52 protein-coding genes (2 of these 52 only partly in view) are annotated in these 57,671 nt (G+C 60.3%); 31 read left to right on the top strand and 21 right to left on the bottom strand.

Translation table 11 applies throughout. From position 1 onward, the window contains the following. The 8 genes from fliR to INR99_RS11470 all read right to left on the bottom strand — a co-directional run. Positions 1 to 488, bottom strand: the 5' portion of a protein-coding gene (fliR, locus tag INR99_RS11505) for a flagellar biosynthetic protein FliR (protein ID WP_194116486.1). 301 nt of this gene lie to the left of the window's left edge; 488 of the gene's 789 nt are visible here — the first part of the coding sequence; the start codon lies at positions 486 to 488; its stop codon lies beyond the left edge, outside the window. Positions 489 to 495: 7 nt separating this feature from the next. Continuing rightward, positions 496 to 765, bottom strand: coding sequence for a flagellar biosynthesis protein FliQ (gene fliQ, locus INR99_RS11500; RefSeq protein WP_194116485.1), 270 nt, complete (start codon positions 763 to 765; stop codon positions 496 to 498). Positions 766 to 767: 2 nt separating this feature from the next. Continuing rightward, the gene (gene fliP / locus INR99_RS11495) at positions 768 to 1,517 is read right to left on the bottom strand and encodes a flagellar type III secretion system pore protein FliP (protein WP_194116484.1); all 750 of its coding nucleotides are present in this window, start codon (positions 1,515 to 1,517) and stop codon (positions 768 to 770) included. Continuing rightward, a complete protein-coding gene (gene fliO / locus INR99_RS11490; RefSeq protein ID WP_194116483.1) occupies positions 1,514 to 1,939 on the bottom strand; it encodes a flagellar biosynthetic protein FliO in 426 nt (141 codons plus the stop codon). The genes fliP and fliO overlap by 4 nt, the downstream gene beginning before the upstream one ends. Positions 1,940 to 1,941: 2 nt before the next feature. Next, the gene (fliN, locus tag INR99_RS11485) at positions 1,942 to 2,382 is read right to left on the bottom strand and encodes a flagellar motor switch protein FliN (protein ID WP_194116482.1); all 441 of its coding nucleotides are present in this window, start codon (positions 2,380 to 2,382) and stop codon (positions 1,942 to 1,944) included. Continuing rightward, positions 2,375 to 3,394: a flagellar motor switch protein FliM gene (gene fliM / locus INR99_RS11480; RefSeq protein WP_194116481.1), complete on the bottom strand. Its 1,020-nt coding sequence runs from the start codon at positions 3,392 to 3,394 to the stop codon at positions 2,375 to 2,377. Before fliM ends, fliN begins: the two co-directional genes overlap by 8 nt. 44 nt (positions 3,395 to 3,438) lie before the next feature. Then, entirely contained in the window at positions 3,439 to 3,996 is a 558-nt protein-coding gene (locus INR99_RS11475; protein ID WP_194116480.1) for a flagellar basal body-associated FliL family protein, read from the bottom strand. A 173-nt stretch (positions 3,997 to 4,169) separates the two neighbouring features. After that, positions 4,170 to 5,327, bottom strand: a complete 1,158-nt coding sequence (locus tag INR99_RS11470; protein WP_194116479.1) for a flagellar hook-length control protein FliK — start codon at positions 5,325 to 5,327, stop codon at positions 4,170 to 4,172. Between the two features lie 84 nt (positions 5,328 to 5,411). On the opposite strand from INR99_RS11470, the gene flhB reads away from it, so the two are divergent. From flhB to rpmG, 13 genes are all read left to right on the top strand, one after another. Beyond that, positions 5,412 to 6,563, top strand: a complete 1,152-nt coding sequence (flhB, locus tag INR99_RS11465) for a flagellar biosynthesis protein FlhB (protein ID WP_194116478.1) — start codon at positions 5,412 to 5,414, stop codon at positions 6,561 to 6,563. 65 nt (positions 6,564 to 6,628) lie between these two features. Further along, entirely contained in the window at positions 6,629 to 8,656 is a 2,028-nt protein-coding gene (gene flhA / locus INR99_RS11460; RefSeq protein ID WP_194116593.1) for a flagellar biosynthesis protein FlhA, read from the top strand. A gap of 124 nt (positions 8,657 to 8,780) precedes the next feature. Further along, positions 8,781 to 10,289 carry a flagellar biosynthesis GTPase FlhF gene (gene flhF / locus INR99_RS11455; protein ID WP_194116477.1) on the top strand — a complete coding sequence of 503 codons (1,509 nt, stop codon included), beginning with the start codon at positions 8,781 to 8,783 and terminating at the stop codon, positions 10,287 to 10,289. Further along, on the top strand, positions 10,282 to 11,187 hold the full coding sequence (locus INR99_RS11450) for a MinD/ParA family ATP-binding protein (protein WP_194116476.1): 906 nt from the start codon (positions 10,282 to 10,284) through the stop codon (positions 11,185 to 11,187). The genes flhF and INR99_RS11450 overlap by 8 nt, the downstream gene beginning before the upstream one ends. Beyond that, entirely contained in the window at positions 11,184 to 12,275 is a 1,092-nt protein-coding gene (locus tag INR99_RS11445; protein WP_194116475.1) for an ABC transporter permease, read from the top strand. The genes INR99_RS11450 and INR99_RS11445 overlap by 4 nt, the downstream gene beginning before the upstream one ends. Next, on the top strand, positions 12,276 to 13,019 hold the full coding sequence (locus tag INR99_RS11440; RefSeq protein WP_194116474.1) for an ABC transporter ATP-binding protein: 744 nt from the start codon (positions 12,276 to 12,278) through the stop codon (positions 13,017 to 13,019). 5 nt (positions 13,020 to 13,024) lie between these two features. Then, positions 13,025 to 14,056 (top strand): MlaD family protein, encoded by a 1,032-nt coding sequence (locus tag INR99_RS11435; RefSeq protein ID WP_194116473.1) that lies wholly within the window; start codon positions 13,025 to 13,027, stop codon positions 14,054 to 14,056. After that, the gene (locus INR99_RS11430; protein WP_194116472.1) at positions 14,053 to 14,646 is read left to right on the top strand and encodes an ABC-type transport auxiliary lipoprotein family protein; all 594 of its coding nucleotides are present in this window, start codon (positions 14,053 to 14,055) and stop codon (positions 14,644 to 14,646) included. The genes INR99_RS11435 and INR99_RS11430 overlap by 4 nt, the downstream gene beginning before the upstream one ends. 50 nt (positions 14,647 to 14,696) lie before the next feature. Beyond that, positions 14,697 to 15,440 (top strand): RNA polymerase sigma factor FliA, encoded by a 744-nt coding sequence (locus tag INR99_RS11425; protein WP_194116471.1) that lies wholly within the window; start codon positions 14,697 to 14,699, stop codon positions 15,438 to 15,440. Between the two features lie 12 nt (positions 15,441 to 15,452). Then, on the top strand, positions 15,453 to 16,196 hold the full coding sequence (locus tag INR99_RS11420) for a flagellar motor protein (protein ID WP_194116470.1): 744 nt from the start codon (positions 15,453 to 15,455) through the stop codon (positions 16,194 to 16,196). A gap of 130 nt (positions 16,197 to 16,326) precedes the next feature. Next, positions 16,327 to 18,675, top strand: a complete 2,349-nt coding sequence (locus tag INR99_RS11415) for a DNA translocase FtsK (protein WP_194116469.1) — start codon at positions 16,327 to 16,329, stop codon at positions 18,673 to 18,675. A 117-nt stretch (positions 18,676 to 18,792) separates the two neighbouring features. Next, positions 18,793 to 19,026, top strand: coding sequence for a 50S ribosomal protein L28 (rpmB, locus tag INR99_RS11410; protein WP_194116468.1), 234 nt, complete (start codon positions 18,793 to 18,795; stop codon positions 19,024 to 19,026). 15 nt (positions 19,027 to 19,041) lie between these two features. Continuing rightward, positions 19,042 to 19,197: a 50S ribosomal protein L33 gene (rpmG, locus tag INR99_RS11405; RefSeq protein WP_028453358.1), complete on the top strand. Its 156-nt coding sequence runs from the start codon at positions 19,042 to 19,044 to the stop codon at positions 19,195 to 19,197. A gap of 127 nt (positions 19,198 to 19,324) precedes the next feature. On the opposite strand, the gene INR99_RS11400 is transcribed toward rpmG, so the two are convergent. Beyond that, the gene (locus INR99_RS11400; RefSeq protein WP_228098259.1) at positions 19,325 to 20,230 is read right to left on the bottom strand and encodes a LysR family transcriptional regulator; all 906 of its coding nucleotides are present in this window, start codon (positions 20,228 to 20,230) and stop codon (positions 19,325 to 19,327) included. A 218-nt stretch (positions 20,231 to 20,448) separates the two neighbouring features. On the opposite strand from INR99_RS11400, the gene INR99_RS11395 reads away from it, so the two are divergent. The 4 genes from INR99_RS11395 (at position 20,449) to INR99_RS11380 (ending at position 25,090) form a co-directional block, all read left to right on the top strand. Further along, entirely contained in the window at positions 20,449 to 20,760 is a 312-nt protein-coding gene (locus tag INR99_RS11395; protein ID WP_194116467.1) for a DUF485 domain-containing protein, read from the top strand. Next, positions 20,757 to 22,565 (top strand): cation acetate symporter, encoded by a 1,809-nt coding sequence (locus INR99_RS11390; RefSeq protein WP_194116466.1) that lies wholly within the window; start codon positions 20,757 to 20,759, stop codon positions 22,563 to 22,565. Before INR99_RS11395 ends, INR99_RS11390 begins: the two co-directional genes overlap by 4 nt. A 90-nt stretch (positions 22,566 to 22,655) precedes the next feature. Beyond that, positions 22,656 to 24,467 (top strand): putative nucleotidyltransferase substrate binding domain-containing protein, encoded by a 1,812-nt coding sequence (locus INR99_RS11385; protein ID WP_194116465.1) that lies wholly within the window; start codon positions 22,656 to 22,658, stop codon positions 24,465 to 24,467. Further along, positions 24,467 to 25,090, top strand: a complete 624-nt coding sequence (locus tag INR99_RS11380; protein WP_194116464.1) for a 3'-5' exonuclease — start codon at positions 24,467 to 24,469, stop codon at positions 25,088 to 25,090. The genes INR99_RS11385 and INR99_RS11380 overlap by 1 nt, the downstream gene beginning before the upstream one ends. A 59-nt stretch (positions 25,091 to 25,149) precedes the next feature. Here INR99_RS11380 and INR99_RS11375 read toward each other — a convergent pair whose 3' ends face one another. Together INR99_RS11375 and INR99_RS11370 are read right to left on the bottom strand one after the other, a co-directional pair. Next, positions 25,150 to 28,953, bottom strand: coding sequence for a response regulator (locus tag INR99_RS11375; protein WP_194116463.1), 3,804 nt, complete (start codon positions 28,951 to 28,953; stop codon positions 25,150 to 25,152). Next, entirely contained in the window at positions 28,954 to 29,091 is a 138-nt protein-coding gene (locus INR99_RS11370; RefSeq protein ID WP_194116462.1) for a hypothetical protein, read from the bottom strand. A gap of 100 nt (positions 29,092 to 29,191) precedes the next feature. On the opposite strand from INR99_RS11370, the gene acs reads away from it, so the two are divergent. Then, positions 29,192 to 31,159, top strand: a complete 1,968-nt coding sequence (acs, locus tag INR99_RS11365; protein ID WP_194116461.1) for an acetate--CoA ligase — start codon at positions 29,192 to 29,194, stop codon at positions 31,157 to 31,159. A gap of 164 nt (positions 31,160 to 31,323) precedes the next feature. On the opposite strand, the gene INR99_RS11360 is transcribed toward acs, so the two are convergent. After that, a complete protein-coding gene (locus INR99_RS11360) occupies positions 31,324 to 31,692 on the bottom strand; it encodes an Mth938-like domain-containing protein (protein WP_194116460.1) in 369 nt (122 codons plus the stop codon). A 134-nt stretch (positions 31,693 to 31,826) separates the two neighbouring features. Between INR99_RS11360 and INR99_RS11355 the strand changes: the two genes are divergently transcribed. The 3 genes from INR99_RS11355 (at position 31,827) to thrC (ending at position 35,946) form a co-directional block, all read left to right on the top strand. Continuing rightward, positions 31,827 to 33,056 (top strand): pyridoxal phosphate-dependent aminotransferase, encoded by a 1,230-nt coding sequence (locus tag INR99_RS11355; RefSeq protein ID WP_194116459.1) that lies wholly within the window; start codon positions 31,827 to 31,829, stop codon positions 33,054 to 33,056. A gap of 91 nt (positions 33,057 to 33,147) precedes the next feature. After that, positions 33,148 to 34,455: a homoserine dehydrogenase gene (locus tag INR99_RS11350; protein WP_194116458.1), complete on the top strand. Its 1,308-nt coding sequence runs from the start codon at positions 33,148 to 33,150 to the stop codon at positions 34,453 to 34,455. A gap of 60 nt (positions 34,456 to 34,515) precedes the next feature. Next, positions 34,516 to 35,946, top strand: coding sequence for a threonine synthase (gene thrC, locus INR99_RS11345; protein WP_194116457.1), 1,431 nt, complete (start codon positions 34,516 to 34,518; stop codon positions 35,944 to 35,946). A 156-nt stretch (positions 35,947 to 36,102) separates the two neighbouring features. Here thrC and INR99_RS11340 read toward each other — a convergent pair whose 3' ends face one another. The 9 genes from INR99_RS11340 to INR99_RS11300 form a co-directional block, all read right to left on the bottom strand. Then, positions 36,103 to 37,206 carry an ABC transporter ATP-binding protein gene (locus tag INR99_RS11340; RefSeq protein ID WP_194116456.1) on the bottom strand — a complete coding sequence of 368 codons (1,104 nt, stop codon included), beginning with the start codon at positions 37,204 to 37,206 and terminating at the stop codon, positions 36,103 to 36,105. A 46-nt stretch (positions 37,207 to 37,252) separates the two neighbouring features. After that, positions 37,253 to 38,158: a carbohydrate ABC transporter permease gene (locus INR99_RS11335; RefSeq protein ID WP_228098252.1), complete on the bottom strand. Its 906-nt coding sequence runs from the start codon at positions 38,156 to 38,158 to the stop codon at positions 37,253 to 37,255. An 18-nt stretch (positions 38,159 to 38,176) separates the two neighbouring features. Continuing rightward, complete coding sequence (locus INR99_RS11330) at positions 38,177 to 39,082, bottom strand: carbohydrate ABC transporter permease (protein ID WP_308431482.1); 906 nt, start codon at positions 39,080 to 39,082, stop codon at positions 38,177 to 38,179. A 96-nt stretch (positions 39,083 to 39,178) separates the two neighbouring features. After that, on the bottom strand, positions 39,179 to 40,588 hold the full coding sequence (locus INR99_RS11325) for an ABC transporter substrate-binding protein (RefSeq protein ID WP_228098251.1): 1,410 nt from the start codon (positions 40,586 to 40,588) through the stop codon (positions 39,179 to 39,181). Positions 40,589 to 40,623: 35 nt separating this feature from the next. Beyond that, complete coding sequence (locus INR99_RS11320; RefSeq protein ID WP_194116455.1) at positions 40,624 to 41,877, bottom strand: ABC transporter substrate-binding protein; 1,254 nt, start codon at positions 41,875 to 41,877, stop codon at positions 40,624 to 40,626. Between the two features lie 369 nt (positions 41,878 to 42,246). Next, a complete protein-coding gene (locus INR99_RS11315) occupies positions 42,247 to 42,999 on the bottom strand; it encodes a GntR family transcriptional regulator (RefSeq protein ID WP_194116454.1) in 753 nt (250 codons plus the stop codon). Further along, positions 42,999 to 43,877 carry a glucosamine kinase nucleotide-binding domain-containing protein gene (locus tag INR99_RS11310; RefSeq protein ID WP_194116453.1) on the bottom strand — a complete coding sequence of 293 codons (879 nt, stop codon included), beginning with the start codon at positions 43,875 to 43,877 and terminating at the stop codon, positions 42,999 to 43,001. The genes INR99_RS11315 and INR99_RS11310 overlap by 1 nt, the downstream gene beginning before the upstream one ends. A 205-nt stretch (positions 43,878 to 44,082) precedes the next feature. Further along, entirely contained in the window at positions 44,083 to 44,766 is a 684-nt protein-coding gene (locus INR99_RS11305; RefSeq protein WP_194116452.1) for a phosphoadenylyl-sulfate reductase, read from the bottom strand. A gap of 72 nt (positions 44,767 to 44,838) precedes the next feature. Further along, positions 44,839 to 45,636, bottom strand: a complete 798-nt coding sequence (locus INR99_RS11300) for a sulfite exporter TauE/SafE family protein (RefSeq protein ID WP_194116451.1) — start codon at positions 45,634 to 45,636, stop codon at positions 44,839 to 44,841. A 133-nt stretch (positions 45,637 to 45,769) separates the two neighbouring features. Here INR99_RS11300 and cysB point away from each other — a divergent pair, with 133 nt between their 5' ends. The 10 genes from cysB to INR99_RS11250 form a co-directional block, all read left to right on the top strand. Next, on the top strand, positions 45,770 to 46,726 hold the full coding sequence (gene cysB, locus INR99_RS11295; protein ID WP_194116450.1) for an HTH-type transcriptional regulator CysB: 957 nt from the start codon (positions 45,770 to 45,772) through the stop codon (positions 46,724 to 46,726). Positions 46,727 to 46,859: 133 nt separating this feature from the next. Further along, positions 46,860 to 47,471: a CDP-alcohol phosphatidyltransferase family protein gene (locus INR99_RS11290; RefSeq protein WP_194116449.1), complete on the top strand. Its 612-nt coding sequence runs from the start codon at positions 46,860 to 46,862 to the stop codon at positions 47,469 to 47,471. Continuing rightward, the gene (locus tag INR99_RS11285; RefSeq protein ID WP_194116448.1) at positions 47,464 to 48,423 is read left to right on the top strand and encodes a phosphatidate cytidylyltransferase; all 960 of its coding nucleotides are present in this window, start codon (positions 47,464 to 47,466) and stop codon (positions 48,421 to 48,423) included. Before INR99_RS11290 ends, INR99_RS11285 begins: the two co-directional genes overlap by 8 nt. 2 nt (positions 48,424 to 48,425) lie before the next feature. Then, the gene (locus tag INR99_RS11280) at positions 48,426 to 49,067 is read left to right on the top strand and encodes a lysophospholipid acyltransferase family protein (protein WP_228098250.1); all 642 of its coding nucleotides are present in this window, start codon (positions 48,426 to 48,428) and stop codon (positions 49,065 to 49,067) included. A 41-nt stretch (positions 49,068 to 49,108) separates the two neighbouring features. Then, a complete protein-coding gene (locus tag INR99_RS11275; RefSeq protein WP_194116447.1) occupies positions 49,109 to 50,929 on the top strand; it encodes a bifunctional alpha/beta hydrolase/class I SAM-dependent methyltransferase in 1,821 nt (606 codons plus the stop codon). A gap of 45 nt (positions 50,930 to 50,974) precedes the next feature. Beyond that, positions 50,975 to 52,909: a WG repeat-containing protein gene (locus INR99_RS11270; protein ID WP_194116446.1), complete on the top strand. Its 1,935-nt coding sequence runs from the start codon at positions 50,975 to 50,977 to the stop codon at positions 52,907 to 52,909. A gap of 62 nt (positions 52,910 to 52,971) precedes the next feature. Beyond that, positions 52,972 to 53,472, top strand: coding sequence for a hypothetical protein (locus tag INR99_RS11265; protein WP_194116445.1), 501 nt, complete (start codon positions 52,972 to 52,974; stop codon positions 53,470 to 53,472). Between the two features lie 91 nt (positions 53,473 to 53,563). Beyond that, positions 53,564 to 56,590: an SEL1-like repeat protein gene (locus tag INR99_RS11260; RefSeq protein ID WP_194116444.1), complete on the top strand. Its 3,027-nt coding sequence runs from the start codon at positions 53,564 to 53,566 to the stop codon at positions 56,588 to 56,590. 60 nt (positions 56,591 to 56,650) lie between these two features. Further along, on the top strand, positions 56,651 to 57,409 hold the full coding sequence (locus INR99_RS11255) for a DUF6630 family protein (protein WP_194116443.1): 759 nt from the start codon (positions 56,651 to 56,653) through the stop codon (positions 57,407 to 57,409). A 36-nt stretch (positions 57,410 to 57,445) separates the two neighbouring features. Next, positions 57,446 to 57,671, top strand: the 5' portion of a protein-coding gene (locus INR99_RS11250) for a hypothetical protein (RefSeq protein WP_194116442.1). The gene runs 263 nt beyond the window's last position; only the first 226 of its 489 coding nucleotides appear in the window; its start codon is at positions 57,446 to 57,448; the stop codon falls past the right edge of the window.

The following is a 57,671-nucleotide window of genomic DNA, read 5'->3' as shown; positions in this document are numbered from 1 at the left end:
GTCCCCGGTGGCAGGGTCACGAAACTTTCCAGCAGCGCACGCAGCACAACCAGATGACCATCCAGCGCCAGGAACACCAAAAGCGTCAGCAGACTGTAGAACTGTGCCAGCACCGGGGTATTGGTCGAATGCAGCGGATCATACAGGGTGGCAAAGCCCAGCCCCATCTGCAGCCCCACTAGATGCCCTGCCATCTCCACCCCGGTGAAGATGATCCGCATCAGATAACCCAGGGACACACCAATCAGCAACTCGCGCACTGCGAACAGAATGCCCTGCGGCGAGACAATGGGCTGGGCCTGCGGCGCCACGGGCAGACTGGTCGCGATCAGGATTGCCAAGAGGATGCCCAAGCCGACACGTACCCGCACCGGCAATACGCGCATGGAAAACACGGGGTCAGTCAGCAATACGCCAAATATGCGCAGAAATGGCAGCCAGAACAGCGCCAGCCATTCGTTGACCTGGGCATCGGTAAGCTGCAGCATGCCGAGCTCAACCGATCAGTTGTGGAATGCTCTGGTAGAGCCGGATGGTGTAATCCATGATGGTCTCGACCATCCACGGCCCGGCGAGCACCATCACCAGAAACGCCACCAGCAGTTTCGGAATGAATGACAGCGTGGCTTCGTTGATCTGGGTGGCCGCCTGGAAAACACTGACAATCAGGCCGGTGACCAGCATGGCCAGCAGCATCGGCCCGCCCAGCAGGACAACGACCTCCAGCGCACGCTGCACGACGGTTACGACGGATTCAGGCGTCATCGCTAGCCACTCAGGTAGAAGCTCTGTACCAGCGAGCCCATCAGCAGCGTCCAGCCATCGACCAGCACAAACAGCATCAGCTTGAAGGGCAGCGAGATGATCATCGGCGAGACCATCATCATGCCCATGCCCATCAACACGCTGGCCACGACAAGATCAATGATCAGAAAGGGAATGATGATCAGAAAACCGATCTGGAAAGCGGTCTTGAGCTCACTGGTCACAAAAGCCGGCACCAGCACCTTGAGGCTCACGTCTTCGGGCCCCTGCGGCTTGGCCGAACCGGAGACCTCAAGAAAAAAGGCCAGATCCTTCTGCCGCGTCTGCTTGAGCATGAAATCTTTCAATGGCACGCTTCCCTTGACCAGCGCCTCGTTGAAGCTGATCTTTTCTTCAGCATACGGCTGGTAGGCTTCGGTATAGATGCGGTCAAACACCGGCCCCATGATGAAGAAGGTCAAAAACAGCGAGAGCCCGACAATCACCTGGTTGGGAGGCGACTGCATCGTACCGAGAGCCTGCCGCAGCAGCGACAGCACAATCACGATGCGGGTAAACGCGGTCATCATCAGCAGAATGGCCGGCAGAAAACCCAACGCGGTAATGAACAGCAGCGTCTGGATCGGCAGCGTATAGGCGGTACCGCCCCCGGTACCGGGCGCCGCCGTCATGAACGGGATACCGGGATCGGCAGCAAAGCCAGCCGGGGCAAGCAGCAAGGCTCCGAGCAGCAGCCAGCGCATGCGCATCATTGCACCCCCCCCTTGCGGCGGACAATCGCCTGCTGCAACCACAGGGCAAACGGAGGAATCGCTTGTTCGGGCTGATGCGCATCTTCGGGTTTGGGCAGCGTATGCAGCAGGTTTACCTGCTCCGAGGTGACGCCCAGCACCAGCCAGGTCTCGTTGAGCTCGACGATCACCACCCGCTCGCGCGTACCGACCATCACCCCGGAAACCACCCGCAGTCGCCCTTGCGCAGAGCGCGGCAACAGTGAAAAGCGCCGCATCAGCCAGGCCCCGACCACGATCAGTCCCAACACGATCGCCAGCGCTAACACCACCTGCAGCAGCGCAGCAACGCTGCCGCCACCACTCGTACCCAGAACCGGGGCGGAGGCGGCGGCGCGGGCAGCCGAGGGCAGCGCCAGCAGCAAAGCCAGACAGCGGATCATGCTTATTTGTGCAGCCGGCGGATGCGCTCGGCCGGGGTAATGATGTCGGTCAGACGGATACCGAATTTTTCATTGACGACGACCACCTCACCCTGAGCAATCAGACAGCCGTTAACCAGCACATCCATCGGCTCGCCGGCCAGCCCGTCAAGTTCAACCACGGAACCCTGCGCGAGCTGCAGCAAGCTGCGGATGGCGATTTTGGTACGCCCCAGCTCGACTGTCAGTGCCACCGGAATATCGAGAATCATGTCGATATTGTTGGGCGTGGCCGCTCCAGACGGCTTGGCATCAAAATTCTGGAATATATCGGCAGGCTGCGGGGTTGCACTTGTGCTCTGACTGGCCGCATCTGCCGTTTCCTGTTCGGCTAGCGCAGCCGCCCAGTCATCCATGACCGAATCGGCGTCGTCCTGGCTCGCTGCGTCGTTATCTTCAGCCATTATTCTCTCCCTGCCCCTGCTGCTCCTCGGCACCACCCAGCAGTTCGCTGGTACTGAGCAGTTTGTTCACCTTCAGGGCGTACTGGCCGTTGAGAATACCATATTTGGCTTCCAGCACCGGCACCCCATCGACCTCGGCAATGATGGCCTCGGGGATGTCCAGCGAAATGACATCGCCGGTTTTCAATCCCAGGATGTCTCCGAGCGTAATCGTCGCAGAACCGAGATTGGCCACCAGATCGACCTCGGCCTGCTGGACCTGCTTGCGCAACAGCGACAGCCAGCGGTTATCAGCCTCGATACGGTCAGCCTGCATGGTGCTATAGAGCAGATCGCGGATCGGCTCGATCATCGAATAGGGAAAGCAGACATGGAAGTCACCACCGCCTGCGCCGAGCTCGATCTTGAAGGTGTACGCCACGACGACTTCGGTGGGAGTTGCGATATTCGCAAACTGGGTATTCATTTCCGAGCGCACATAGCCAAATTCGCACTCGAATACCGGTTTCCAGGCTTTCTGGTACTCCTCGAAAACCACTTCCAGCAAGCGCTGGATGATGCGCTGCTCGGTTGGCGTGAAATCACGTCCCTCAACCCGTACATGATAACGGCCATCGGAGCCAAACAGGTTATCGACCACCAGAAACACAAAATCCGGATCGAAAATGAACAGCCCGGTGCCGCGCAGCGGCTTCATGTGGATCAGGTTCAGGTTGGTCGGCACAACCAGATTGCGGATGAACTCGCTGTATTTCTGCACGCGCACCGGCCCCACCGAAATTTCGGCATTGCGGCGCATGAAATTGAACAGTGCGATACGCAGATTCCGGGCAAAACGCTCGTTGATGATTTCGAGCGTCGGCATCCGCCCGCGGACAATGCGCTCCTGCCGGCCGATGTCATAGTCACGGACAGCCGAAGTATCGACGGCTTCGTCGCCTTCGTCCTCTTCGCCGGTCACACCGCGCAGTAGCGCGTCGACCTCTTCCTGGGAAAGGATATCGTCTGCCATGACGGAATTACTTCAGATAGCCGCTGGTAGGGTACTAGATCGGTTTATTGGTACAAATATTTAGTGAAATTCACGCTGAGGATGCCTTCATCCTTGCCCTCCGCGCCAAGAATCTCGTTGATCTTCTCACGAATCTGCCGAGCCAGCTCTTCCTGCCCCTTGGAAGTACGCACCTCTTCAATGGTTTTTGATCCGATCAGCCGGATAACCGCACTCTGGATCTTCGGCTGGTAATTTTTCAGCTTGTTTTTGGTTTCTTCGTCCGGAATTTCGACGAAAATTTCCACACTCAAAACCGACTCGGATTCGCCAGTCAGATTGACCGTAAATGGCTCGGCCTGCAGTTTTTCGAAAATCGGGGGATGCTCGTCATGAGCATCCTTCTTTTTCTTGTCCTTGTCCTTCTTCTTGCCTTCGTCATGCCCGCCCTGAGCCTCCGCAACGGCCTCATCGGCGCCACCATCAGCAGGCTTTGCAAAAATGAACCATGCAAGCAAACCACCAACGGCAAGCACCGCCACCAGCAGTACAACCACTAGAATGACCAGCAGCTTGCCCTTCTTGGAAGGTGCTGGTGCAGCATCGGTTTTGGCATCGGACATGGGTCACCCGTTATTCATTGCACACCGGCATCGGCGCGGATCGGACTGGACAAACACAAACGAGCCGCAACAGAAAAACCTGATACGGCTCGTTGTTTATAAAACAAAAGCATTATTGAAACAAGCAGTAAGGCGCCGCAGCTCAGGTAAAACCTGAGTCTGCCGACTACTGATCAGGCGTAAAAACTCACCCCGGAACGAGCAACCGGCACTCTGAGCTCGCCAATTACAGGAAGCGTATGGTTGCCAGCAACGCCATCACGCTCGGCAAAAGTGCCACCAGAACGGGGCGCACCACCCTGATTCGATTGGGCTTGCTGCTGAGCAGCTTGCTGCTGGTGCTGCTGGAGACTGTCACTAGCCACCTGCACATCGGTTAGCTGGATCCCCTGATCGGCAAGCAACGCCGTCAGCCTTGGGGTCGCGGCTGCCAGCGCCTCGCGAACGGCCGCATGTTGCGACGTAAATACAACACTGGCCTGCTCATTACCCAGGGTCAGCTTTACTTCCATTGGCCCCAGATGCGGGGGATTCAGCTGCATGTCGATCTGTTGCTCCTTGCGCCCCAGCATCATCCCTACCCGCTGCGCCAGCGCGTCACCCCAACCCTTGCTGCCAACCGGTTCAGCCAGATGGTTGACCTGCCCGGGCTTGAGCGGGGCGTGCGCGGACTCTCCCGCTTCGCTCTTCTGCGCGCCCGAAGCACCAGCCAGCATCTCGGCAAAACCGGTCGCTGCGCCAGCAGGCGAAGTTCCATCCGGCAATTCTTCGTCTAGGCCAGCGGCAAGGTTTGCCGTCACCGCACCCGTCACCCCTGCTGCCGCCTCTGCAATCAGTCCACCATTCCCATGTCCTGCAAAAGCCGGCGCAAGGAGCGCGGACAGCCCCTCGCTGGACTTTTCCTTCGCCGCCGATGCGCCTGCTTCAAGCGGAGAAACGGTCACAGCAAGCGGGTGCTCGGTCGTCACGGTCAGTGCTGCGGGCGCAGCCATCAGCACAGGTGTTGCTTCAGCCCCATCCTCGATCACAGGCGGCACAGACATAGGTACCACCACCGTCGGGGCTGGCTGCACGGCCGGCACCAGCCCCAGCATGGCAAGGATTGCCGCATCTGCGCCCGCCCCTTCATTCGGCGCAGACTTGGCTTGCTCCTGTTCGCCTGAGGCCGCCTGCCCGGCCCCATCCCCGCGCGCTCGCGCATCGACTCGCGACGACAACTCCTGTTTGAATGCGCTACCGGCAGCCTCATCCACAGCCCCCTGGGCTCGGGGTGACTCCACCGGCGCTTTGGCGGATGGGGCGACACTGACTATGTTGATCGGCAACGACATGGCTCACCTCAAAAAAACGCTTCGCCAATACCAAAGCAAGTATGATGCCAAGCAGTTTCGCAACTCCCTCGCCCCAGACCCGGCATGGCAGAAGACTCAGACCTCGAACGCACCGAAGAACCCTCGGCGAGACGGCTTGAAGAAGCCCGCAACAAGGGGCAGATTCCGCGTTCGCACGAACTGACTACCTTTGCGACCCTGATGGCGGGGATGATGATGGTCTTCATGCAGGGTCCAGCCATCTATCAGATGCTGCTCCAGGTCATGCGGCGCACCTTCAGCTTCAACCGTCAGCAGCTACAAGAACCACAACTGTTGCTGGAATTGTTTATCGAACTGACTCGTACGGCACTGTTCGCACTCACGCCGGTCCTCGCAGCAACAACACTGGCCGCCATTCTCACCCCCCTGATGATCGGCGGCTGGCTCTTCACTTTCGAGACACTCTCACCCAATTTCGGCCGGATGAATCCGGCCTCCGGCATCGCCCGGATGTTCTCGACGCGCAGCGTGGTCGAAATGATAAAGACCATACTCAAATCCGCATTGATCGGTGGCGTAGCCACATTCGTACTGTGGAAGGAAAAAGAACAATTCATCGCCCTGATCACGATGCCGCCGGACACGGGGTTTCTCTATCTCTGGGAAATGATCCGCTTCACCCTGCTCAGCGTCGTCGGCGCCATGGCCGTGATTGTCCTGATCGATGTGCCCTTCCAGCTGTGGGATTACTACAAGGGACTGCGCATGACCAAGGAAGAGGTCCGGCAGGAAGCCAAGGAATCGGAAGGCGACCCGCAGGTCAAGGGGCGCATCCGCCAGCTGCAACGGGAAGCGGCTCGCAAGCGCATGATGGCCGAAATACCCAAGGCCGACGTGGTAGTCACCAACCCGACACACTATGCCGTCGCCCTGCGCTACACCGAAAACATGCGCGCGCCACAGGTTGTCGCCAAGGGAGCCTTCCTACTTGCCGAACGCATCATTGACATCGCCCGCGACAATAAGGTGGCAGTGATCCGCACCCCGCCCTTTGCCCGGGCGCTCTATCACCACGCGGAACTGGGGGCTGAAATTCCGGCTGCGTTGTATACTGCTGCCGCTGAAGTACTGGCCTACATCTACCAGCTCAAGCTTTATCACCGCTATGGCGGTGTCGAGCCAACCCTGAACGACAGCCTGCCCGTCCCGGTCGAGCTGGACCCGGAAGCCGCCGCGCCGCCAGAACAACCGTAACGACCTGACGCAACGAAGTGGGAAAATTCAATCTGAGCCGGCTTGCCGGCCCTGTCCTGATCCTGATGGTGCTCGGCATGATGGTGTTGCCGCTGCCGCCGCTCGTGCTGGATTTCTTCTTCACATTCAATATCGCCCTGTCGATCATCGTACTGATGGTCAGTCTGTACACCCGCCAGCCACTCGAGTTTTCCAGCTTTCCCACGGTCCTGCTGGTAACAACCCTCCTGCGGCTTTCACTGAATGTCGCGTCGACCAAGCTGGTCCTCACCGAGGGGCATACCGGGCCGGATGCCGCCGGCAAGGTGATCGAGGCCTTCGGGCACGTTCTGATTGGTGACAACATCACGGTCGGCATCATTGCCTTTGTGATCCTCACCATCATCAACTTCATGGTCATTACCAAGGGTGCAGGCCGGATTGCCGAAGTCAGCGCCCGTTTCACCCTGGATGCGATGCCCGGCAAGCAGATGGCCATCGATGCCGACCTCAACGCCGGACTGATCGGGGAAGAAGAAGCCCGCCGCCGCCGCTCCGAAATCGCTCAGGAATCCGACTTTTTCGGCTCCATGGACGGTGCCTCCAAGTTCGTGCGCGGCGATGCCATCGCCGGCATCCTTATCATGGTCATCAACCTGGTTGGCGGCCTCATCATCGGAATGATGCAGCACGACCTTGGCTTTGCCGAGGCCGGGAAGACTTATTCGATGCTGACCATCGGCGATGGTCTGGTTGCCCAGATCCCGGGCCTCATCATCTCGGTCGCCGCCGGTATTGTCGTCTCGCGCGTGGGCACCGAACAGGACATGTCCGAACAGATTCTCGGCCAGATGTTCGCGCGCCCGCAGGTGCTCTACATCACTGCGGCCGTGCTCGGCATCATGGGCCTGATCCCCGGCATGCCGCATGTAGCCTTCCTGATGATGGCCGCGATTGCGGCCGGACTGGCCTGGTGGCAAGAGCAGCGCGCTCAACAAGCTGCCGCGGAAGCGGCATCACCCGCTGCCGGTGCCGCCGGCGGCCAAGCCGGCGCCCCCGCCGAAGCCCCACCTTTGCAGGAAGTCAGCTGGGCCGACGTGCAACCGGTCGATCTGCTGGGCCTCGAGGTCGGCTATCGACTCATTCCGCTGGTCGACCGCAACCAGGATGGTGAACTGCTGCGCCGCATCCGCGGCATCCGCAAGAAACTGGCACAGGATCTCGGATTCCTGATGCCCGCCGTGCACATCCGCGACAATCTCGAACTCAAACCCAACCAGTACCGCATCCAGCTCAAGGGCGTTGATATCGGATTGGGCGAGGCTTACACCGGCCAGTGGCTGGCCATCAATCCGGGCAATGCGGCTGGCAAGCTCAACGGCACACAGACCAAGGATCCGACCTTCGGATTGCCAGCTACCTGGATCGACAGCAGCCTGCGCGATCAGGCCCAGGCAATGGGATACACGGTCGTTGACGCTTCCACCGTTGTCGGCACGCACATTTCCAACATCCTGCAGAACCATGCCGCCGAACTGCTCGGGCGTGAAGAGGTGCAGGCACTGCTGGATCACTTCGGCAAGGAATCCCCCAAGCTGGTCGAAGACCTGGTTCCCAAAATCGTCCCGCTGGGAACACTGCAAAAAGTGCTGCAAAACCTGCTGGAAGAAGGCCTGCACATCCGCGATCTGCGCACGATCCTGGAAACACTGGGCGAGCACACGTCCCGCACCCAGGATGTCGACGAACTGACCGCCGTAGTGCGGGTCGCACTGGGTCGCGCCATCGTGCATCAACTATTCCCGGGCGAGGAAGAACTGCAAGTCGTCGCACTGGAGCCGCAACTGGAAAACATCCTGCTCTCGGCCACCTCCGGGCGCAGCCAGGGTGGACTGGAACCCGGGCTCGCCGAACGCCTGCTGCAGCATGCCGCCAGTGTCAGCGAGCAGGTGGAAAGCCAGGGGCTCAACCCGGTATTGATCACGCCAGCGCAGTTGCGACCGATGCTCAGCCGCTTCCTGCGCCGCTCGGTACCCTCGCTACGCGTGATTGCACACACGGAAATTCCGGACAGCAAAACCATCCGCATCATCGCCCTGCTTGGCGCAGCCTAAGCGTTTGAGCAACATTCAATGCTAATATCGCCCCCTCCCCTGTCACCGGACTGGATCGGCGTGGCAGAATTGCGACATCTTTGCACACAGGCTGGGCAACCCGTTTTCACGGCATGACATAAGCATGGTGGTTAAAAAATTCTTCGGTGCCAGTACGCGCGACGCGCTGCGCCAGGTTCGCGACGAACTTGGCCCGGATGCGCTCATCCTGTCCAACCGGCAGGTGGCGGGTGGCGGCATCGAAATCATGGCGGTGGCCGATGCCGACGTCGCGGCGCTGACCAGCGTGCAGACCGTGAGCGCCCCGCCCAAGCCAGCCACGCGGGCGGCACAGAATGGTGCACGCCTGATGCAGAGCGCCCAGGCTGAAGCGCCGATGGCTAAAGCCCTGGCCCGCTCCTATGCGATCGCTGACGAAGACAATGAGCCGACACTGGCCGACCTGCCTCCGGCTGAAGCGCCCTCCGTACTGCGCAGCAACCGCAGCCAGCCGGTAATTCGTCCTGCGGAATTTCCCGCTTACGACAGCCCAGCGCCGGCACCTCGTCCACGACCGGTTGTCCGTCCCGCAGAGCCTGCACGGACAGAAGAAATACACCCACCCAGGTTTACCTTCGAAGAACCTGAAAATAAAAGCCCTCAAGCGCATACCCCCAGTGTTAGCCCCGAAGCGGTGAACGACATCGCCCGCGAAGTGCGCCTGCTGCGTGGCCTGCTGGAAAGCCAGCTGGCCGGCATGGCCTGGGGTGAACTGGCCAAGCATGCCCCGGAAAAACTGGAAGTCCTGCGCCAACTGCTGGGCTCGGGGTTTTGTCCGGCGCTGTCCCGCCAGCTGATCGACAAGCTGCCCGCCGGCCAGACCATCGAACAGAGTCTGAAATGGGTCAAGGCGGCACTGGCGCACAATCTCATGAGTGTCGGCGCGCACGATGATCTGGTGCAACGCGGCGGCATTTACGCTCTGATTGGCCCAACCGGCGTGGGCAAGACCACCACTGTGGCCAAACTGGCCGCTCGCTGCGCGCTGACCCACGGCCCTCAGTCGGTAGCACTGCTCACAACCGACAGCTACCGGATCGGCGCGCACGACCAGCTGCGCATTTACGGCCGCATCCTCAGTGTCCCGGTGCACGAAATCAAGGATGAAACCGATCTGCATCTGACACTGGGCGAGCTGTCCGACCGCCATCTGGTGCTGATCGATACCGTCGGCATGGGGCAGCGTGACCAGCGCATCAGCGAACAGCTGGCTCTGTTCAACCAGGATAATGTCGGCACATTACTGCTGCTGTCGGCCAATGCCCAGTCCGCCACCTTGGACGACGTTGCCCGTCGCTACCGCAACCGCCAGCTGGTCGGCTGCATCCTGACCAAGCTTGACGAGACGATGAATCTCGGCGGCTGCCTGGATGTCGCTATCCGCCACAAGCTGCCGCTGCACTTTGTCACCAACGGCCAGCGTGTCCCGGAAGATCTGCATCGCCCGAATACCGATTACCTGATCGACCGGGCATTCCGCACCCAGCAGGACAGCAGCATCTTCCAGCTGCAAAATGACGAATACCCGCTCTACATGGGCACCCAGGAAACCCCCACCGATTTCGCGCTGAAGTGGGGTGCTGGCCATGGCTAGACGGCCGGTTGACCAGGCTACCGGACTGCGCCAGCTGGTTCCCTCGTCACCGATCCGCAGCGTCAGCATTACCGGGAGCCTCGGCTCGGCCGGGGCCACCACGACCGCGATCAATCTGGCCGCCGCCCTCGCCGAGCGGCATCGTGAAGTACTGGTGCTCGACGAATTCTCTGGCAGCAACACGATCAGCCAGCGCTTGCGCCTTCCGGAACGTTTCCAGCTCGAGCACGTCCTGCAGCGCCAGATCGAACTTTGCTCGCTGCTGCAGATCACCGCCGAAGGCTTTGCCCTGCTGCCGTTTGCCGCAGCACCCGCGGCACTGGCCTGCCTGAACGACATCGAGCAGCGCTGGCTGGCCAGCGAATTCGAGCAGCTCAGCAGCTTTGCCGATTTCATCCTGCTCGACACGCGCCCTTCGACCACGCCAGGCGTTGCCAGCCTGTCGATTGCCGCAGACGATGTCGTGATCGTCCTGAACAACCGCGCCGATTCACTGACCGACAGCTACGCCAGCATCAAACTGCTGGCCACCGAACACGGCCGGCGCGACTTTCGCATTCTGGTCAATCGCGTCAGCTCGCTGGCCGAAGCCACAGCCTTATTCCAGCGCCTGAAGCAGGTGGCCCTGCAATTCCTTGACGAAACGCTTACCCTGCGACTAATCGGCTACGTCCCCGAGGATGACGCCATAGCTCAGGCCAGCCGGATGGGCTGCAGCGTACTGGCCGCCTTTCCAGAAAGCGAGGCCAGCGTTGCCTTCAGGCAACTGGCAGACAGCATGCTGCGCTGGGCAGCCCCCTTGCAGCCGGCCAGTTCGCCTGCCGGCTTCATCCATCACCTGGTCGAATCGTGCCGCCGGCGCTTTGACCGTTACGACGAGGCGCAGCAGCATCCATGACTTCCGCGGCCACGCCCTCCCTCGTACTGCAGCACACCGGCAGCGACTGGGCGCTGCAGGGTCGCCTGCAGCTTGGCGAACTCGACAGTGTCTGGCAGCAGGCCAGACAGACCCTCCAGCCCGGCGACGTACTGGAATTGGCCGGACTGAGCCACTGCGATGGTGCCGGGGCTGCACTGCTCTTCGAACTGCAGCACCGGGGCATCATTCTGCGCGGACTCGCTCCCGACTTCAGCCGCCTGCTGGCGGCCTTGCAACCGGAGCGGGCATTGCCAGCCAGCCCTGCCCCGCAGTGCCTGAATCCGATCAGCGAACTGGGCCGCTTGGTTGCCGGCAATCTGGACAATTGGCGCACCCGAATTGCCTTTGTCGGCGCACTGCTGTTGTCGCTGCGCAATTGCGCCCCGCAGGCTCGCACCCTGCGCCTGCGCGAAATCGTGCGTCTGTGCAACGATGCAGGCCTGAATGCGCTCCCCATCATGACGCTGATTTCGCTACTGCTGGGCATCATCCTCGCCTTCCAGTCGGCGCTGCCGATGCGCCAGTTCGGCGCGGAGGTCTTTGTGGCCAATCTGCTCGGGCTGTCGCTGATCCGTGAACTCAGCCCGCTGATGATGGCCATCGTGCTGGCCGGCCGCACCGGTGCGGCGTATACGGCCGAACTGGGCACCATGAAGGTGAACGAGGAAATCAATGCGCTACTGACCTTCGGCATCGACCCGCTGCGTTTTCTGGTTCTGCCCAGGCTCATTGCGGTCACGCTGATGGCGCCCTTGCTCACCGTCTTTGCCGAGCTGATCGGCCTGACCGGAGGCGCACTGGTCATGAAAGGCTTCGGAATTCCGTTCAGCACCTATTTCAGCCAGATTGCCGGTGCGGTCGACCTGGGCGACTTCGCCAGCGGGATGATCAAGGCCAGCGTCTACGGCATGGAAATCGCCGGCATTGGCTGCCTGTTCGGGCTGATGACCGGCAATGGCGCCAGCGCGGTCGGTCACTCGACAACCCGTGCGGTGGTCAGCATGCTGGTCACCCTGGTGGTGACCGACGGGCTGTTTGCTTTCGTCTATTACCAAATGGGGTGGTAAATGACGATTATCGAGGTTCGCGATCTGGTCTGCCGCTACGGGACACGCACCATTCTGGACGGGGTCAGCTTCGACATCCACCAGGGGGATGTGGTCACCATTCTCGGCGGATCCGGCTGTGGGAAATCCACCCTGCTGAAGCACCTGATCGGTCTTATCGAGCCTGCATCAGGGAGTATACACATCGGAGGCGACGAATTTGTTGGCGCCCAAAGCGATACTCGACAGCGTATCTTGCGCCGTATCGGCGTGATGTATCAGTCAGGGGCCCTGTTCGGCTCGATGAGTGTGCTGGATAACGTCCGGCTGCCGCTGGACACCTTCTCCGGCTTAAGCCCCGATGCCATCGAACTGATCGCCCGCCTGAAGCTGCGTCTGGTGGGACTGGAAGATTTCGCGGATCTCTACCCGGCAGAACTTTCCGGTGGCATGCAAAAGCGTGCGGCCATTGCCCGCGCGATGGCTCTGGAGCCGCAGATCCTGTTTCTGGACGAACCCTCAGCCGGGCTCGATCCGGTCACCTCGGCCGGACTGGACGCCCTGATCCGCAGACTGGCAGAGAGCCAGGGCATGACTTTTGTGGTTGTAACCCACGAGCTGGCCAGCATCCAGAACATCGCCGATTACGCGATTATGCTGGACAGGTCGGTGCAAGGTATCATTGCCACTGGCACCCCGGCCGAACTGGCCGGCCACCCCGACCCGATCGTAAGCGGCTTTTTCCTGCGCAAGGCCGAAGATTAGGACTCATGGATCAGTCTAACCATTTCAAACTGGGACTTTTCGTACTGGCCGCCCTGCTGGCACTGGGGGCACTGGTGCTGGTCATCGGCGGCAAGCAGCTGGGCAGCAATGCGGTACTGCTGGAAAGCTACTTCGATGAATCGGTACAGGGCATCGACATCGGCTCGAAGGTGAAATACCGCGGGGTTGTGGTGGGCGAAGTCACCAGTCTGGGCTTCAGCAACGAGCGCTACCAGCAAGCACTACCTCTGCAACAACGCCGCCAGTACGTCATGGTCCAGGCCAAAGTCAACAACCCGCTGTTCGGCACAGACGATGCCGCGCGTGCGCGCCTGCAAGCTGAAATTGGCCGTGGACTGCGTGTCAAGCTCACGCCGCAGGGACTGACCGGCACAGCCTATCTTGAAATCGATTACCTCGAGCCCGCCGGCAATCCGCCACTACCGCTGGACTGGCAGCCAGAGCAGCTCTACATCCCCTCGGCACGCAGCACCGTGCAGCAGATCGTCGGCGGCGCCCAAGATCTGCTTGGCCGCGTCAACCGCCTGCCGCTGGAGCAGACCGTCCAGAACCTGAACACACTGCTGCTGACCGCCAACCGCAAGCTGGAGCAGATGCCGCTGGAAAGCGTGAGCAAGCGGGCAGATCATATTCTTGCCGAGCTGGAAGGCATCCCGACACGGCAGATTGCCAGCGATGCGGCCGCCGCCCTGGCCGATCTGCGCAGCAGCAGTGCCAGCCTGCGCAGCATGCTGGCCGACCCGGCCCTCGCGGCGGCTCCGGCAGACGTGGCAGCAGCAGCCAGCAAGGCACGCCAGCTGCTGGAAAATCCCGAGCTGGAAGCGTCCATCCGCAAACTGAACCGGAACCTGGGACGGATTGACGCTGCGCTGGGCGGCCACGAACAGGATCTCGCCGGCACACTTGGCAACCTGCGCGAAACCAGCGACCAGCTCAAGGCGCTGGTCCAGCAACTCAACCAGTATCCGGGCAGCCTGCTGGCCGACCCGCCTCCTGCATACCGGCCACCACAATGAAGCTCATCCGCACGATCCTGCTCGTTCTGGGCGTCAGCCTGCTTGCCGCCTGCTCGCTCCGCCCGCCCGCCCCTGCACTCCAGGGCTATCTGCTGCAGGCTGCCCGGCCTGCCGCCCCGGCAAGCACCGGCGAGGCCCTCGGCATACGGGCTGCCGCCGCAGTCCAGCCCTTCGGTGAGCGGCAACTGGTTTATCGCGAAAGCGGCCAGCGCTTTGTGCAGGACTTCTATCATGTCTACCTGAGCCCGCCGGCTGAAAACGTGAGCACGCAGGCGAGGCACTGGCTAAGCCTGGCCGGTTTCGCCGCGCCCGCAGACCCCGGCGCCAGCAACCTGCTGGAATTGCGCATTGACGCGCTCTACATCGATGTGCGACAACCCAAGTCCCCTGCCGCAGTGATTGACATGAACGCCCGCCTGCTCGGCCCGGAAGGTGATAGCGGCCGCAAGCTGCTGCAGCAATGGCAACTTGGCAGCCGACAGCCACTCGCCAGTTCCGATGCCGACAGCGGAATGCAGGGGCTCGATCAGGCGCTGGCAGATACCCTGCAACAGCTGGAAGCAGCACTCGCCAAGCAGCCTGCAAACTAGGCTACACTGCCTAGACAGGCTCTCACTGTCCGGAACAACCGATATCCAGCATGGCTCATAAAGCCTTAGCCCTTTACCGCAGCACCCAGCTCACCAGTGAAGAAGAACGGGTGCGCCAGCACACGCCCCTGGTGCGCCGCATTGCCTATCACATGATCAGCAAACTGCCCGCCAGTGTCGACGTCGATGACCTGATCCAGGTCGGCATGATGGGCTTGATGGAAGCAGCGCGCAATTTCGATCCGGATGCGGGCGTGCAGTTCGAAACCTATGCCTCGCAGCGCATTCGCGGGGCGATGCTCGATGAGCTGCGCAGCGCCGACTGGCTGCCGCGCCAGGCGCGAAAGAACATGCGCGACATCGAAGCTGCCCTGCACAAGCTCGAACACAGCCTGGGGCGAGCCCCCAGCGAAGGCGAAATCGCACAGGCCATGGGCATTGCACTGAGCGACTACCAGAACATGCTGCAGGAGGCGCGCGGTCACCAGCTGGTGCACTATGAGGACCTTGGCGAAGACGAGGATAACGACCAGCTAGACCAGTTTGCGGCCGACCTCGGCGGCAACCCACTGGAACTGCTCAGTGACCTGCGCTTTCGCGAGCACCTGATCGAAGCCATCAAGCGCCTGCCCGAACGTGAACAGCTCTTGATGGCACTGTATTACGACGAAGAACTCAACCTGAAGGAAATCGGAGCCGTACTGGGCGTAACCGAATCCCGCGTCTGCCAGCTGCACAGCCAGGCCGTTGCCCGCCTGCGCACGCACCTGAAAGACTGGATTGCTTCACGCTAGCGGCGCGCCATCATGGACAAGATCAGCATTACCGGCATCATTCTGGGCCTCTCAGCCATCCTGCTCGGGCAATTTCTGGAAGGCGGCAGCATTTCGTCACTGATTCAGGTGACGGCGTTTCTGATCGTCATCGGCGGCACCGTCGGCGCCGTCATGCTGCAGACCCGCCCTCGCCATTTTCTGGCGGGCCTGCAAATGCTCAAGTGGATCTTCATCCCGCCCAAGCATGATTTCCAACGCCTACTGACCGTGCTGATCAACTGGGGTCAGCAAGCACGCCGTGGCGGCCTGCTCGCACTCGAGGCCTACATCAAGGGGGAAAAAGACCCTTACGTCCGACGTGCACTGCAGATGGTCGTCGATGGCGCCGAGCCCGACAGCATCCGCAAGGCACTGGAACTGGAAGTCGACGCCTTCGACCTGCAAGCCCGCACCAGTGCCCGCATCTGGGAGTCGGCTGGCGGCTATTCGCCGACCTTCGGCATTCTGGGTGCCGTCATGGGCCTGATTCATGTCATGGAGAATCTTTCGGACCCCTCCAAGCTCGGCGCCGGCATTGCGGTGGCCTTCGTCGCAACGATCTATGGCGTCGGTGTTGCCAACCTGCTGTTCCTGCCCATTGCCAACAAGCTGAAAGTCATCATCCAGCGCGAAGTCTCCTACCGCGAGATGCTCATGGATGGCATGGTCAGCATCGCCAATGGCGAGAATCCGCGGCTACTGGAGAACCGCCTCGCCGGTTACCTGCAGCATTGAGCGGGGTATTGGCTGCCAGATCTTTAATGATCGAGGCCACACTTACATACCCTCCTCTAATCGGTTTTTCATTCCACACCTGGCCATGCCGGTATAATCACCGCGTCACCGAGACCACGCGCCCGTAGCAATGGCCCTTTTCCGCAAGAAAAACGTCGCGAATGCCTCCACCCGGGCCGCCCTGCCGCCGCAGCTGGCCAATTTGCTGCGCGAGTCATGGTGGCTGCTGCTGGTTGCAGCCGTGGTCTACCTCTGCATCGTCCTGTTCAGCTACCACCCAGCCGACCCCGGCTGGTCACACAGTGCCACCAGCCCGGGAATCCGCAATCGCGGCGGCAGCGCCGGCGCATGGATTGCCGACGTACTGCTCTCACTGTTCGGCATGTCGGCCTGGTGGTGGATTCCCTTCTGTTTCGCCGCCATCTGGTGGGGCTACCGGCGCATCGACCGCGTCGCCGACTCTCCGCGCCCGGTGGTACTGTTTGCCTGTACCGGCTTTGCCCTGATCCTGCTGTTCAGCGCCAGCCTTGAAGCCCTGCGTTTCTACACCCTCACTCCGCCACTGCCCCAGTCTGCCGGAGGCATGATCGGTTACTGGATTGGCAGTATCCTGCTGCACCAGCTGGGTTTCAGTGGTGCAACACTGGCCTGCATGGTCGGGCTGGGTATCGGCATATCCTTGTTCACCGGACTATCCTGGCTACGGGTGATGGAAGTACTCGGCACCGGCATCGAATTCGTGACACTCTGGTTGATCCGCAGCACGCAGGCGATGCGCGACCGCCAGATCGGCAAGGCGGCCGCCCGCCAGCGCACCCGGCAAGTAACACAGGAAAAGAAAAAGCAGGATGAAAAGCCGCCACTCGTGATCCAGGAACCACAACTGGAAATCCCGGTCGCCAAAGCCGTCGTCAAGGCAGAAGAAAAGCGCCAAGCTGAAGCAAAAAAGCAGGCACAGCAACCAATGCTCTTTGATGACCTGCCACTGGGTAGCAGTCCCGACCTGCCCTCGCTCAAGCTGTTGGCCCCAGCACCGGCGGCGCAGGAATCGGTCAGCAAGGAGACCATCGAATTCACCTCGCAACTGATTGAGCGCAAGCTTGCCGACTTCAACGTCGAGGTCAAGGTGATCGCAGCCTACCCGGGTCCGGTCATTACCCGCTACGAAATCGAACCGGCCGTCGGGGTCAAAGGCAGCCAGATCGTCAACCTGATGAAGGATCTGGCGCGCGCACTGGGGCTGGTGTCGATCCGCGTGGTGGAAACCATCCCCGGCAAGACCTGCATGGGGCTGGAATTGCCCAATCCGACCCGGCAGATGATCCGCCTCTCGGAGATCTTTTCCTCGGAGGCCTTCGCCGGTTCGCACTCCAAGCTCACCCTGGCGCTCGGCAAGGACATCACCGGCAAGCCCATCGTCACCGATCTGGCCAAGGCGCCACACCTCTTGGTCGCCGGCACCACCGGCTCGGGCAAGTCGGTCGGCGTGAACGCGATGATCCTGTCGATGCTCTATAAGGCGACGCCGGACGAAGTGCGCTTCATCATGATCGACCCGAAGATGCTGGAGCTGTCCATCTACGACAACATCCCGCACCTGCTGGCGCCGGTCGTCACCGACATGAAACTGGCGGCCAATGCGCTGAACTGGTGCGTGGCGGAGATGGAAAAGCGCTACCGGCTGATGAGCCATCTCGGCGTGCGCAATCTGGCCGGCTACAACGCCAAGATCAAGGACGCCGAAAAGCTGGGCCAGAAGCTCACCAACCCGTTCACGCTGACGCCGGATAATCCCGAACCGCTGGAACACCTACCCTTCATCGTGGTGGTGGTCGACGAGTTCGCCGACCTGATGATGGTGGCTGGCAAGAAGATCGAGGAACTGATCGCGCGGCTGGCACAAAAGGCGCGCGCGGCCGGCATCCACCTGATCCTCGCCACCCAGCGGCCGTCGGTGGACGTGATCACCGGGCTGATCAAGGCCAATATTCCGACACGGATTGCCTTTCAGGTGTCATCCAAGGTCGACAGCCGCACGATTTTGGACCAGATGGGCGCGGAAGCCCTACTCGGCCAGGGCGACATGCTCTACCTGCCGCCGGGAACCGGCTACCCGCAGCGCGTGCACGGCGCCTTTGTGGCCGATGATGAGGTGCATCATGTGGTCGAATACCTGAAGCAGTTCGGTGAACCGGATTACGTCGATGGCATCCTCAATGGCGGCTTTGATGCCGAGGCCGCCGGCGGCAGCAGCGCGAGTGGCGGCGGCGAAGGCGGTGACGAAAGCGACCCGCTGTATGACGAAGCCGTAGGCTTCGTGCTGAAAAGCCGCCGGGCATCGATCTCCAGCGTGCAGCGGCAGCTACGGATCGGCTACAACCGTGCCGCGCGCCTGATCGAGCAGATGGAAGCCGCGGGGCTCGTCAGCCCGATGGAGAGCAATGGCAACCGCACGGTGCTGGTGCCACCGCAGGAATAAGTGCTGCAGCGCAATTTGCACACTTGCCACAGCAATCCGCAATTCAGGCTTGCCGCATGCCGGCGGAACATGGTATAAATGCCGTCTTTTCCAGTTTCAGAATCTCAGGAAAGCAACATGGCACGAGTATGCAAAGTCACCGGCAAGCGCCCGATGACCGGGAATAACGTTTCCCACGCCAACAACAAGACCAAGCGTCGTTTCCTCCCGAACCTGCAATCACGCCGTTTCTGGGTTGAAAGCGAAAACCGCTGGGTACGTCTGCGCGTATCCAACGCTGCACTGCGCACCATCGACAAGGTGGGTATCGATGCCGTTCTGGCAGATCTGCGCGCCCGTGGCGAACTGTAATCGAGGTAAATAACCATGCGTGACAAGATCAAGCTCGAATCCACCGCAGGTACTGGTCATTTCTACACCACGACCAAGAACAAGCGTACCATGCCGGAAAAGATGGAAATCAAGAAGTTCGATCCCGTTGCCCGCAAGCACGTGATCTACAAGGAAACCAAGCTGAAGTAATTCAGCCACCGGTGACCATACTCGAAGACCCCGCCTCGGCGGGGTTTTTCTTTGCACCAGAGCAGCAATACATCATAACCCATAGGCACAAGGGCCATTTACATGAAGGGCTAGCGGAACATACCCGTCAAGGCAAATCCCACACCTGCCGCAAGGCTCCCTTCAACATTCCAATGAGCGCATCATCCTCGCGCTCGGCCGAGTAAATGAACTGCAGTGGCGCCCGGATTGCCACCTCACCACCCCGCCACAGCATAATCGAACCATCGGCGGCATAGCGCTTTGCGGTGCGCTCGGCCAGAACAGCCACCCCAAGGCCCGCCTTGATCAGCTCGAGCAAGGTCGATTCCTCGTCGAATTCACCCACTTTCTGCGGAGCAATATTGCGGCTGCGACACAATTCCTGGGTGATGTCGGCCAGACTACTGAACTGCGACACCCCAAGCCAAGGGGCCTTGCCCAGCTCCTTCCAGTCGGCATTCGCCAGCTCACCCGCCAACTGTGGCGGCAGCGCCACGCAGAAACCGATTTCGGTCAGCGGCAAGGTATTGACGTTCTGATAGGGATTGCGCCCCAGATAAAAGCCCGCATCGAGTGTTTTCTTGCGCACCTCGTTGAGGATGCTCACCGAGACCCCGTGCGTCGTTTCAATACTGAGCAAGGGATGACGCTGGCGCAGGCGTGCCAGCCAGGGGCCAATCTTCAGCCGCGCGGGCACACCGATGGTGCCGATGCGCACCTTGCCGCGCGGCTCTCCCTGTAGTGACTTGGCCTTGTGCAACAGCTTGCGGGACAAGCCGAGAATATTCTCGGCCTCGGGCAAGAGCAATTTGCCGGCCTCGGTCAGCTGCACGCCACCAGGATAGCGCTCGAACAGCGGCATACCGAATTCTTCCTCCAGTGCCTTGATCTGCGCGGTTACGGCTGGCTGAGAAAGATGTAGAAGTTCCGCCGCCTGGGTCAGGTGCCCCTGCTGAGCGACGGTTACGAAGGTGCGAAGCTGGTAGATTTCCATCCGGAAATCATAAGTCATCGCGGTTTTTTTGTCTCGCCATACCGCCTGTCGTGTAGTCGGAAAAATCGCGCTACGCCATATGCAGTAAGGCCTGAGCAATTCGGCATAAGGTCAGCTGATTTTGCGCATCAGAATTTGCAATTAGCCTCCGTAACAAAACCTCTCATAGAGTAAGCATCGGTAGTTTCATGGGCCGGCACTGGCCCATCCCGATAACGAGGAGAAGGAGAGCACGCATGGATGAAGCACTCATCGAGCGCATTCAGCAGAATCCGAAGTTCAAGGAGCTGGTCCACAAGAAGGGAGGTTTCTCCTGGATGCTGGCCATCGTCATGCTGGTGATTTACTACGGATTCATTCTGGTCATTGCATTTTCGCCCAAGACGCTGGGCACCCCCCTTTCCGAAGGCAGCATCACCACGGTCGGCATTCCGGTAGGCCTGCTGGTCATCATCTCCGCCTTTGTCGTCACCGGCATCTATGTCCGTCGCGCCAACAGCGAATTCGATCGTCTGACCCAGGAAGTTGTCGAGGAGGCCAAGCAATGACCAAGCAGTTGAAACAACTCGGCGCAGCCGCGTTTCTGGCCCTGGCCAGCAGCGGCAGCCGGGCGGCCGGCGCCATCGATGGTGCCGTCGCCAAGCGTGACCTGAACTGGCACGCCATCATCATGTTCTTCGTGTTCGTCGCCTTTACCCTGGGGATTACCTACTGGGCAGCACGCCGCACCCGTTCGGCCAAGGACTTCTACGCAGCCGGCGGCGGCATTACCGGCTTTCAGAATGGTCTGGCGATTGCCGGCGACTACATGTCGGCCGCCTCTTTCCTCGGCATTTCCGCCATGGTGTTCGACAAGGGCTACGACGGCCTGATCTACTCGATCGGCTTTCTGGTCGGCTGGCCGGTAATCACCTTCCTGGTCGCCGAACGCCTGCGCAACCTTGGCAAGTACACCTTTGCCGACGTGGCTTCCTACCGTCTCTCGCAGACACCGGTACGCACCTTTGCCGCAACCGGCACTCTGGTTGTGGTCGCGCTGTACCTGATCGCCCAGATGGTCGGCGCCGGCAAGCTGATCCAGTTGCTGTTCGGCATGGACTACATGTACGCGGTCATCATGGTCGGCATCCTGATGGTGATGTACGTGATGTTCGGCGGCATGCTGGCCACCACCTGGGTACAGATCATCAAGGCCGTACTGCTGCTCTCGGGCGCGACCTTCATGGCCTTCATGGTGCTCAAGCACAGCGGCTTCAGCTTCGAAAACATGTTCAGCCAGGCTGTCGCAGTAAAGCAGGCTGCTGCTGCTGCCGCCGCGCAAAAAGCCGCTGTAGCGGCGGAAGTGGCGGCCTCCGCCGTGGCCAGCAAGGCGCCGAATGCCTCGGCGGCCGTTGCCAGCGCCGAAGCAGCCTCCAAGGCTGCCGTGGCTGCTGCCAAGGTGAACATCATGGCGCCGGGCGGTCTGGTATCCAACCCGATCGATGCCATCTCGCTGGGTCTGGCGCTGATGTTCGGTACCGCCGGCCTGCCGCACATCCTGATGCGCTTCTTCACCGTGAAGGATGCCCGCGAAGCACGCAAATCGGTGTTCTTTGCCACCGGTTTCATCGGCTACTTCTACATTCTGACCTTCATCATCGGCTTTGGCGCCATCACGCTGGTAGCCACCAACCCCGAGTTCAAGGCGGCGGCTGGCGGGCTGATCGGTGGGTCGAACATGGCAGCGGTGCACCTGTCCAAGGCGGTGGGCGGCGACTTTTTCCTCGGCTTCATCTCTGCCGTGGCGTTTGCGACCATTCTGGCCGTGGTGGCAGGTCTAACCCTGTCCGGCGCGTCCGCCGTATCGCATGACCTGTACGCCAGCGTCATCAAGAAGGGCAAGGCCAACGAAGCCGACGAAATCCGCGTCTCGAAGATGACCACCATGGGGCTGGGTGTCGTTGCCATCCTGCTGGGCATCCTGTTCGAGAAGCAGAACATCGCCTTCATGGTGGGTCTGGCCTTCTCGATCGCCGCCTCGGCCAACTTCCCGGTGTTGTTCCTGTCGATGTTCTGGAAGGGACTGACGACCCGCGGCGCAGTCATCGGTGGCAGCATCGGCCTGATTTCTGCCGTGGTGCTGATCATTCTTGGCCCGGCCGTCTGGGAAGTAACGCTCGGCCATCCGAAGGGCAGCGCGCCGTTTGCCTACAGCAACCCGGCCATCTTCTCGATGACCCTGGCGTTCTTCTTCACCTGGCTCGTTTCCATCCTGGACAACAGCCAGCAAGCCCAGGAAGAGCGCGCCAGATTCCTGCCGCAATTCATCCGTTCGATGACCGGCATCGGCGCCGAGGGTGCCTCCAAGCACTAAGCGCATCGTCCCGACAACAACGCCCTGCCCTGCAGGGCGTTGTTGTTTCCAAGGCCATGCCGCAGACCTACACTGTCAACCGGAGGAGCCATGACCAGCGCATTCCCGTTCCAGCACGCCCCTTTCGATACGCTGAGCAGCCAAGAACAGCAGACGGTCGCCAGCAGCCTCGACATCCTGTATTTCCCGGCGCAGCACCGCATCCTGCAGCCGGGAGATGCGGTCGATCAGCTGTATGTAGTGATGAAGGGACGCGTCGAAGAAACAGGCGGGCCGAACGGAACCGTCCATTACAGCGAGCAGGAGGTGTTCGACAGCCGCGCACTGGTCAATGGCACAGCAGGTATGCTGCTGCATGCAGCGGAAGACACCATCGTCTGGCAAATACCCCGTGATGTAATCCTCGATCTCACGCGCAGCAACCCGCGTTTCGCCGCCTTCTTCTACGACGATGTCGCGCGCAAGCTGGCCGAGCTGGCGCACCAGCCCTACCGCCAGGAGGCCGAGGACCTGATGCTCACCCGCATCAGCGACATCGCCTATCGTCCGCCATCCCGGCTAGACTGCAATGCCACCGTAATGAGCGCCGCCCGCGCCATGCAGGCCGGCCACGTCACATCGGTACTGGTCGAAGGGGAAAAGGGTTGCGGCATCTTTACCCAGAGCGACCTGCGCAACTTCATCATCGCCGGACTGGATCCGAATACCGAGCCGGTGGAATGGCATGCCAGCTACCGCCTCCATACCATCGAGGAAAGTGATTACCTGCATCAGGCCATGCTGCTGATGGTTCGCCACACCATCCAGCGCCTGATCGTGACGCGTCGGGGCGAAATCTGCGGGATACTCGAGCAGGTCGATCTGCTCTCTAGCCTGGCCAACAACCCGCACAGTGTCGGCGGGCAAATCGAACGCGCCGGCAGCATCAGCGATCTGCACAGCGCGGCGGCCGCCATGCAGCCACTGACAGCCCGGCTGTTTGCCAGCGGAATGAAGGTCACCCTGATCGCCGAACTGATGAGCGAGCTGCGCCAGAAACTGCTGGAACGGCTATTTACGCTGCTGGCACCAGCGGAACTGCTGCCGCACGTTTGCCTGCTGGTACTGGGCTCGGAAGGCCGCGGCGAACAGATCCTGCGCACCGATCAGGACAACGCCCTGATCATCGAAGATGGCTATCAGCATCCGCAACTCGGCGAGATCTGTCAGCGCTTTACCGCCGAACTCCTCCGCATGGGTTACCCGCCCTGCCCAGGCGGGATCATGCTGAGTACCCGCGAATGGTGCGGCAGCGTCAGCGAATTCCGCAGCCGGATCAAGCAATGGACCGGTGCGCCGGATGCCCGCCAGCTGATGGCGCTGGCAATCTGGACGGATGCCCGCCCCATCTGCGGCAATCCCGCCCTTCATGCCGGGCTGGATGACTATCTGCGACGCTGGCTGGATGGCAATCCGGCCTTTCTGGCGCATTTCGCTTGGCCCGTCGAGCAATTCGAACCGCCATTGACGCTGTTTTCCCGCCTGGTCACCGAGGCTGGCGATAACCGGCAGCAGCTGGATCTGAAAAAAGGCGGCATTTTCCCGATCGTGCACGGCATCCGCAGCCTGGCACTGGAGCATGGCGTGCGGGCCTGCAACACCTATGAGCGCCTGCAGCAACTGCACGACATTCCCACCCTGCCCCGCGAACTGGCACGGGACCTGGCCGAAGCGCTGGCCTTCCTGCAAGGCTTGCAGCTAAAAACCGGACTGGTGCAACTGCGCGCCGGCCAGCAACCGGACAACCTCATCGATCCACGGGATCTGACCACCCTGGAGCGCGATCTGCTCAAGGACTCGCTCGGCGTCGTCAAGCGATTCCGCCAACTGCTCCGCCACCATTACCGTCTGGGGGCACTGTAATGCGTCGCTGGTGGCAGCAAGCCCTTCTGCAGCTGCAGCGCCGGCGCCTGCGTGACCCGGCCTATGCCTATCTGTTTGCACCGCCACCAGCGCAGGAATGGGTCAGCATCGATTGCGAAACCACCAGTCTTGACCCGGGTAGCGCCGAAATTCTCAGCATTGCCGCGGTCCGCATCAGCGGCAACTGCATTTCGCTCTCCGAACGCCTGGAGCTGCTGGTCCAACCCGAAGGGGCAATCACGCCGGCCAGTATTCCGATTCACGGCCTGCGCGCTCAGGATGTCGCCGCCGGCCTCCCCGTGCGCGAGGCCCTGGCCCGGTTGCTGGCCTTTATCGGATCACGCCCGCTGGTCGGCTACTACCTGGAATTCGATCTGGCCGTGATCGACCGGCAGCTCCGGCCCTGGTTGGGCATTGGCCTGCCCAACCCGCGCATCGATGTATCCGGACTGTATTACGACCGGATGGTGACGGCTTATCACCCCGACGTGGATCTGAGCCTCGATGCCATTTTGCACACCCTGCAACTGCCGGATCTTCCCCGGCACGATCCGCTCAATGACGCAATTCTGGCGGCACTGATCTTTCTGAAGCTGCACTCCCAAATACCCGAACCCCTATAAACAGCAAAACCTTGATTATAAATACCCTCAAGGCAATACCCAGAGATCACTGACTGGTGCTACTTCACCGAGGCGGCGAGCCAGTGGCGCAGCTTGTCTTCGAGCTGGGCCGGCTGGATCGGCTTGGCCAGATAGTCATTCATGCCGGCCGCCAGGCAGAGCTGCCGGTCTTCCGGCGTGGCATTCGCGGTCAGCGCAACAATCGGCACCAGTGGCCAGCGCACCCCGGTATCCGGATCGCGGATGCGGCGCGTCGCTTCGACCCCATCCATTTCCGGCATCTGCATGTCCATGAACACCAGATCATAATCCCCATCGATCAGCGCCTGCACTGCGGCCACCCCGTGCTCGACAGCCCTGACCTGACAGCCCAGCTTTTCCAGCAAACGGGTCGCCACAGTCCGGTTCACCGCATTATCTTCGGCCAGGAGGATCTGCGGCTGGACACGGGCACCATCGAGGTCATGCCGCGTCAGGAAATGTGCTGCGGGTGGTCGGCGCCGCAATAGCGCCAGCGCGGCCTGCCAGGCCTCCTCCTGCAGGGGCTTGGCCAGAAAGCCGGAAAAACCGGCCTGCCTGGCCTTGAGCGCATCACCCCGGGCACCGACTGCCGTCAGCAGAATCATCATCGGCGCCCCCAGCTCGGGCAGACCGGTAATCTGCCGCCCCAGTTCAACGCCGTCCATCCCTGGCATGTAAAGATCGATCAGCACCAGCCGGAACGGTTCTTGCTGCTGAACCGCATGTCGCAGCAGATGCAGCGCCTCGACCCCATTGGCCGCCAGCACGGGGAGCGCGCCCCACTGCCGCAATTGCTGCTCGAGGTATTCGCGCTGGGACGGGCTATCATCCACCACCAGCACCCGCTCGTGCGGCGCCCGCTCAGTCACCAGCGCCGGCTGAGCCCCGGGCTTCGCCCGCCCCAGCCGCACCCGGAATGCAAAGACCGAACCCAGTCCCGGAGTGCTTTCGACCTGAATACTGCCGCCCATCAGTTCCACCAGCTGCTTGCTGATGGCCAGCCCCAGACCAGTTCCTCCGAAACGACGGGTTGTCGAGGCATCGACCTGGCTGAAACTCTGGAACAAGCGCCCCAGCTTGTCCGCCGGTATGCCCGGCCCGGTATCGCGCACCGAAAAGTGCAGCTCGTAGCCTGCCTCATCGGCGGCCAGCAGGCGCGCCTCGACCGTCACCCCGCCCTGCTCGGTAAATTTGATGGCATTGCCAATCAGATTGATCAGCACCTGACGCAGTCGGCCGGGGTCGCCGCGCACCCATTCCGGCAGATCGCTGGCCTGCGAGCAGCGCAAAAAGATGCCCTTTTCTTTCGGCCGCAACGCCATGATCGCGGCGACACCATCCAGTAGCCCCCCGAGATCGAAGTCAACGTCCTCAAGCTCCATATGACCGGCTTCGACCTTGGAAAAGTCGAGAATATCGTTGATGACCCCAAGCAGCACATCGCCGCTATAGCGGATGGTTTCAGCATATTCGCGCTGCTGGGGGTTAAGGTCGGTATCCAGCAGCAACGCGGTCATCCCCAGCACCCCGTTCATCGGGGTGCGGATTTCATGGCTCATATTGGCCAGGAACTGGCTCTTGGCCTTGCTGGCGGCTTCGGCCTGCTGCTTGGCTGCCCGCAGCTCATCCTCGGCGAGCCTGCGCGCAGTGATGTCTTCGTGCGTGCCGGACATGCGCCACGGCCCGCCTTCGGGCAGCCATTCGGTCACCCGGCCGCGGTCATGCACCCAGACCCAGTGCCCGTCTCTGTGCCGCATGCGGCATTCGATGTCGTAATACGGCAACTCGCCGGCAAAATGCCGCTGGAGTTGCCCCTCGGATTGAGCCAGATCATCGGGATGCGCCAGCCGCAGCCAGGTATTGATATCCAGCGGCTCAAGTTCAGCCAGGGTATATCCGACAATCTCGGCCCAGCGCGCATTCAGCAGCACGTCCCCCGTGGTGATGTCCCACTCCCAGGTGCCGACATTGGTGGCCTCAATAATGTCCGCCAGCCGCTCACGCTCGCTCGCCAAGGCCATTTCGGCCTGCTTGCGAGCCGATATATCGGTTTCGATCGCGATGAAGTGACTGATTGCTCCCGTCTCATCGCGCACAGGCTCAATATCCAGCGCGATCCAGTAATCCTGGCCGCACTTGTGATAATTGACGATCTCGACACTACAGCGCTCGCCATGATTGAGATGCTGGCTGATCTCGGCAACGGTCAGCAGATCTGTCATCGGCCCTTGCAGAATGTGTCCGGGTTTGCGCCCGCGCACTTCCTCCAGCGAATAGCCGGTGAGCCGGACAAATCCCTCATTCACCCATTCGACCCGCCCCTCAGCATCACTGATTACCACGGCATTCGAGGTGCGGCTGGCCACCAGCGACAGCATGCGGGCCTCGGCTTCGCTGGCCAGCAGACGCGCCTCGGCCGCCTTGCGGGCACTGACATCCGAGATGTAGCCATGCCAGAGCACATCGCCATCAGCCGTACGCTCTGGCGTCGCCGTGCCCTCGACCCAGATCAGCCCCCGCTCGGGATGATTCACCCGGTACTCGGCATGCCAGGTGCTCAGCTGCTCGACCGAAACATTGACCGAAGCGATCACCGCCGGCAGATCGTCAGGATGCAGCACAGACCACACCGAACTGGCATCCTCGACCACCTCGGAAGCCGCAACGCCATAAATCTCACGAATGCCTTCACTGGCATAGGGAAAACAACTGCGGCCATCGGCGTACAGGCGGAACTGGTAGATCATGCCGGGGAGTTGGGCACCGATTTTCTGCAGGCGCAACAGCAGCTCCTGCTGATTCAGTGCCTGCTGCCTGCGCTCCAGCACACTGGCCACCCAGCTGGTCATCAGCCGGACAAATTCGATATCAACGGCGTCGAAGGGTACGGCGCGGCTTAGCGGCGAGGAGAAATTCAGCGTACCAAAACGCTGACCGGCCACCAGCAAGGGGGCCCCCACATAGCATTCCAGACCGAATTCCGTATAACAGGGATGCTGCGCATATTCGGAGTTACCCATCTGGGTAATGGCAACAACATCATTAGCGACAAGGGTTAGCGAGCAATAGGTCTTGCCCAGATCGAACTCCATGCCATCCTGCAACTGATGCTCACGCGAGTATTGCACCAGAATACGGTAACGCTCGTCTCGTATTTGGCTGATGATGGCATACGGCAGATCAAAATACTCGCAACCCAGCGCCAGCGCCTGCCGCAGCAGATCAAGCTCATCCGCTGCCGATAGCGCCGCGATATGGCTGAGCGCACGCAGCGCGCGCTGCTGGCGCTGCTGGTGCGCTTCAAGCTCGCGTTGCTGCAATTGCCGTTGCCGCACCAGCAACAACTGCCCGATGCTCTGCAACAGCGGCTGCAGCTCACCTTCCAGGGCGTCAGGATAACCACCGGGGCGATTGGCCAGCCCGATCATCGCCAGCAGCTCGCCTTCACAGTAGATGGGCAGACCGATAAAGGCATGCATGGCCGGATGCCCTTCGGGCAAGCCACCACGACGCGGGTCATGCTGCGGATCATTACTGATAACAGTTTTGCCGCTGCGGATCACCGCACCGAACAGCGTATCCAGATTGCGGAACTCCAGCCCCGCGGGAGCATGCTGATCGTAAAAATCACGCGTCGCCTGATCCCAGGCGATATTGGTAATGGCATGCGTGCGCAGATAAGGTTGCCCCGCCTCCCGACGAATTTCGCCGATGAAGCCGTACTCGCTGCGGCTCAGCTGCAGCAGGTCATCCAGTGCGGCAGCAAATACTGCAGCGTCATCGCCGCCACGAACAAACCCTGCCTGTACCCGGACAATCGCCTGAATCAGCTCGCTATGCATTCACCCTCCAATGGTGCGACCATCATCTTCCGGGCCGCTACAGAAACAATAGCCGCTTTCGATGCAGCCAGCCAAAATCATCACAACCAAAACAATTTTCCATTTCAGATCAGCACCTTGCAGCACAATCAGCAGCACTTATTCGGCGCATCAGAAAAGACAATTGGATTTCATCCCCCCCAAACCATACAGTTCGGTCACGATTATTTCCTTACTGTTTGGGCAAGAAGGAGCACACATGGGCACCATCGATTCCGTTCTGAAAGAAAACCGTCTGTTCCCGCCGACCGATGACTTCCGCGTGAAGGCCAATGTGTCCGGCATGGATGGCTACAACGCCCTGTGCGACAAGGCCAATGCCGATTACGCCGGCTTCTGGGGCGAACTGGCCCGCGAGCTGGTGAGCTGGAAAACCCCGTTCACCAAAGTACTGAACGAAGACAACGCCCCCTTCTTCAAATGGTTCGAAGACGGCGTACTGAACGTTTCCTACAACTGCCTGGACCGTCACCTCGACGCCCGCGGCGACAAGACCGCGATCATTTTCGAAGCCGACGACGGTGCCGTCACCAACGTCACCTACCGCGATCTGTACACCCGCGTCTGCCAGTTTGCCAACGGTCTGAAGAGCCTGGGCGTGCAGAAGGGTGACCGCGTGGTCATCTACATGCCGCACGGCGTCGAAGCCGTAACCGCCATGCAGGCCTGCGCCCGTATCGGCGCGATTCACTCGGTTGTTTTCGGAGGCTTCTCGGCCGGCGCACTGCGTGACCGCATCCAGGATGCGGCCGCCAAGGTCGTGATCACCGCCAACGAAACTGTTCGTGGCGGCAAAACCACCCCGCTGAAGGCCATCACCGATGAAGCCATGAGCCTGGGCGGCTGCGACTCCGTGCAGAAGATCGTGGTCTTCCAGCGCACCCAGAACGCACCGGAAAAATGGGATGCACTGAACATCTGGTGGCATGACCTGATCCAGGGCCAGGCCAGCGAATGCGAACCGGAATGGATGAGCGCCGAAGATCCGCTGTTCATTCTCTATACCTCCGGCTCCACCGGCAAACCCAAGGGCATCCAGCATTCCACCGGCGGCTACTTCCTCGGCACGCAAGTGACCATGAAGTGGGTGTTCGACTACAAGGAAAACGACGTTTACTGGTGCACGGCCGATGTGGGCTGGATTACCGGCCACAGCTACATCGCCTACGGCCCGCTGGGCATCGGCGCGACCCAGGTGGTCTTCGAAGGCGTACCGACCTATCCGGATGCCTCGCGCTTCTGGTCGATGATCGAAAAGCACAAGGTCACCACCTTCTACACCGCACCAACCGCAATCCGCTCGCTGATCAAGCTGGGTGGCGATCTGCCGAAGAAGCACGACCTCTCCAGCCTGCGCCTGCTGGGCACCGTGGGCGAGCCGATCAACCCGGAAGCCTGGATGTGGTACTACGAAGTGGTTGGCGGCTCGCGCTGCCCGATCGTCGACACCTGGTGGCAAACCGAAACCGGCGCCAACATGATCGCTCCGCTACCGGGCGCAGCCCCGACCAAGCCGGGTTCGTGCACCCTGCCGCTGCCGGGCATCATGGCCGACATCGTTGATGAGTCCGGTGCACCGGTCGAAGCCGGCAAGGGTGGCTTCCTGGTGATCAGCAAGCCGTGGCCGTCGATGGTTCGCACCATCTGGGGCGATCCGGACCGCTTCAAGAAGACCTACTTCCCGGAAGACTACAACGGCAAGCTGTATCTGGCCGGCGACTCCGCGCATCGCGACGAGAACGGCTACATCTGGATCATGGGCCGCATCGACGACGTACTGAATGTTTCCGGTCACCGCCTGGGCACCATGGAAATCGAATCGGCACTGGTCGCCAACCCGCTGGTGGCCGAAGCGGCCGTCGTCGGCAAGCCGCATGACATCAAGGGCGAATCGGTCGTGGCCTACGTGGTACTGAAAAATGCCCGTCCGGAAGGCGACGACGCCAAGCGCATCGCCAAGGAACTGCGCGAGTGGGTTGCCCACGAAATCGGCAAGATCGCCCAGCCGGATGAAATCCGCTTCGGTGACAACCTGCCGAAGACCCGCTCGGGCAAGATCATGCGCCGCCTGCTGCGCGATATCGCCAAGGGCGCGGAAATCACCGCTGATACGTCGACCCTGGAAAACCCGGCGATTCTGGACCAGCTGCGCCAGAGCGCCATCTAAGACCCTCCGACACGAGTACTTACTGCTTTCACGGCAGACATTTGGCCCCCGCCTCGCGCGGGGGTTTTTCTTTGCTGCGGGCATTCACCCCATACCCCAGGACGCATACCCATGCAGATATGCACCCAAAGAACCTGATCTGTGCATCCCGCAGCGCAATACCCCTAGGCGTACAGCACCGCCGCAACCACCTGCCGACCTTCGGCACTCAGAATATTGAAAGTACGGCACAGCGCACCGTTATCGAGGAAATCAACACCGATACGCGCTGCGCTCAGTGCGGCGTAGCGTTGCGGATGCCCGAAGCGCAGATGCTTGCCAGTGCCGATCAGCACCACTTCCGGATTCAGCGCCAGAATCGCCTCGATGTCCGCCGGAGCCAGACTCTCCAGACTGCGCGCCGACCACGGCAGCACCTGCTCGCCGGACACCAGCACCGGCCCCTGATGGCGCTGCCGGTTGACCTCGACAAAATCTTCCCCGTAGGAAGTGAACTGGTTCAGGTTGCCCACCTTGCTCTGATGCAGTTTCATCACTCTCTCGCTACCGCTAAACGTGCCCCGATTCTACCAGTGTAAACAGCGGAATTTGCGCGCAAATCATCCGCCGTAAGCGGGCAAGTTTCGCTAGAATGTGGGGTTTCCCCCAATGACCGGTTGTACGCGCCATGGAAGCCATCCTGAAGTCCAACAAGCTGCTGAACGTCTGCTACGAAATCCGTGGCCCGGTCCCGGAGCGAGCGCGGCAGATGGAAGAGGACGGCCATCGCATCATCAAGCTGAACATCGGCAATCTGGCGCCGTTCGGCTTTGACGCGCCCGAAGAAGTCGTGCAGGACGTGATCCGCAATCTGCCCGCCGCCGCCGGCTATGTGGACAGCAAGGGGCTGTTCCAGGCGCGCAAGGCCATCATGCACTACACGCAGGAAAAGCAAATCGCCGACGTGACCGTCGATGACATCTACATCGGCAACGGGGCGTCCGAGCTGATCGTGATGGCGATGCAGGCCCTGCTGAACAATGGCGACGAAGTGCTGGTCCCCATGCCGGATTATCCGCTGTGGACCGCGGCGGTAAGCCTCGCCGGCGGCAAGCCGCGCCATTACCTCTGCGACGAGGCTCAGGACTGGATGCCGGCGCTCGACGACATCCGCGCCAAGATCACCGACCGCACCCGCGCGCTGGTGCTGATCAACCCGAACAATCCGACCGGCGCGCTGTATTCCGACGAGATGCTGCGCGAGCTGATCGAGATTGCCCGCACCAACAAACTGATCATTTTTGCCGATGAAATCTATGACAAGGTGCTCTACGATGGCCGCACGCATACCTCGATCGCGTCGCTGGCGGATGACATCCTGTTTGTCACCTTCAACGGCCTGTCGAAGAACTACCGCGCATGCGGCTACCGCGCCGGCTGGATGGTCGTTTCCGGCAACAAGAAAATCGCGCGGGACTACATCGAGGGGCTGAATATCCTCTCGACCATGCGCCTGTGCGCGAATGTGCCGGCGCAATACGCCATTCAGACCGCGCTGGGCGGCTACCAGAGCATCAACGATCTGGTGCGCCCGGGCGGCCGGCTCGCACGCCAGCGCGACATCGCCCACGAGCTCATTACCAGCATCCCGGGCGTCAGCTGCGTGAAGCCGCAGGCGGCACTATACATGTTCCCGAAGCTGGACCCGAAAATGTACCCGGTCACCGACGACCAGCAGCTGATTCTGGAGCTGCTGCAGGAGGAAAAGGTGCTGCTGGTGCAAGGCACCGGCTTTAACTGGCACCAGCCCGACCACTTCCGCCTGGTCTTCCTGCCGCAGGGTGATGACCTGCAGGAGGCAATCGGTCGCGTGGCGCGCTTCCTCGACGGCTGGCGCAAGCGTCATGGCACAGCCTAGGGTATGGCGCGACAGAAAACGCATTAATTAAGCAAAAACGCATTACCCGATAACGTATTCATTCAAATCACTGGCAATCAGGAAATCGAGCATGAAACCGATCTATGTAGGCCTGTGTGGCGTCGGCACTGTCGGCGGCGGCACTGCAACCGTTCTGAAACGCAACGCGGAAGAAATTGCCCGCCGTGCCGGCCGCCCCATCGTGGTCAAGATGGCCGCCAATCGCGATCTGGATCGCGCCCGCGAAGTCTGCGGCAGCGACGTGACCATCGTTGATGATGCTTTCGCCGTGGTGAACAACCCCGACATCGACATCGTGGTCGAACTGATCGGTGGCACGACCATCGCCAAGGACATCGTGCTGAAGGCCATCGAGAACGGCAAGCACGTGGTCACGGCCAACAAGAAGCTGATCGCCGAATACGGCAACGAGATCTTCGCCCGTGCGCAGGAAAAGGGCGTGATTGTTGCCTTTGAAGCGGCGGTCGCCGGTGGCATTCCCATTATCAAGGCACTGCGTGAAGGCCTGACCGCCAACAAGATCGAGTGGGTGGCCGGCATCATCAACGGCACGTCCAACTTCATCCTGACCGAAATGCGCGACAAGGGCCTGGCCTTTGCCGACGTGCTGGCCGAAGCCCAGCGCCTGGGTTACGCCGAAGCCGACCCGACCTTCGACATCGAGGGCCACGACGCAGCGCACAAGCTGACCATCATGAGCGCGATTGCCTTCGGTATTCCGGTACAGTTCGACAAAGCGTATCTGGAAGGCATCAGCAAGCTCGACGCCACCGACATCAAGTACGCGATGGAGCTGGGCTACCGCATCAAGCTGCTGGGCGTGACCCGCCGCCGTGAAAACGGCATCGAACTGCGCGTCGCGCCGACGCTGATCCCGCAAAAGCGCCTGATCGCCAACGTCGATGGCGTCATGAATGCCGTACTGGTCAAGGGCGATGCCGTCGGTGCCACCCTGTACTATGGCCCGGGTGCCGGCGCCGAGCCGACCGCCTCGTCGGTGATTGCCGACCTGGTCGACATCACCCGCCTGCACACCGCCGATCCGGAACACCGCGTGCCGCATCTGGCCTTTCAGCCGACGCAACTCGCCGATCTGCCGATCCTGCCGGTCGATGAAATCGAAACCTGCTACTACCTGCGCCTGAACGCGCAGGATCAGGCCGGGGTACTGGCCGATGTGACCCGCATCCTCGCCGACGGCGGCATCTCGGTCGATGCCATGCTGCAGAAAACCGCAGGCGAAGCCGGCCGCACCGACATCATCATCGTGACGCATCTTGCGATTGAAAAGAACGTCAACGCCGCACTGGCCAAGATCGAAGCCCTGCCGACCATCAACGGCAAAGTGGTCAAGCTGCGCCTCGAACACCTCGGTTAATCAATTCGGGCGGGTATGGGCCTGTAGCCCGCCCGCCTTCTAAGCTACAGGCTCATACCCATGCGTTACATCTCCACCCGCGGCGGCATGACCCCGCAACCGTTCTGCGACATCCTGCTGGGCGGCCTGGCCCCCGATGGCGGCCTGTCGATTCCGGAAATCTACCCGCACTTCTGCCTGGACGCGCTGAAGAAACTTTCCACGCTGGAATACCGCGACCTCGCCTTTGCCATCATCCATCATTTTGTTGATGACATCGATCACCCGACCCTGCAGAAGCTGATCGACAAGACCTACACCGCCGAGGTGTACTGCAATGGCCGCGATCCGGAAGTGGCACGCGAAATCACTCCGGTACTCAAGCTGGAGAACAATCTCTACATCCAGGAACTCTCCAACGGCCCGACCCTGGCGTTCAAGGACATGGCGATGCAGTTGCTGGGCAATCTGTTCGAGCATGTGCTGCATGAACGCGGCGAGCAGGTAAACATCGTCGGCGCCACCTCCGGCGATACCGGCAGCGCGGCCGAATACGCCATGCGCGGCAAAAAGGGCGTCAATGTCTTCATGCTCAGCCCACACGGCAAGATGAGCCCCTTCCAGCGCGCACAGATGTACAGCCTGCAGGACAAGAACATCTTCAACCTGTCGGTGAAAAGCTTCTTCGACCAGTGCCAGGACATCGTCAAGGCGATCAACAACGACGCCGAATTCAAGGCGCAGTACAAGATTGGCGCGGTGAACTCGATCAACTGGGGCCGCATCGTTGCGCAGGTGGTGTACTACTTCAAGGGCTATTTCGCCGTCGCCAAGAACGTTGGTGATCCGGTGGACTTCTGCGTGCCGTCCGGCAACTTCGGCAACATCTGCGCCGGCCACATTGCCCGCCAGATGGGCCTGCCGATCCGCAAGCTGGTGGTCGCCACCAATGAAAACGACGTACTAGACGAATTCTTCAAGACCGGCAAATACCGCCCGCGCTCGATCAAGGAGACCTTCGAGACCTCCAGCCCGTCGATGGACATCGCCAAGGCGTCCAACCTCGAACGCTTCGTCTTCGATCTGGTCGGCCGCGACAGCACTCGCCTGGCGGCTCTGTGGCAGAGCGTCGAAAAGGGTGAGGGCTTCACCCTGCCCTCGCCGGATTTCGAACGCATGAGCCATGCCTACGGCTTTGTGTCGGAGCAGAGCAGCCACGCCGAGCGTGTTGCCCACATCCGCGAGGTCTTCGAAAAGTACGGCGTCGAAATTGACCCCCATACCGCTGATGGCTATAAGGCAGCCAAAGCTCACCGCGATCCGGCCGTCGCCATGGTCATTCTAGAAACCGCACTACCCGCCAAATTCGAAGCCACCATGGTCGAAGCCCTGGGTCGCCAGCCTGCGCGACCCGAGCATCTGCAGGGTATCGAGGATCTGCCGCAGCATAGCGAAGTACTGGAAGACGACGTCGAAGCGGTCAAGCAATTCATCCGCCAGCAACTGGACTGAAGCTGCCCAACCCATTAAAAAACCGCCCGAAGGCGGTTTTTTAATGGGTATATTATCGCAAGCCTTGGACTGCAATAGTCCTACAGCACATACCCCTTCCATTATGGGCCAACAAAAAACCCGCCGAAGCGGGCTTTTTGTTGCTGCAACACGGTCTTAGCGAACGCGCTTGAAGGCCAGACCTTCCGCATCGAAGAGGTGCGTCTCTTCACGCGGGAAGAGGATGTGGATGTCATCGCCATACTTCAGGCCAGTCATGTGACCCGGCAGCTTGACGCACAGGATCTGGTTGATACCCGGGATTTCGATGTAGGCCAGTACGATGTCACCGAGGTGCTCGATCAGATCGACACGTGCCGGCAGCGCCTCAGCAGTACCTGCGTCCACCAGACGGATGTGCTCGGAACGAACACCCATGGTTACCTTGTCACCCACCTTGGCATTGCTGGCATCCACGGCCGCACGTACGGTCAGACCCTTCGGCAGCTTGACGGTCGCTTCGGTCGCGGAAGCGGCAATCACTTCGGCCTCGAGCAGGTTCATCTTCGGCGAACCAAGGAAGCCAGCCACGAACAGGTTGGACGGGTTTTCGTACATGTCCAGCGGCGTGCCAACCTGCTGGATCAGGCCCGCGTGGAATACCACGATACGGTCAGCCAAGGTCATCGCTTCCACCTGATCGTGCGTTACATAGATCATGGTGGTCTTGAGTTCCTGGTGCAGCTTGGACAGCTCGACACGCATGTTCAGACGCAGCGCGGCATCCAGGTTGGACAGCGGCTCATCGAACAGGAAGACCTTCGGGTTGCGGACAATGGCACGACCGATGGCCACACGCTGACGCTGACCACCCGACAGAGCCTTGGGCTTGCGCTCCAGCAGATGGGTGATTTCCAGGATTTCGGCAGCCTTCTTCACCCGCTCTTCGATTTCAGCCTTCGGCGTACCGGCCAGCTTCAGGGCGAAGCCCATGTTTTCGGCAACCGACATGTGCGGATACAGCGCGTAGGACTGGAACACCATCGCGATACCACGCTTGGAAGCGTGCACGTCGTTGGCCAGAGTGTCGCCGATATACAGTTCGCCGGCGGTAATGTCTTCCAGACCGGCAATCATGCGCAGCATGGTGGACTTGCCGCAGCCGGATGGGCCTACGAATACTACGAATTCACCATCCTGGATGTCCAGGCTGACGTTCTTGATTACGGTAACGTCCTTGGTGTAGTTCTTCTTGATGTTCTTGAGTGTAACCGAAGCCATTTTCGATTCCTTGCTATTTATATGTTGGATTCTTTAAGTAACCTGCTTACTTCACCGCGCCGTCCATGCCGGAGATGAAGTAACGCTGAGTGAAGGCAAAGAAGACGAGGACCGGTACAACAGTCATCACGATCGCAGCCATCAGAATGTTGTCCGAGGTGGCGAACGGACCAGTCAGATCGTTGAACACGCCCACGGCCAGCGGCAGTTTTTCCTTGGAGTTCATCACGATGGACGGCCACAGATAGTCGTTCCAGGCGTTAACCAGCGTGAAGATCGCCAGAGCAGCAATCGAGGGAGCAGTAACCGGAACCATCACCTTCCACAGAATCTGCATTTCGGTTGCACCATCCACACGGGCCGCGTCGATCAGATCCTGCGGAATGGCTTCGAAGGCCTGCTTCATCAGGAAGATACCGAAGGCACCGGCAAAGTTGGGGATGATTGCACCGAAGTAGCTGTTCAGGCCGATCCATTCACGCATGTTCCAGCTGCTGCCCAGACCAAGCGACTCCTGGATCCAGTTACCGAAATCACCAAAGTTTTTCAGGGTGATGAAGTTCGGAACGATACCGACTTCTGACGGCAGCATCATGGTTGCGATGATCGCAACGAAGATCAGACCACGACCCGGGAACTTCATGCGGGCCAGCGGATAGCCAGCCAGTACCGACACGACCACGACACCGATGATGGTGAAGAAGGACATGATGGCGGAGTTCTTGGTGTAGGTCAGGAATGGCATTTCCTGGAATACACGCTCGAACCACATGAAGCTGGCATCGTGCGGCCAGAAGCCGTCCGGGAACAGGTACATCTTGGAGGCATCCGCAGAAAGACCGGAAGCCAGAGCCCATAGGAACGGAAAGGTGGTGAAAATCGCGAACAGGATCAAACCGCTGTAGTGCCCGGTCAGTCCTAGCGCTTGTCGTACGTTTTTACTCATTGCCATGATCAGGATTCCTCGCTCTTATTTCTTTTCGCCGAAGAAGCGGAACTGGATGACCGCGAGGATCATGCAGAAGAAGGTTACAACCAGACCGGCAGCAGCGGCACGACCGAAGTTGTAGTTGCGGAACGCCTGGTCATACACATAGAACAGTGCGGTGTAGGTATCGGACTGGCCCTTGGTCAGTACGATCACTTCCTGGAACGCCTTCATTGCGGCAATGGTCGACAGGAGGGTACACAGCAGAATGGTCGGCTTCACCATCGGCACGGTGATTTTCCAGAAACGATCCCAGGCATTGGCACCGTCCAGAATCGCGGCCTCCTCCACTTCGGCGGGGATCGCCTGCAGGCCGGCAAGATACAGCACCATGTAGTAGCCCAGACCCTTCCAGAAGGTGAAGACCATGACCGAGTACAGCGCGATATCCGGATTGCCGATCCAGTCGATTTCGACCTTCTCGAAACCGGAATGGATGCCGACAAAGTGGGTGATCCAGGTCAGGAAGCCATTGAGCATGCCGTCAAACTTGTAGACGAACGCCCAGGCCACGCCGGCCACGGAAATCGCGGTAATAACCGGGATGTAGTAGGTCGCACGGAAGAACGTCATGCCGGGCAGCTTGTTGTTGACCAGTTTGGCCATCACAAGGGCTGCGAGCTGGATACACGGCACAACCAGAAGATACAGCAGGGAGTTTTTCAGTGCCTGATGGAACAGGTCTTCACCGTAGATGTACTTGAAGTGGGTGAAGTAACCGCCATCTTCGGCAGACGCAACACGTGCGGTGCCTTCGGCGATGTCATAGATATGGAAAGCCAGGTAGGTATTGTATCCGACCGGCCAGAAGGTAAAGATCCCCATCAATATCAAGGCTGGCGCCAAGAACAGATAGGCTACTGTGGTGTAACTGCTGGAGTTTTTCACGGCGTAACTCGACTGTATTTATATTTATCGGAAATGAAACAGGGCCGCCGGTAAGACGGCCCCGTTTCTAGAGCAGCGAGCTAGTAATACTTGCGATTACTTAGCGATCTTGCCATTCCAGGCTGCTACTGCTGCATCCAGAGCTTCCTTAACCGGCTTGCGGCCTTCTACGGCAGCTTGGAAGTTGTCAGCCAGAACCTTCTGGGTAGCAGCTTCGTCGGTCAGGGTGCCCGGCGGCAGAGTCAGGGTACGAGCACCGTCCATAGCCTTGGCAGCTACAGCGCGAGCCTTCTCGATCGGATCCTTGCTGTTAGCACCAGCTTGGAAGTACGGGTCGAGGTTAGCCTTCTTGGTGGTCGGGAAGGTGGTTTCAGTAGCCTTGGAGAACAGCAGCTGCTGTTCGTCGCCAGTCAGGAACTTGCCGAGCTTGGCAGCTTCAGCCGGGTTCTTGAAGCCCTTCGGAACTACGAAGTCCATCATCCAGGCGCCGAAGGACATCTTGCCAGCGTCGAGCGGGAAGGCAGTAACGCCAGTCACGTCGTAGATAGCCTTAGCGTCGGTTTCGGTACGCTTCAGAGCTTGCGGAGCAGTAGTCATCATGGCGATCTTGCCGCTGTTGTAGGCAGCAATTTCTTGCTCGAAGGCCATCTTGAAGATGTCCTTCGGTACAGCGCCAGCCTTGTACAGATCAGCAAACTTCTGAACAACAGCTACGTGCTTCGGCGAGTTGAAGACAGCCTTGCCGTTTTCAACAACCGGCAGGCCCAGGTAGTAGAACAGGCCAACCGGATCGGACATCTTCGGAGCGAAGCCATCAACACCGGCCTTCTCGTTGATGGTCTTGGCAGCAGCCAGCAGGTTGTCGAAGGAAGTCAGTTGTTCCGGCTTAACACCAGCCTTGTCCAGGATGGACTTGTTGTAGGCCAGGATGGAAACGGAGTTGTACCACGGGAAGGCGTAAACCTTGCCCTTGATGGTCACGTCAGCCAGAGCTTGAGTGCTGTAGACAGCCTTGTCAGCGCCCAGGTATTGGTCCAGAGCGATGATGTTGCCTTGAGCAGCGAATTCGTGAACCCAGGGTACGTTGAAGTTAACCAGAGCCGGCGGGTTGCCAGCAGCCAGGGAAGCGATCAGCTTCGGCTGGATTTGGTCCCAGTTCATGTCAACCCATACAGCTTCCAGAGTCGGGTTAGCAGCGTTGAACTTGGTAACGGCTTGCTTGAAGTACGGGTCGAACTTCGGAGCCAGGTTCATGGTCCAGAATTCGAGCTTGACCTTGTCAGCAGCTTGAGCTTGTGCAGCGAACAGACCCAGGCCAAATACAGCTGCGCCAACGGTCAACATCTTCTTCAGCTTCATTTTGTCTTCCTCTTGAGTTATCGACAAATTTGCTCGGAATTGACTTCCTTGCTTATTGCTACCCACTTCCGCCCTCAGGCATTGCGGATTTTTTTTGTGACGGCAGTCTACCAGAAAACCGCCGCCACAAAACTTGATGTGCCGCATACCTTTGCAAGTTTGCGACACAGTTCTTTACATGCTTACTTCTTGGCAGCCAGCTTTTCGTTCCACAGTGCCGCAGCAGCGTCCAGCGCTTCCTTGGCGGACTTGCGACCAGTCACAGCAGCCTCAACTTCGTCGTTGAGCTTCTTGTTCATGGCAGCCTCATCCGGCAGACCGGAGATGGTCAGGGTGCGGGAGGCCTTGATATTGGTGGCAGCAACAGCAGTAGCCTGCTCAACCGGATCAGCCGACTTGGCACCAGCCTGGAAGAAGGCGTCATCCAGCGCCTTGTTGGTCGACGGGAAGGTCGACGATGCCTTGGCAAAGGCCAACTGAGCTTCGTCGCTGGTCAGGTACTGACCCAGCTTGACGGCAGCGCCAACATCCTTGAAGCCCTTCGGCACCGACCACAGGAACAGGAAACCACCAAACGGGGTCTTGCCTGCGCCTTGCGGGAAGCCGGCAACACCGGTTACTTCATAGATCTTCTTCGCATCGGTTTGAGTGCGCTTCAGGGCATGGGCACCTTCGGCGAACATGGCGATCTTGCCGGAGTTGTAGGCGGCGATCTGCTCTTCGAAGCCCATCTTGAAGACGTCCTTCGGAATCGAGCCATCCTTGTATGCAGCAGCAAACTTCTCAACCAGCTTCACGTGAGCCGGGCTATTGAACACGGCCTTGTTATCCTTGATCAGCGGCAGGCCGTCATACAGGAACCAGCCAGCAAAACCATCGTTCAGCTTCGGAGCAAAACCGGATACGCCGGTCTTTTCCTTGACTTGCTTGGCAGCAGCCAGCAGTTGATCCAGGCTCTTCGGGGCTTCTTTCACGCCAGCCTTGCTGAAGAGATCCTTGTTGTAGAACAGCACGGCAGTTACCTGGTACCAGGGCAGACCGTAGATTTCATTGCCGTAGGTTACGTCAGCCAGCGCGCCCTTGGTATAGACATTCTTGAAGGAAGCAACTTCCTTGGTCACCGGGACGATCATCTTCTTCTGGGCGAATTCATCCATCCACGGCTTCGGCAGGTTCACCAGACCCGGCACCTTGCCGGAAGCAACCGCAGTCACTACGCGCGCCTGGAAAGCATCCCAAGCAACGTCAACCCAAACGGCCTCAACCTGGTTCTGCGATGCATTGAACTTGGTGGTCAGATCCTTCATGACCGCGTCGAATTTCGGCGACAGGCTGTTGGACCAGTATTCGACCTTGACCTTCTCGGCCGCTTGCGCAGACATGATGCTTGCGGCAAACAGAGCTACACCTGCCAGAACAGAATGCTTGATTTTCATACCAACTCCCTCGTTATGAATAAGCCGGACTATGCCGGATTTCCGTCCAACCATGTACTGCGCAAAAAACGGGCTAACACTAAATCACAGCGCCCGCAGCGTCAATTGCAGACCCATGCATGGATTCAGAAAAAAAACAATTGCGGAGCCAGATTACCGGATTTCAAATCCGCCGCAAACTTGCAGTGCACCCCCACCCACAAATAGTCAGCAAACAGTAAGCAAAATTCGCAGCTCGCCACACTACGTGAAGGCATGCACCCAAGCGCGAAGCAAACAGAAACTGATGTAGCCGGCCACCACCCGCACGGCGGATACAACTACATCAGCCAAGCACTGCTAGTGCACAGCACGAACAAGATCAAGCAATTAACACTGCAACTCCGTCAGCAAGGTGTAGTCACCCCCTTTTACCCAGACGGTCGAGAACAGCAAAATCCGACCGTCATGCGCAAATTCCTGCTGTTCGATACGCAGCAACGCCTGCTCTTGCCCCTTGCAAAGCACATCCAGCAGCGCGGACGTCGGACTGCAGGCTGTAATCTTCTGTATCACTCGTACAACACTACGCCGATACCCCTGCAGCCATTCCTGCAAATTTTCCGGCAACGGATCAGGTGCTGCCACCGCTGGCAGGGCGAGACGCTCGACGCAATACACCTCGTCATCCACGCCGCCGGTACGCATCACGCGCAAAACACGGGCATTGACCGCCAACTGCAGCTGCAGCATCTCGTCCTGCTCGGCAATATCCACTTCAGCCAGCTGCTGCCCAAAGCGCAACTCCAGGCCGCGGGCAGCGAGTCGCTCAGTCAGTGGCACATAGCCACCCAGATCGACCTCAAGCTGGCTGGTGACATAGGTTCCGGAACCATGGCGTCGCGATATCAGACCACGCTCGCACAGCAAATCCAGTGCCTTGCGTGCGGTAACCCGCGAGACATCCAGCAGGTCAGTCAAAGCCCGCTCGGACGGCAGGGGTTCATCGCCATGCCAGAACCCGGCCTGAATCGCGGCAGCAATGCGTTCACTCAACTGCAGATAAAGCGGAACAGGGCTATCCGGATCAGGTCTGAGAACCAGCAGACGCTCATCATCAAGCCCCGCATGCATGGCCGGCATCAGGCCTGCATCGCGCGGTGGATCAGGATCAGCGCACCGGCACAGGAATCTTTCTGCGGACGACTGGTGCTCGCGAGGAAGGCGGCCGGAATGTATGGGCGCAGCGCCTCGGAAAGACCGCCGCCACAGATGGCCAGCGGCAGCTCGGGGGCGCTCTTGCGCAGCGCCTGACCGATGATTTCCACCTCTCGACCGGCATCCAGCAGGAAGGATTTGGCAACTTCATCCTTTTCGCCGAACTCGACCACCACCGGAGAGAGGGTCGCGCATTCGCCCTGCTTCATTTTGCCCATCCACTCGAAAACCTTCTCGCGGGTATCACCAGTAATTGACAGCAGCTTGCGGCCAAAATCGGTCAATTCGCGGCGGCCATCCATCAGGCGCTGCACATGATTGATCGCCTTCAAGCCCAAATAAGCGCCCGAGCCTTCGTCTGATGTCGGGAAACCCCAGCCACCGACTTCAAGGCGGGTGCCATCCGGCAACCAGGCCTCACCAATCGAGCCGGTACCAATCGCGATAATCCCGCCATGTGCGCCATTATGGGCACCCAGCAGTGTCGAGAAGCCGTCGGTTTCAACTTCAATGCGGGCAAAGCCCGGATTCTTGTTTTCAAACTCCTGCGCCCAGGCGCGGACCGTAACACCGGAGAGACCGAAACCCACGGCGCATTCGCTGAATTCAGCCTTGAGCCCGAGCTTGGCAAACCCATCACGGATAGCCAGCGTGATATTGGTCCAGGCCTTGTCGATCCCCTGCCCCAGAGCCGACGCGCCCGCTTCGGCACGCACCAGTTCCACACCGTCCAGTCCGGCAATTGCGATCCGGGTACCGGTGCCGCCACCATCCACACCAATCAGATATTTCACTTCACTCATGGGACTCATCCTTTCGACTACGCAGCCTGCGTTGTTATTAGGTTCTGTGAGAGCGCACGGGCGCTTATCAGACTTAAGTGATACACGATAATGCAATCAGCGCATCTCGTCAGCGCCGACAGCATGATTCATCGACCTGCATCAAGAGAAATACAACAACGCCCGGCGAACCGGGCGTTGTCACTACATATATATAGGAAACGGATCAGCGTTTCACATGCAGACCGCATTCCTTGTTTTCCGGGTCCTCCCACCACCAGCGGCCGGCACGGACATCCTCGCCCATCGCGATTGCGCGGGTACAGGGCGCACAGCCAATCGACGGATAGTGCTGATCATGCAGCGCATTGTAGGGCACACCATTTTCCTTGATGTAGGCCCAGACTTCCTTCTCGGTCCATTCGATCAGCGGATTGAATTTCTCCAGCCCGTTGCCGGCATCGAATTCGCGGAAGCCCAGATCGGTACGGGTGGGAGACTGCTGACGACGCAAGCCGGTAACCCAGGCCTTTTTGTTTTTCAGTGCGCGCTGCAGGGGCTCGATCTTGCGCACGTGGCAACAGGACTTGCGCAGCTCGATCGACTGGTAGAAGCCATTGATGCCATGCGTATTCACATACTGCTCGGTCGCTGCAGTATTCGGGAAATACACCTGCACGGGGGTATCGGGGTACTTTCTGGCTGTCTCTTCCATCAGCGCATAGGTCTCCGCCGGCAGGCGACCGGTATCCAGCGAGAACACCGCAATCGCCAGCTTGTGCCGGGCAATCAGATCCATCAGCACCATGTCTTCCGCGCCATAGGAATTGGCAAATACGGCCGGGCTGAATTCAGCAGCAACCTGCTGCAGGACTTCCAGTGTCTGCGCGAGCTTGGCGGACAGTTCCATTTATCGTCTCCAGAATTGGCTTGCGGGCGTGCCTGGCACGCAGTAGGCGGCCAGTTTCACGGCCGCGCGGAATTATAACAAGGCAGCGAACGCAGGCTTGACCAGGGTCACGCCGACGACCACCAGCATGGTCGCCAGCGCCGGGCGCAGCACTTTGTCGGGGATGCGACCGGTCAGCTGACTACCCAGGTATATGCCTGGAATTGACCCGATCAGCAGCGTACCAAGCAATACCCAGTCGATGTTACCCAAGCCGGCATGACCAAGACCCGCCACGAGAGTGAGCGGCACAGCATGTGCGATTTCCGTACCGACCAGACGGTTGGTCTGCAACAGCGGATAAAGCAGAAACAGCGCCAGTGTGCCCAGCGCACCAGCACCGATCGACGACAGCGTGACAATGACGCCGAGCACCACCCCAACCACACAGGTGGCAGCATTGAGCTTGCGCTGCGGCAGATTCAGCCAGTCGGCGGCGTGACGCTGGGCCAGCGCCAGCAGCGCCTTTTTGAACACCAGCGCCGCCGCGGTCAGCAGCAGGGCAATCCCCAGCGACAGCTTGATGATCAGATTCACGAACTTGGTGTCAGCGTGCAGAAAATGCAGGGTTACGACCGTGATAGCTGCAGCCGGCACACTGCCCAGCGCCAGCCAGCCGGTAATGCGCCAGTCGATATTGCGGTTGCGCTGATGCGCCACAACGCCACTGGATTTGGTAATCGCGGCATACAGCAGATCAGTGCCTACCGCTGTCGCCGGGGTCACCCCCATCCACAACAGCAGCGGCGTCATCAGCGAGCCGCCACCCACGCCAGTCATTCCGACGATGAAGCTCACGGCAAAGCCGGCAATGATGTACGCGTATTCCATGGCAGCCCTATCTGAATTGCAAAATAAGCAAGGCCGTCTTGCTGCGGCCTGCTGACATGATAACAAAGCGGGCATATACTCCGTTATAAATAGTCGTTCACCCTTAATAACCGATCATGCTTTAGAGGTGGCCATGAAACTGCAGCAACTACGCTATCTGGTCGAAGTGGCCAAACAGGGCCTGAATGTCTCGCTGGCGGCAGAAAAGCTGCACACCTCGCAACCTGGCATCTCCAAGCAGATCCGCCTGCTGGAAGACGAACTGGGCGTCCAGATCTTCATCCGCAACGGCAAGCGGGTCGTCGACGTCACTCCGCCGGGGCGCGAAATCCTGCGCATCGCCGAACAGATGCTCATGCAGGCACGCAATCTCAAGCAGATCGGCGAAGAGTTCGTCAACGTCGAAGGCGGCAGCCTGACCATCGCCACCACCCACACCCAGGCGCGCTACGCGCTGCCACCAGTGGTGCACGCCTTTCTGGAGAAATACCCCAAGGTCAGCCTGTCAATCAAACAGGGCAGTCCGACGCAGATCAGTGAAATGGTCGTTGAAGGCCAGGCCGACATCGCCATCGCCACCGAGGGGATCGATCATTACTCCGAACTGGCGATGCTGTCGTGTTACGACTGGAACCGCTGCATTGTCGTCACCAGCGGCCATCCGCTGCCCCGTCTGGGCCGCCCGATCACGCTCGCGGATGTCGCTGCTTACCCGTTGATCACGTATGACTTTGCCTTTGCCGGCCGCTCCAAGATCAACCGCGCTTTTGCGGATGCAGGGCTGGAGCCCAATGTGGTTCTGACCGCCATCGACTCCGACGTCATCAAGACCTATGTCGGACTGGGGCTGGGCATCGGCATTCTGGCCAGCATGGCCTTCGAACCGGAGCGCGATCTCGGCCTGGAAGCCATTGACGCCAGCCACCTGTTCGAGAAATCGACCACCCACATCGGCATCCGCAAAGATGCCTACCTGCGTGGCTATGCCTACGATTTCATCGAACTGTTCGCCCCGCACCTGACCCGGCAAGTGGTACAAAATGCCCTCCTCTGCGCAGCAGACGAGGACATGGCAAGCGACGACGAGTAAGCCTGAAACAGCTCATCTGCCGAGCCAAAGCGGCTTAAGTCATGCCGCTTTTGCCAATGGCATGAGCGATTTCATTGCGGCTTAACTTGGTGGCGTGGTATGAATGCCGTCAGTTTCTGACAAGGCTTCTCCCATGCCCAGTGTGTATCAACTCAAACCGCGCTTTCAGGCGCTGCTGCGCCCGCTCACCAACACGCTGGCGCGCGCCGGCGTTACCGCCAACCAGATCACCCTGCTGGCCATGCTGCTTTCACTGGCCGTGGCTGGCACCCTGACCTTTGCTGCGTTGCCACCGCAGGGCTGGCTGATCCTGCCCGTGCTGCTGTTTGTGCGCATGGCACTGAATGCCATTGACGGCATGCTGGCGCGCGAGCACGGCCAGCAATCGGCACTGGGCGGCATCTACAACGAAGTCTGCGATATCGTTTCCGACACCGCGCTCTTCATTCCCTTCGCCCTGCTGCATGCCCAAACGGCGTGGCTGGTGCTGGCCGTCGCTTTTTTCGCCGTGGTCAGCGAGTACATCGGCGTACTGGGCCCCATGCTCAAGGCCAGTCGCCGCTACGACGGCCCGATGGGCAAGAGCGATCGCGCCACGCTACTGGGTGCCCTGGCGCTGGTGCAGGCCTTTGCCGGACTGGGATCGCTGCTGCTGCTGTGGGCGATGCTGGCCATGCTGGCTCTACTGCTGGTGACCTGCGTGAACCGTGCACGCCAGATCCTGCGCGAGGTGCAGCATGACTGACTGGTTTGCTACGCTGGCCCTCCCCGTACCGCTGCAATGGGCGCTGGGCGGGGTCGTCATCCTGCTGCTGGTTGCCACACTGACCATTGCCATCCTGAGCGCTCGCAAGCCGGAAAAGAACTGGACCGAACTCAAGCTGCGCGTGCGCACCTGGTGGTGGATCGTCGGCTTTTTCTCGCTCAGCCTGATCGGCAGCAAGGGACTGGCCCTGCTGGTCTTCGCGCTGATCAGTTTCCTCGCGCTGAAGGAATTTCTCACGCTGACGACCACCCGCGAGGCCGATCATGTGGTGCTGTTCTGGGCCTACCTGACCATCCCGCTGCAGTACTACTGGATTCACATCACCTGGTACGGCATGTTCATCATCTTTATCCCGGTGTATGTCTTCCTGTTCCTGCCGATGCGCATGGTGCTGATCGGCGAAACGAAGGGCTTCCTGCGCGCAGCGTCCAGCCTGCAATGGGCCGTCATGCTCACCGTCTTCTGCATTTCGCACCTGCCGGCACTGCTGATCCTGCCTGAAACCGTCCACAAGGGCGACATCGCTACCGGTGCGATGCTGCTGTTCTTTGTTGTCGCACTCACGCAAAGCAACGATGTGGCGCAATACCTGTGGGGCAAGAGCATCGGCCGCATCAAGGTGGCCCCCAAGGTCAGCCCGAACAAGACGCTGGGCGGACTGCTGGGCGGCGCCGCCACCACCACACTGCTGGCCTGGCTGATCGGCCCCTACCTCACCCCGATGGCGCCGCTGCATTGCGCCCTGGCCGGCCTGTTGATCGGCACCACCGGCTTTATCGGCGACATCGTCATCTCGGCAGTGAAACGCGACATCGGCGTAAAGGATTCCGGCCAGTTGCTGCCCGGCCACGGCGGCATTCTGGACCGGCTGGATTCACTGACCTACACCGCACCACTGTTCTTCCACTTCGTGCGTTATCTCTACTTCTGATCATGCCCTGGCTGCGTGTGTTATTCGTTTTGCTCGTTGCCCGGCCGGTGGTCAAACTCTGGCTGGGGCTCACCGTGCGCCATCAGGAGCGCCTGCCGCTGACCGGCCCGGCGATTGTGGTGGCGAACCACAACAGCCATCTGGACATCCTGACGCTGTATGCGCTGTTCCCGCTGGGGCGCATCCGCCATGTCCAGCCGGCGGCCGCAGCCGACTACTTCCTGAAAAACCGCGCCATGGCATGGTTTGCCACGCAGGTGGTCGGCATCATCCCGGTCAAGCGCGGCAGCAAAAAGGGCGACGATCCGCTGGCCGGCTGTCGCGAGGCGCTGGCCGACGGCCGCATCCTGATCCTGTTTCCCGAAGGCACGCGCGGTGAACCGGAGGTGCTGTCAGAGGTGAAATCCGGCATCTGGCATCTGGCCGGTGAATTCCCGCAGGCACCGGTCATTCCGGTGTACATGCACGGCCTTGGTCGCGCGCTGGGGCGCGGCCAGTGGCTACCCATTCCGTTCTTTGTCGATGTGGCCGTCGGCCATGCCCATTACTGGCAGGACAACCGCCAGGCTTTCAAGCAGGAATTGCGTGATTGCCTTCTGCAATTACGCGAGAAGGTATTGCCCGCTCGACTCGATAACGATTGAGCCACAGAGCAATACCTCAAACACCAAGGAGTCAACGACGTATGCGTACCGCCATCGAGACCCGCTTTACCACCTTCGACAACAGCGAGCTTTTCTACCGCCACTGGCCAGCCGTGAGTGAAGGCGGCCCGCGCCGCGCCATCGTGCTGCTGCACCGTGGCCACGAACACTCGGGCCGGCTGCAGCACATTGTCGACGAGCTGGGCTACGCCGATACGCCCTGCTTCGCCTGGGATTGCCGCGGCCATGGCCGCAATGACGGCCCGCGTGGTTTCTCGCCGAGCATGGGCACGACCATCCGCGATCTGGATTGCTTCATCCAGCACATCGGCCTCGAATACGGCTATCGTCCGGAAGACATCATCGTCATCGCGCAAAGCGTCGGCGCGGTGCTGGCCGCCGCCTGGGTGCACGATTACGCGCCCAAAATCCGTGCGCTGGTGCTCGCCTCGCCGGCCTTCAAGGTCAAGCTGTATGTGCCGGCTGCCCGCCCGGGGCTGAAGCTGCTGGAAAAGCTGCGTGGCAATTTCTTCGTCAATTCCTATGTGAAGGCCAAATACCTCACCCACGATCCCGAGCGCATCGCCAGCTACAACACCGATCCGCTGATTACCCGCCCCATTTCGGTCAACATCCTGCTGGCACTCTACGACACCGCCGAGCGCATCATCGCGGATGCCGGCGCGATTACTGTCCCGACGCAAGTACTGATTTCCGGTGACGACTGGGTCGTCCACCACGAGCCGCAACACCAGTTTTTCGAGCGACTGGGTAGCAGCGTAAAGGAAAAGCACGTGCTGCCGGGCTTCTACCATGACACGCTGGGCGAGCTGGAGCGCGAGAAAGCGTTCGCGCACATCCGTGACTTCATTGCCCGCGCCGAAGCCGGCGTACCACAGACGGACCTGTTGCATGCCGATGAAGGCGGCTACACCCACGCGGAGTATGCCGCCCTGCAACAGCCACTTCCCATCACCAGCCCCAAGCGCTGGCAGTTCGGCATCAGCCGCCGCTCCCTCGCCACCCTCGGCCAGCTCTCCGAAGGCGTGAAACTGGGACTCACGACCGGCTTCGATTCGGGCAGCACACTGGATTACGTGTACCGCAACGAAGCCCGGGGCACGACGCTCTTGGGCAAGCTCGGTGACCGGGCGTATCTGGATAGCGTCGGCTGGAAAGGCATCCGCCAGCGCAAAATCAATCTGGAAGAACTGATCGCGAAGGCCATCCGCAAGCTCGACGAAGCAGGCCGCGAGATCCGCATCGTCGACATTGCCGCCGGCCATGGCCGCTACATCATGGATGCCATCACCAAAAACCGCCTGCCCGTCACCAGCATCCTGCTGCGCGACTACAGCGACATCAATGTGCAGGCAGGCCAGCAGATGATCATCGACCGCGGCATGCAGCACATCGCCCGCTTCGCCAAGGGCAACGCCTTCGATCACGAGAGCCTGGCCACGCTGGAACCCAGACCCACGCTGGCGGTGGTCTCCGGCCTGTACGAACTATTCCCTGAAAACGGGCCGATCCGCGACTCGCTGGCAGGGCTTGCCGATGCAGTGCCGGAAGGCGGCTATCTGGTCTACACCAACCAGCCCTGGCACCCGCAGATCGAACTCATCGCACGCACGCTCACCAGCCACAAGGACGGCAAAGCCTGGGTGATGCGCCGGCGCACGCAGCAGGAAATGGATCAGCTCGTCGAAGCCGCCGGCTTTGAAAAGCTGGAGCAGCGCATTGATGAATGGGGTGTGTTCACAGTGTCGCTGGCACGCCGCCGCCTTAGCGCCCCTGCTGCGGTCAACGCCAGCACAGACAGCGCCGCCGATTCGGATACCCGAAACCCCATAAGCGCATAACCATTACAAGTAAAAGGCCGCACGGATATACCCGAGAAACAGCCCATGCCGGAATTACTAGAACTCGGTGTTGAAAACCCGAACGGCGGCGAAGCACTCGCCGAGGCCAGTCACCGCTATCCCGCGTTCTTCCGCGTGCTGCTAGCCGATGCCGTACCAACAGAAGAGGACGAGCTGCGCGCGTCATTGCCAGCCGCCTGCCGGCGTGCCGAACTGGTGCTCGCCTTCATTAGCCAGCACCCGAGGGTTGCCGGGGATTCGGTGCTGACACGCTATACGCTAGGCATGCGGCAATGGCTGGCCGATGTACTGAACCGCCATGGCGAGCAGGGCTGGATTTCCGTCGCAGCCGAAGATGACGACGCAGAGCTGACCGCGCAGGAATTGCGGGACGATTGGCAGGCCCTCAGTGCGGCAATAGCCAGCGGTGACTACGAGGTGTTCTGCGACGTGGCAGGGGTTGTAGATCCGGAAAAAGCGGTGTTCTGGGAAAACGTAATCGGCCAGCGGGCCGCCAATCACCCGTTTTTCTGGCCGGCGAATGCGGATTTCGCCGGTGATTATCTCAGCTACAAGCACGCACACCGCGAACACAGCCAGCATCCGGATGAGCAGCATCTGGGCGGTGGCCTGTGGCGCACCCGCAGCGACGCAGGCTTCGGGGTGCAACGCGGCACGGGTACGGATACCGTGCCGCTGCTGCCTGCGCATTTTGAGAAAATCAGCAGCATGGGCCGGGACGATGATGCAGCGCTGCATCTGGTCTCCTTCCGGCAAAATGGTCGCTGGGGCATTGCCGATTGCCGCCAGGCCCCGGCCAGCATCCTGGTCGATGCCTGCATCGATGAGCTGTGGGCCTACGAGGATGGACTGGCCATCATGCGGATCGGCGAGCAAGAAGGCCTGCTTGATCTGCAGGGCCGGCAGATCATTCCACCCATCTATGACTACATTGGCGAAGGCCGCGATGGCCTCTATCCCGTCGAACTGAACGAACGCTGGGGATTGCGCCATCGTGATGGCCGCGAGCTGTGTGCCCCGCGCTATGCCTCGCTCGAATTGCTCGATCAGCATATCTGGGTGAACGAGCAACTGCTGCCGCCGTTTTTTCTGGCCACGAGCGATGCCGGGCTCGGACTGCTGGACGCCAGCGGCCGGGAAATCCTGCCCTGCGCATTTGACGAAATTGAGTGGAGCCGCAGCCTCTACGCGTGGAAAACCAGCAAGGATGAGCAGTTTGCACTCTACCGCCCGGACGGCACGCCGTGGCTGCCCGCGAGCCGCCATGATCCGGGCGACTGGCTGATTGAAGACGTGCTGCTCAGCGTGACTGCCGACAACCGCGTGGGACTGATGACGCCGGATGGCCAGCTACTGGTGCCCTGCATCCATGAGCAAATCGAGCGCTGTGATTTCCCGCCAACTGGCGAACCTACCTTGCTGGTCAAAAACAAGAACGGCTGGATGCTGCTGGACAGCGCGGCACAGCCCTTGCTGCCGGAGCGCTTCCGCCAGATTTCGCTACTGACCGAATACAACATCATTCGCAGCCATCCGGACTGGCGTGGCCTGCTGCGCGTCAATGAAAAAGGCCAGGACCGGCTGCGCGGCAAGCTGGAAGGCATCTGGCATGTTGCTGAACCCGCGCCGCGCATTGCCTGCAACCATACCGCCATCCAGCCGGTGCTGCTGGACGAGCCCACGTGTCTGTTCTTTCTCTCGGTGCGGCCGTGCCAGCCCGACGAAGATGGAACGCAACACCCGCAGCGATTTGCGCTCTACCACGCCGATGGCAGCAGGCTGTTTCCCGATGACTACGCCTGGCTGGACAACGAGGCCAGCGGCACGGCGCGCGAACTGGCCCGCCTGGTGATGAAACTCAAGGAATACTGGGGCAAAGCCGAAGCCGTCAATGCGCTCAACGCCGGCAGTGGCCAGCGGGAACGTCTCTATGCCGACGGCCGGCGCGAAAGCGCGTAAGCTGCGCCCTCTGGCCAACGCCCCAGTATTACGAACTCGATTACGAACAGGAAACACACCCCATGCAGAAACAGATCCATGAACTTTTTGAAATCCTCGCCGATGGCGGGCTGGATGCCGCCGACCTTGATGCACTGACTGCCGAAGTCGGCAAGGCCGCCGCCGATGCCGACGCCTATCTGGCCGCGGACAGCGCCAGCGGCTATCCAGCCTTCCAGGCACAGCAGGGCGATGCGGCCATGCCGCTGTGGCAGTGGGTGCTGCTGGAACAGCTGGAAGGCGGCATGGTGTTCCGGGGCAACCGCATCGCCGAGCTGTACGATGACATTCTCGACGCCTTCGGCGAGGGCGAGCTCGATCTCGCAGCTGAGACACTGGCTGGCCATAATGAAGACGCCGCCCTCAAGCTCGTGCTGGAGGAGCTGGCCCCGGCCTACACGCTGGTCAATTTTGCCCAGCCCATCGACGCCCGCCGTCAGATGGTGCTGGTGCGCAGCACCAAGCTGGAAAGTTTCCTTGCGGTTTGCCGCGAGCTGAACCTGCCCATCAGCCCGGCTCTCTGACACACCCAAAAATACTCGTCAATGTATCTGATTACAGCCATTGATTTTCAATGGCTGTATTTATATACCCATTCAAAATCCGGAAGCCAGCATGGGTCACCGCATTTATCTCTACATCCAGAACGACGATGGACAGGAACAGATCGCCGAAGCCAAAAACGGCATTCCGGCGCTGTGGAAAGTGCTGCTGGCCGAGGCCTATACCGGGCCGGCTATCGACATCCAGCGCGTGTTCACTGATTGCGGCAGTGACAATCTGGTCGTGCCGCTGCTTGCGGCGCGCACCCGCGCCGAGCTGGTTTTCGATTTTCTGCAGCGGCATCCGGCAGTGGCCAGCCTGCCGCAGCTACCGCGCTTTTTCGACGCCGCGCGGCAGTTTCTGGCTGACCTGCAGGAACGCTATGGCGACGAGGCCGAGCTGAGTGCCGACATTGACGAGCTGTTTCACCTAAGTAGCAGCGGCTACGACCCGGACGACTACGAGCCGGGTGATTACAGCTATTTCGAGACCGCCGTTCCGGCCTGGGCGGCGAGCGAAATGGAGAAAATCAATCTGAGCTGGCAGCAGGCACTGCAAGCGCTACGCGATGGCCAGCATGCCCGGTTTGACGTCGCGCTCACCGGCGACTGGATGACCCCGGCGGCTTGGCTGGAATGGCAATCCTGGCTGTGGGTATTCGGCCTGGGCGGTCTTGATCATCCCTTCTTCTCTGCCGATCCGGACGACGGTGTTGAATACACCGGTCTGATAGATGGCGATGGCGACTACGACGAAGACGAAAACGAAGACGAAAACGAAGACGAAGACGAAGCGGAAAGCGACGAGGATCACATCACAGCCGATTGCTGGCGCTTTCAGGATGGCGAACACTACGGCCTGCGCCGCGGGCAAGATGCCGATGCGCCCCTCGTCATGGCAGCGGAGTTCGAGAACATTGGTCGCCTGGACGAAGCCGGTGGCAAATTCGAACACCTGTTTGCCTACCAGGAAAACGGCCTGTGGGGGCTGGCCGATAGCCGCAGCACCCCGGCGCAACGGCTCACCGCCGCCGCATTCGACGAGATGTGGTATTTCGCAGCCAACGGGCATGCCGCCGTGCGCCGCGATGACCTCGAAGGACTCATCAACAGCCTTGGGCAAATCGTTGTCCCGCTTGAGTATCAGGAACTGGGCAATTACGACGGCAAGCTGATTGGCGCCTTGCAGAATGATCGCTGGGGGCTGATCGACCACAACGGCGCTTTGGTCGTGCCGCATCGCTATCTGGACATGCTGCGCTCAGACGAAAAACCGGTCCGTGACCAGCGCCGCGTACAGAATGAAAATGGCTGGGGCCTGCTGGCGGCAGACGGCAGCGAGCTGCTGCCCTGCGTTTACAACAGCATCAGCTGGGATGAAGATCGTCGGCTGTGGCAGCTCAGCCAGACCGATGCCGAGGGCATTGAACTCTTCAGCCTGATGCATGCCGATGGCTGCATTGTCATGCAGCCTTCCGAGGGAGAGGTGCACGGCACGCTGTTTGATCATCTGCCGGGTGGACGCCAGCTGATTCTGCGCCGTGGCAAACACGGCTACGGGGTCAGCGATGTTCGTGGCGAGACGCTACTGCCTTGCCAGTATGAAGACATCACGCCACTGCAGGCGGATGTGCTGGGCGAACGCCTGCTCAATGTGACTCGCGACGGCGTCGCCAATCTGCTGACGCTGGATGGCGTGGCAAAATTGCCGGCGGAGTTTTCCAGCATCGAACTGCTGTCGCCCTGGCGCAAAACCATCCGCCAGCACCCGCGCTGGCGCGGGCTGCTGCAGGTGGGTCAAAAAACCGCACAGAAAAAGCGTAAAGCGCGCGCCGAGGAACGCTACGGCGTCTGGCTGCTGGATAGCGCCAGCCAGCTGCTGCCCTGCCAGTACAGCGCCATCGCGCCGATTTTTGCTGCGGGCATGAACACCGAGCCAGTGTTCATCTGCGAGCGCCCGGCTCATCCCGACGAGCCCGGCCAGGGGCAGGACCAGCGCATGGGTATTCTGCGTGCTGACGGCAGCGCGCTGTTCGCCGAGGATTACGCCTGGATCGGCAAGACCTATAGCATCGCAGAGCTCGGCGACACGATTGCCGAGGAGATCGAGGCGCTGTGGCGCAAGGGCGCTGGCGCACAAGCGTGGAATGCTCGACACAACCGCGTGGAATACCTGTTTGCCGACGGCAGCACGCAAAGTTACGCCGACCACCTGCGCCAGCGCTTTACCGCCGGCGACTGGGCGGCCGGTTTCGAGCTGGCCGAGGCAGTGGAATACGGCAAGGCAGGCGTGGCGCAGAATGCGGACCTCGCCCGCGCACTGTGGCGCGAGCTTTCTGAGCGTGCACCAGCAAGCGATCCGGATTCCTGGCGCGGTCGTGCGCTGAACAGTCTAGCCTGGGTCGGCATCGACAGCCTGGAAGAAAGCAGCAATCCGGCCGCCACGCTGGCCTTGCTGCGCGAGGCCGGCGAGCTGATCGGTGACCGTCACGCCGATGACAAAAGCCGTGCACTGAACAACGCCGGTTACATGATCGAACATGGCATGGGAATCGAAGCGGACGCCGTACTGGGCACGCAGTATTACGAACGCGCAGCGGCGCTGGGCAACCCGCGCGCCAGCTACAACGCAGGTGTGAACTGGCGTAATGGTGCGGCCGGCCAGGTCGATCTGGAACGCGCCATCCGCTACTTCGACCAGGCCATGCGCGCAAATTTCCCCAATGCGCAGGCATCGCTTGGCTACACGCAGGTGCTGCATGCCCGCGCCAGCAATGACAGCACGCTCTTTCGCAAAGCGGCCGCACATTTGCGCTACTGCTGGCAGCAGGGCGACGCGCCGGAATGGGTTGGCGGCGAACTGGCTCAACTGGCACTCGATGGTTACGTCGAGGCATCACGATATGACATCGAAAGCTGGCTGACACAAGCCGCCGAAGCCGAGGATGAAGATGCGATCCGCACACTCGCCACGCGCTTTTACCCGCCGGATGATCCGGCCGGCGCACCGTGGCGCCAGCGCTGGGACGAGCTGAATCCGCCCCCGCCAGAGCAAGGCGGCCTCATCAGAAAGATCAAGGGCTGGCTGGGCGGGAAATAACATACCCAACACCCCATAACACCAAGACCATTGCAAATAAAAAGCAACAGAGACATACCCATGAGCATCCTGCAGAAACGCTATTTCGAGCTTTCCAGCGCAGAGACCGGCGAGCACAAATTTTACGAGCTGACGCTCAACGACGATGGCACGCTGATCAGCCGCTATGGCCGCATCGGCGCCAATGGCCAGAGCAAGACACAGCACTTCGACAGCATCGAAGCCATGCTGAAAGTCGCCGACAAGACCACTGCCGAGAAGCTCAACAAGGGCTACCAGCCGGCCACGCCGGGCGAAACCGCCGCGCAGGAAACGCGCCACCAGCGCATCCTGCGCTGCGCGCGCGAGCTGTACGCGCTGATCAGCAATGGCAATACGGCGCTCGCGCAACGCTGCAGCGCCGAATTCAAGGCCTTCATCGAGGACGCAGACAACAAAGAAGAATACGAGGAGCAGGAGGACGAACTGATCGCCACCGGCTTCAAAGAGGCCGCCGACTGGGAGCTGCTGTTCTTTGTCGACTGGAAAGACAGCGAATCGATGCTCGACGTGCTGGCAACACTGTGCAGCAATCTGAACATCGACATCGAGTTCGACTGGGGTTGCGACAATCCGGAAGACGAGCTGGAGGTCGGCCAGATCATGCTGCTCGCGCACGAACAGCTGCAGCAGCGGGATTATGCGCTGTGGCACTGGGATACCGGTGACGACGCCTATCTGGGCTGGATCGGGCATGACGACGATTACGACAGCATCGCCAATTTTTCGCTTGGCCTCGGCCTCGTCGCCCGCTACCCCGATCCGGCCAAACTCGGCTAGCATGCCCTCCTCACCCCTTTCCATACAGGCCCCCGCATGAGCGCAAGCATTTCCGAACTGATCAACCTGATTTCCGGCGGCTTCATGGACGCCGACGATGCCCGACCGATTGTCGCCGCCGTGGACGCCGCGCGCGAGAATCCGGCCGACTATCAGGCCAAATACGATGTGTACGGCTACACGGAGGAATCCGGTATGCCGCTGTGGCAATGGGTGCTGATCCATCTGCTGCCGCCGGACCTGCTGTTCTGTGCACCGCAGC

Source organism: Chitinilyticum piscinae, assembly GCF_015223195.1.
In the GTDB taxonomy this organism is placed as follows: Bacteria; Pseudomonadota; Gammaproteobacteria; order Burkholderiales; family Chitinibacteraceae; genus Chitinilyticum; species Chitinilyticum piscinae.
Note: the sequence above shows the minus strand (reverse complement) of the source record. Positions and strands in the feature narration are given on the sequence as shown.

Bases quoted from the DNA above. Each gene is read 5' to 3' on its own strand.
- INR99_RS11380 (WP_194116464.1), top strand. From the start codon at position 24,467: ATGCGTCGCTGGTGGCAGCAAGCCCTTCTGCAGCTGCAGCGCCGGCGC.
- INR99_RS11305 (WP_194116452.1), bottom strand. From the start codon at position 44,766: ATGGAACTGTCCGCCAAGCTCGCGCAGACACTGGAAGTCCTGCAGCAG.
- INR99_RS11270 (WP_194116446.1), top strand. From the start codon at position 50,975: ATGCCGGAATTACTAGAACTCGGTGTTGAAAACCCGAACGGCGGCGAA.
- INR99_RS11440 (WP_194116474.1), top strand. From the start codon at position 12,276: ATGACGATTATCGAGGTTCGCGATCTGGTCTGCCGCTACGGGACACGC.
- INR99_RS11360 (WP_194116460.1), bottom strand. From the start codon at position 31,692: ATGAAACTGCATCAGAGCAAGGTGGGCAACCTGAACCAGTTCACTTCC.
- INR99_RS11280 (WP_228098250.1), top strand. From the start codon at position 48,426: ATGCCCTGGCTGCGTGTGTTATTCGTTTTGCTCGTTGCCCGGCCGGTG.
- flhA (WP_194116593.1), top strand. From the start codon at position 6,629: ATGGTGCTCGGCATGATGGTGTTGCCGCTGCCGCCGCTCGTGCTGGAT.
- INR99_RS11310 (WP_194116453.1), bottom strand. From the start codon at position 43,877: ATGAGTGAAGTGAAATATCTGATTGGTGTGGATGGTGGCGGCACCGGT.
- INR99_RS11385 (WP_194116465.1), top strand. From the start codon at position 22,656: ATGACCAGCGCATTCCCGTTCCAGCACGCCCCTTTCGATACGCTGAGC.
- INR99_RS11315 (WP_194116454.1), bottom strand. From the start codon at position 42,999: ATGCCGGCCATGCATGCGGGGCTTGATGATGAGCGTCTGCTGGTTCTC.
- INR99_RS11375 (WP_194116463.1), bottom strand. From the start codon at position 28,953: ATGCATAGCGAGCTGATTCAGGCGATTGTCCGGGTACAGGCAGGGTTT.
- fliN (WP_194116482.1), bottom strand. From the start codon at position 2,382: ATGGCTGAAGATAACGACGCAGCGAGCCAGGACGACGCCGATTCGGTC.
- INR99_RS11350 (WP_194116458.1), top strand. From the start codon at position 33,148: ATGAAACCGATCTATGTAGGCCTGTGTGGCGTCGGCACTGTCGGCGGC.
- INR99_RS11335 (WP_228098252.1), bottom strand. From the start codon at position 38,158: ATGGCAATGAGTAAAAACGTACGACAAGCGCTAGGACTGACCGGGCAC.
- flhB (WP_194116478.1), top strand. From the start codon at position 5,412: ATGGCAGAAGACTCAGACCTCGAACGCACCGAAGAACCCTCGGCGAGA.
- INR99_RS11320 (WP_194116455.1), bottom strand. From the start codon at position 41,877: ATGAAAATCAAGCATTCTGTTCTGGCAGGTGTAGCTCTGTTTGCCGCA.
- INR99_RS11395 (WP_194116467.1), top strand. From the start codon at position 20,449: ATGGATGAAGCACTCATCGAGCGCATTCAGCAGAATCCGAAGTTCAAG.
- INR99_RS11390 (WP_194116466.1), top strand. From the start codon at position 20,757: ATGACCAAGCAGTTGAAACAACTCGGCGCAGCCGCGTTTCTGGCCCTG.
- INR99_RS11435 (WP_194116473.1), top strand. From the start codon at position 13,025: ATGGATCAGTCTAACCATTTCAAACTGGGACTTTTCGTACTGGCCGCC.
- INR99_RS11340 (WP_194116456.1), bottom strand. From the start codon at position 37,206: ATGGCTTCGGTTACACTCAAGAACATCAAGAAGAACTACACCAAGGAC.
- fliO (WP_194116483.1), bottom strand. From the start codon at position 1,939: ATGATCCGCTGTCTGGCTTTGCTGCTGGCGCTGCCCTCGGCTGCCCGC.
- flhF (WP_194116477.1), top strand. From the start codon at position 8,781: ATGGTGGTTAAAAAATTCTTCGGTGCCAGTACGCGCGACGCGCTGCGC.
- INR99_RS11420 (WP_194116470.1), top strand. From the start codon at position 15,453: ATGGACAAGATCAGCATTACCGGCATCATTCTGGGCCTCTCAGCCATC.
- rpmB (WP_194116468.1), top strand. From the start codon at position 18,793: ATGGCACGAGTATGCAAAGTCACCGGCAAGCGCCCGATGACCGGGAAT.
- INR99_RS11255 (WP_194116443.1), top strand. From the start codon at position 56,651: ATGAGCATCCTGCAGAAACGCTATTTCGAGCTTTCCAGCGCAGAGACC.
- acs (WP_194116461.1), top strand. From the start codon at position 29,192: ATGGGCACCATCGATTCCGTTCTGAAAGAAAACCGTCTGTTCCCGCCG.
- INR99_RS11470 (WP_194116479.1), bottom strand. From the start codon at position 5,327: ATGTCGTTGCCGATCAACATAGTCAGTGTCGCCCCATCCGCCAAAGCG.
- fliQ (WP_194116485.1), bottom strand. From the start codon at position 765: ATGACGCCTGAATCCGTCGTAACCGTCGTGCAGCGTGCGCTGGAGGTC.
- INR99_RS11415 (WP_194116469.1), top strand. From the start codon at position 16,327: ATGGCCCTTTTCCGCAAGAAAAACGTCGCGAATGCCTCCACCCGGGCC.
- INR99_RS11290 (WP_194116449.1), top strand. From the start codon at position 46,860: ATGCCCAGTGTGTATCAACTCAAACCGCGCTTTCAGGCGCTGCTGCGC.
- thrC (WP_194116457.1), top strand. From the start codon at position 34,516: ATGCGTTACATCTCCACCCGCGGCGGCATGACCCCGCAACCGTTCTGC.
- INR99_RS11325 (WP_228098251.1), bottom strand. From the start codon at position 40,588: ATGCGGCACATCAAGTTTTGTGGCGGCGGTTTTCTGGTAGACTGCCGT.
- INR99_RS11355 (WP_194116459.1), top strand. From the start codon at position 31,827: ATGGAAGCCATCCTGAAGTCCAACAAGCTGCTGAACGTCTGCTACGAA.
- cysB (WP_194116450.1), top strand. From the start codon at position 45,770: ATGAAACTGCAGCAACTACGCTATCTGGTCGAAGTGGCCAAACAGGGC.
- INR99_RS11425 (WP_194116471.1), top strand. From the start codon at position 14,697: ATGGCTCATAAAGCCTTAGCCCTTTACCGCAGCACCCAGCTCACCAGT.
- INR99_RS11265 (WP_194116445.1), top strand. From the start codon at position 52,972: ATGCAGAAACAGATCCATGAACTTTTTGAAATCCTCGCCGATGGCGGG.
- INR99_RS11430 (WP_194116472.1), top strand. From the start codon at position 14,053: ATGAAGCTCATCCGCACGATCCTGCTCGTTCTGGGCGTCAGCCTGCTT.
- INR99_RS11450 (WP_194116476.1), top strand. From the start codon at position 10,282: ATGGCTAGACGGCCGGTTGACCAGGCTACCGGACTGCGCCAGCTGGTT.
- INR99_RS11285 (WP_194116448.1), top strand. From the start codon at position 47,464: ATGACTGACTGGTTTGCTACGCTGGCCCTCCCCGTACCGCTGCAATGG.
- rpmG (WP_028453358.1), top strand. From the start codon at position 19,042: ATGCGTGACAAGATCAAGCTCGAATCCACCGCAGGTACTGGTCATTTC.
- INR99_RS11445 (WP_194116475.1), top strand. From the start codon at position 11,184: ATGACTTCCGCGGCCACGCCCTCCCTCGTACTGCAGCACACCGGCAGC.
- INR99_RS11475 (WP_194116480.1), bottom strand. From the start codon at position 3,996: ATGTCCGATGCCAAAACCGATGCTGCACCAGCACCTTCCAAGAAGGGC.
- fliM (WP_194116481.1), bottom strand. From the start codon at position 3,394: ATGGCAGACGATATCCTTTCCCAGGAAGAGGTCGACGCGCTACTGCGC.
- fliP (WP_194116484.1), bottom strand. From the start codon at position 1,517: ATGATGCGCATGCGCTGGCTGCTGCTCGGAGCCTTGCTGCTTGCCCCG.
- INR99_RS11400 (WP_228098259.1), bottom strand. From the start codon at position 20,230: ATGACTTATGATTTCCGGATGGAAATCTACCAGCTTCGCACCTTCGTA.
- INR99_RS11275 (WP_194116447.1), top strand. From the start codon at position 49,109: ATGCGTACCGCCATCGAGACCCGCTTTACCACCTTCGACAACAGCGAG.
- INR99_RS11300 (WP_194116451.1), bottom strand. From the start codon at position 45,636: ATGGAATACGCGTACATCATTGCCGGCTTTGCCGTGAGCTTCATCGTC.
- INR99_RS11260 (WP_194116444.1), top strand. From the start codon at position 53,564: ATGGGTCACCGCATTTATCTCTACATCCAGAACGACGATGGACAGGAA.